Genomic DNA, 56,678 nt, shown 5'->3' on the forward strand with positions numbered 1-56,678 from the left:
GACTTAATTTTATAAGGGGGAATTGGATGCTTTACTTAGAGATTAGATATGTAGAATATGATATTGAAAAATTTATAAAAGATAAAACGAATTCTGTTGTAAAAGTTAGAAATGAATTTGATGTTAATGTTGATGTGGACGAGCTTTATAATGATTTGAATGATTTGATTTGTAAAAAAAGATTTGATGGTTTTTACATTCGTGTTAGTAAAGTGCAGAATGATATTCAAGTAATTATTGAAATGAATATCTATGAAGATCTCTATGAAGATTATAATAGTGACAATGAGAGTGATAGCTATGAACATATCTTAGCTTACTTTGAAAATTTAAAACCAACAAATGTACAGGAAAATATTAATGTATCAATAGTTCCTGATATGTTTATTAACGTAGGGGAGTTATCTGAAGAAAAATTCGAGCAAATGCAAAAAGAGTTACGTGAGCATGGTATTGAAATAGTAAAATTAAATAAATCAATACACAGAAAAGAACAGGGAGCTGGTGGTTGGTGGGAGCAGTTCATTATAGGTGTAATTTTCAGTGGAATATCATACGACTTATCTAAGGGTGTAGTAAAGTCAATTATCACTAGAGTGTTAGATTTCCCATCTTTAAGTGAGGGTTTAGATTCGTATCAATTATTAGATAATGTATCAGATGTTATGGGAACTAGTCGTGCTATGTTGAAAATAAATGAGTTTGAATTACTAGAGGATGGTAATTATTCGGTAGTTCTTCTTGATAGATATGATACTTATTTGATTGTTTGTAAACCGTCCGGAGAGATAGAAAAAATAAAGAAACAGCACAATTCTTATACGCATATTTGATACATTATTAGAGCCTATTTTAATTATTGTGTACTTAAATAAAAAACGCACTTATTTATGATACGGTTCATCGAAACTAATGCTAAATTGACGTCTTTCCTTTTTATATGATCAAAAACATGACTTTGTTTCAAAATTTGGAGGAACCTAAGTGGATTTGCTTGCACAAAAAAATGAAAGGATTTTGGTAGCAAAAGTGATTGATCTCATCAATTAATATGAAAACAAGAGTATATTTTGAAATAATTGTTCAAAACATACTCTTATTTTATTGTTTATTAACCTGTCTTCTTAGATGAAATTTAATCTGTTTTAGTCTTCATTATCCTTTGATGATAAAAACTCCTCTAATGCCTGTTTGTTCTTATCTAAGTTAATATCTAAAACATCTCCTACATTCGTACGTTTATCTTCATAAGAATTTGCAATAGGAATTCGTAAAGTGTCCATACTAGATTTTCCATTTACAATCCCTTTTCCAATGGTAAGGATTGTTTTATTATCAACATTTGTATCAAAATATGAATCTGCAACACCAAGTAATTTTGGCAAATTCATTAAGCTTGAAACACCGATTTGTTCTTTCACCTTCGTTAAAACCTCTTGTTGGCGTTCCACTCGTCCAAAATCACTTAAACGATCGTGGCGGAATCGTACATAGCCTAATAAGCCGTCACCATGTAAAGTTTGTTTTCCAGGATGTAAGGTCATATCAATTCCATAGGACATTTCATAAGGAATATCAACCTCAATTCCATCAGGTGCTAAAAGGTCAATAATTTTAGGGAATCCTTTAAAATCCGCGATAGCGTAGTAATTAACATCAATATCAAAATTTTGCTTAATTGTTTTCCTTACAAGTTCAGGACCTCCAAAAGCAAAAGCAGCATTTATTTTATTCATTCCGTGCCCTGGGATGTCGACATACGTATCCCTCATAATAGAAATAAGTTTTACATCATTCGTCGTTTGATCATAGTGTGCAATCATTAACGAATCTGATCTACCATCCTCATCCCTAGCGTCACTTCCCAGTAATAGCACATTAATCTGACCAAATTGCACATCTGCACCTTCAAATGGGTCATATGCCTTTTGGTCATCTTTATAAAGACCATCGTCTGCCATAGCCAATCCACTTTTGTATTGATAAACCGAATAAATAAGCCCTGCTACGATTACTAATGCAAATGCTAAGAACAAATTCCTTAGCCATTTACGGCTTTTTTTGCTTTTTTTCATATCTAAATCCACCTATCACTTAAGTCTAAGTTATTTTTTTAATAATGCCTTTGTAGTGAGTTGTACAGCTATTGCATCGTCTAAATAACCAATCGGAAATAAATAATCCGGTATAACATCTACAGGGATTATAAAATATAATAAAGTACTTCCAATTATGGTTAGTTCAAAAATTGTGCCCTTCCCCGATGAGAATTTCTCGTATAACTCTTTTAATTTGCTTATAAACGGACCTATGCTTCCTACACTCTTAATTTTTTCATCAAAATCCTTAAGTATCGAATTTTTACCTTCTTCTGTTTGCGCATAGAGTCCATAGCTTTCTAATTTCTGTTCAACATTTGCCACCGAAAATTCATCATCGTAAACATTTGAAGACTTAAGAAAAGCTTGTATTGAGTCAACAGACGTATGGATATCTGAATCTGGTTCTGTTTCTGGCTCTTCTTGTCTCGGTTCAATTGGGTATCCTGCTGCTTCAAAAAGAGTGATTAACGGAACACCAAGGCAGTCAGCAAAATTTTCTAAATGTTGTGGTGTCGCCTTTCTTTTTCCATTTATTATCCGTGAGATCGTAGCTGTGTCGATTCCAGTGAGTTCACTAAACTTCCGCATAGATAATGAACGTTCTTTCAACAACTCCCTCAGCAATAAACCAAGAGTACTACTGTTTCTCTGTTCAGCCATTTTCGATTCTCCCTTCTTACAATGACTAACATAACTTCACGCAGCCGTCTAATATGAAAATATCATTCTCAAGAAGTGTATAATTACGTTGACATTTTGTCAACACTTAGATCTATTATGCCTTAGCATAATTGCGTACGGATCCTTCCTGATTCCGCTGAAAGAAGTTAAAAGAAAGCTCCAACAGCGACTATTAATAAAATGACTCCACTAATAATTGTTCCAAATTGCCCTAAAGTAAATGAACCAATTCGAACATCTGCTACTTTACTTCCTAACTTAACCCCTAACCAAACCGTAATAAAACTCCCAATTGCAGCAGTGATTGAGATGACAAGCGGTGATAGACCAAGTAAACCTGCACCTACCCCATTCGTAAGTGCATTCGCCGATAAGGCTATGCCGAGAAGTACAGCTTCTCCCCATCCAATTTCTCCAGACTTATTGAAATGAGCTTCCTCAGGATTTTTTAAAATATCTTGAACATTATTGGACTGTATTTCATTGTTACTACCCACTATTGAAGACTCTTCTTTCCGTGGTTTAGCCAAAAGAATAATCCGAATTCCAATGATAAATAATAATAACGCTCCAATAATTACAGGAAGCATACCTGGAAGAATTTTAGAAAGCCAAACGCCAAATGTAATGCCCCCCATACTCATTAGAAAACAAATGATCGAGATTAAAATATTTTTATCAAATCTAACGTTTATCTTCCGAATCCCGTAAGAAAGTCCGACACCCAAATTATCAATACTGGATGAAAAAGTAAAAGCCACAATCATTAACCAATTCACTCAAACACATCCCTTATTTTTTTTATAGCATATTATTCGTGTTGACAAATGGTGCGTATTTATCCGAAAAATGTTGACAAAAAAACAACAATACCTTAGTAACACAATACAAAGTACTACATAAAACTTTGAAAAATATTGGCTTATCACCATTACATGAGCGTGATATTTTTTGTTTAGCTGGGACGGGTACCCCTTCAAAGCAAACAAATTTACGCACGCCAAAAAGACCTAACGAAATAATTCATTTGTTCGCAAGGTCGGATAGGATATACTGAAAATACTATTTATGAACAGTTAGAAGCTGCTCTTTCGTAATCATAAAGTCAAGGCGCTTTGTTTACTAGAGATTTTCTATTGTTGTCAAAAGAAAATCTTTAATTTATAAAAATGAAATAAACGGTTCACCGAAACTACTACTAAACTGGTCCCCCTTATATTCCAATGTGGGATCAAAACTGATCATTTTACGCATTTCTGTTCAATTAAACTCTCTGGTAAGCTCAAACAAAGGAGATGAGGGACAATGACAACATGGAATGCCAATTTATATGATCAAAAGCATGACTTTGTTTCAAAATTTGGAGGAAGCTTAGTGGATTTGCTTGCCCCACAAAAAAATGAAAGAATTTTAGATGTCGGCTGTGGCACAGGTGATTTAGCCCATGAAATTGCTACTCATGGCGCCCATATTCAAGGGATTGATGCCTCCCACGATATGATTATCGCTGCACAGCAAAAATACCCAGACATTACGTTTCACACAATGGATGCTACAGCACTTCACAAAACAAATCAATTTGAGGCTGTCTTTTCAAATGCTGCATTACATTGGATGAAACAGCCGGATGCAGTCATCAAAAACATTTACAGTGCACTTAAACAAGGTGGCCGTTTCGTCGCTGAAATGGGCGGGCATGGTAATATCGCTTCTATTGTTTGGGCACTTCAAAAAAGTATGGAGGACTTTAAACTACCTTATATTGAGGAATATTTTCCGTGGTATTTTCCGACTTTAGAAGAATACCAGTCGAAGTTAGAAGCTGCTGGATTTACAGTTGAAATGATTTCACTAGTTGAACGCCCTACACCGCTTCATGGCGAGGATGGGCTACGAAATTGGCTAGTAATGTTCAGTAATAATCTGCTCCAGCATTTATCAGAAACTGAAAAAGAACAGATTTACGCAAAATGCGAACAATTATTAAAGCCAATGTTTTATCAGGATCATCAATGGGTTGCTGATTATTGCAGATTGCGTTTTGTTGCTATAAAAAAATAACATTCATCTATACAACTGTAATAAGCAGACCTTTTCACAAATGAAATCGCAGTAAACATTGGCGTATCATTTAGCGCATAAAAAAACGCTTGGAAAATATCCAAGCGTTTTTCTATCTATTTATTTGTTTGAACTACCCGACTGCATTTCGTAATTCCTAACGAGCATACCGTTTGATTTGAACATGCCAAGCTTCTCATAATAAGGAACTAAGTCATCGTCACAACACAAATCAACCATATAGATATCATTAAGTTCCTTTAACATTTGTTTAACTAATTCCTTGCCAATACCTTTGTTTTTATACTCCGGCAAAACTTCAAGTAACGGAATGTAGGCAGATAAAACACCATCGCTAATGGCTGTTATAAATCCAACTACATGATTCGTATGTTCGTCTAAAGCAATGACTACTTTACTACTATTTTTTAGCAGCTTTAAGTGAGTTTGTGGGTTTGGTGGATTCGGCCAATCCACAAAAAAGCCATTCAACCTATCCTCAGAAATTCCATCAAGACCATTTTTGTATATCATCATATATCAGCTCCTAAATTATTTTGAAATTTTTAGGTGGATGATAGATATCAAAAATAAAGTAGCAAAATTGCGACCCCCAAACTTTTTCTGCATTACTTTAAGATATTCGGTTCAAATTCTATAAATCCTCTAATAATTTTAAACTACATTAATGAAAAACTGACCTTTTTTAGCTTTAATCTCAAGATAATAGTTTACGTTCTTCTTTAATCCCTCCAATTTCTTGCTTTTCCCGGGCGATATATGAAACTCATCTACTATTACATGACCATTTGCATCTTTAATTCTTAAAAGTACTTCACCGTCATTATTCGCATCATTGACGATTTCCTTGTTCCAAAAAACACTATCAAACTTAAAATACTCTTGATTGTCGAAATAGACTGCATGCCACTCTTCCTTATCATCTGTTACAGTTACAGTAGTCATATTCATTGGAAAAAAGAAATTATGCACAACTCCCACATTTTGAACAACTTGATAGCCTATAATTGTGAGCATAAAGGTAAGCAAAATGGACATAAAAACTTGAATACGACGCTTTTTATTAATTCTTTTAAAAGGCGCCTTTGCTACCATGACTTCTTCTGGCAACATATTATTTGTTGGCTGCTCCATCATTTCTAAATACAATCGACACTCTTCACAATGATGTAAATGTTCCTCGACAACGCTAGACGTATCTTCACTACAAATACCATCAATATAAGAGGGGAATAAATCCTTTATTATATTACAGTTCATCCTGATCACCTTGGATCCTTTCTACCAATTTTAATTTAGCTCGATAAAAGGTTACCCTTGCCCAGTTCTCACTTTTATCGAATATCTCTCCAATCTCCTTGAAACTAAGATGGACGGAAGTTCTAAGCAAAAATATTTCACGATACGGTTCTTTTAATAGATGAATTTCTCTATGTAATGAAATAAATGTATTACGTCTTGCAAGCTCCACTTCTGGTAATTCTGCATTTGATGGAACATCCAACCCCATTTCCATCATTTGTTCTACACTACTATGGCTATAACGTTTTTCCTTTTTTAAATGGTTATAGTATGTATGCTTTGCAATTTGGCATAACCAAACAGACATCTTACATTCACCGTTGTATCGGTCTATTGACTTCACAGCTTGATAAAAGGTTTCTTGCGTTAGTTCTTCAGCTAAATCGACATTCGTTGTTAAACAAATAAGAAACCGTTTTACTTCATCTGCATAAGATTTGTAAATTTTACTTAAATCCTCCACTTTCCTCCCTCCTCTCTCTAGCCTTTTAACGGTGGATACTTATATATAGATTTTAAAGAAGATTCGTTACAAATAATTTTATTTTTTTTAAAAAAATCCTTCACAATGATGATTTTACTCAAATTGTGAAGGCTCGTAAAAATATTAGAAGGTCCCATTCTCTCTATCATGAACGAGGTAATAAAATCACCATCACACCAACCAAACAAATACCTGCTCCAACCCAATCCAAGATGTCTGGTTTTTCTCCGTCTATTCCCCAGCCCCACAAAATGGAAAGGACAATAAAGACACCTCCATAGGCAGCATAGACTCTTCCAAAGGTTGGGAAAGTCTGAAAAGTTGCGACAACTCCATATAAAGCTAACGCAATCCCGCCTATAATTCCCCAATAAAATGGTTTACCTTCTCTTAACCAAAGCCAAATTAAATAGCCGCCCCCAATTTCGCCAATACCTGCGAGGATAAATAATAATGTTGCACCTATCATTTTTTTCACTCTTTCTATATATGTTTTAAAAATTGCATTATCTGCTCTATTATACATAAAAGGACGTTACCATTAATGAAATCAAAAAATTTCGCTTTTCTCCTGTGCAACCATTTATAAGCGGTTGTTTATTTTAACAGGAGAAAGGCGAAATATTGAAAGTAGATATTGCTATTATGTTTTTACTACACTACCCTTTCTTGTAACACTTTCTAGATATGTTAAAGTCTTTATTAATTTTAGAAGGCAATTTATGCTATTTGTTTTTTATTTATACCAACATGGTTTTACATTGTTAAAATCCTGATGATCATCTAGGAAGATATTAATTCTATTTAACATATTATCCATATCTTCTGGTATTGTTTTTAATGTCCATACAACTGTTGAAAATACACACATGGCTAAATATAGGCTATACAAAGTCCAAAATTCATCACTTGGTTCTTCACCATTAAAATAACCTTTTATTTGACCAATGGAAAAAGGAATGCTAATATTTCGTGTGAAAATACCGATTTTCAAAAATTCATGAATCGGATCACCCCAATCATATCTCCCAAAATCAATAATTCCTTTTAATTTCCCTTCCTGTGCAATTAAATTACTTGGGTGATAGTCATCATGCTGAAATATATTAGGGCGATTTTCCATCAACAACATATGATTATCTATAAATTGTAGGATTTTTTCATCTTGACCAATTTTTATTGGGCATGCTAGATAAGCCTCTACATATTTTTTATGCTTTAGACTTTTTCGTTTATACCATGATTCTATATGTTTAGGTGCTTGTATTTTATGTAGATTCAAAAGCTCTTGCCCTGCTTCAAATCCTAATTGATATTGCTCTTTTTCTGTTAATACTAACAATTCAGCTTCAACATCATTCCCATCAATATAAGTGGTTACTATATAACCACGACCTTGAATTTTCCCAATCTCAATCGCTTTTATCGTTTTATTTGTATGAGTCTCAATTGTTTTTAATATTGCAAACTCCTTTTCTCTATCTTCAAATTGACTAATTGGAAAAAATCTTATCATATATTTTTCATTGCTATTTTTAAGAGAAATGAAATACTTTTCATCTGAAGAAAACCCCTTATTAATTCTCTTCAACTCTCGATAGTCTTTTAGAAAAGGTATTTCATCCAATAATTGTTCAACCATATATTCCCTCCTTTAGATAAAATAAGGAACGCAACTCCAATTTCGGTATTTAAAGACTCTTAATACAATCCCCAGTATGTAATCGTATCCGTAACGCCTATAAAAATCAGAATAACACCCGCTACAATTTGAATCACTCGTCCCATTTTCATGCTTGTACGCATAATGAATCTTTTTGCGTCAAAAAAATGAATAAGCCCCAGCATCACTAGTAGTGGCACAGAGGTTGCTATACCAAAAATGGCAGGCAAAACTACACCATACGAAGAGGTTGCGACTGGTGGCATTAACCACACGAAAAATAGCACAAACATCGTAGGGCAAAAGGCTATGGAAAAACTAGCACCCATCAGAAAAGAGCCCAATTTCCCTTCTTTTAAAACAGACGGAATATACTTAGGAATTCGATTTAGAAATTTCAATTTTAAAATTCCAATTAGCACGAGTCCTGTTATGAGCATGATCGGACCAATCGCTTTGCGAAAAATAGGAAAATACTTCGTCATCTCAGTTTCAAAGGACTGACCGAATAACCAGGCGAAGAAACCTATTAGACTAAATACGACGACTTTCCCAAGTATAAAAAAAACAATTTCTTGCCAATTGTTTTTCATTTGCAATGTTCGATTCCCATAAAAAGTGATAGCACTCATATTCCCCGTTAATTGACAAGGAGCTAAAGCGCCTACTAATCCAAGAAGAATCGCAATAATGAATGGGGAATGTTCATAGGAATTTAAAAATACTGTAATAGGTCCACTAATGATTTGGCTTATTTTCGACAATAAACTATACATCTAGAAACACCTTCTATTTTTTATAGTAAGTCACAGATTTAGTACCAACTACTACGTCTTTGTATATCAGATGGCAAACTGCTAAGAACGCCTCGATATCAGCTGTGCAATATTTCGTTAAAAAAATAGCTATTCATTAAAATCATTCACAAGAACATAAAAGAAAAATCCTGTATCAAAAAATTAACACAGGATTTTAATCAAACTTCATTTTAACCACAATTAAGCATTAATCCACCTGAATTTGACCCATCATTCCATTATCCTCATGCTCTAGAATATGACAATGGAACATGTAGATGCCCTTATGTTTAAATTGTACAGCTATTTTTACTGTCTCATCTGGTTTTACGGAGATTGTGTCCTTCCATCCTTGTTCATTTTCAGATGGCTTTTTCTCATCACGAGAGAGTACTTTAAATTGTGCTCCATGAATATGGAATGGATGAATCATGCCACCCATCATATCCGGTTTATTATAAATTTCCCATACCTCAGTAACCCCTTGCTTTTGGGTGAAATCAATTCTTTCCGGATCAAATTTCTTTCCGTTTATCGTGACCATGTCCATCATTCCAAAGAGTTCCACTTTTTTTGTGACAGGTAGATCCATTTCTTTATCTTCTAATGACAGATCATTCAATTGTTTAGGGACCATACTCGTTTCTCCACTTTGATCAGTAACTACAAATGGTAAAAGGACAGATCCATCCTCATTTATTAAAGCTAGGTCATTAACATCCTTAATTTTTGAAAAGTCAACTACAATTTCTGCCCTTTCAGAAGGCGTTAGTGTAATCTCTTTTAAAGAAACTGGTTCATTCAAGAAACCACCATCTGTTGCGATTTGAAGAAAGGAATCCCCAGTACTCAATTTAAAGGTATAATTTCTCGCATTTGACCCATTTAATAAACGAAGACGCACTTTCTCTTTGTTTAAAGTCAATTTAGGATTGAGCGTTCCATTAATTAATAATGTATCTCCAATCGTTCCGTCTGTGTTCATTGCAGCGCTATAATTCAATTGCTTCTTATCATCAAATGTTCTATCTTGGAAAATCAAGGGGAAATCGTTCTTCCCATAATCATTTGGCAATCCAAGACTTTTTGAATGTTCATCTTCAATATAAACCAAGCCTGCCAGCCCGTTATATACCTGTTCAGCTGTTTTCCCATGTGGATGTGGATGGAACCATAGCGTCGCCGCTTCCTGATTCACTTTAAATTCGATGGTATTTTCTTCGCCTGGTTTAAGAATGCTTTGTGGACCACCATCTTTTTCCCCTGACACCTCTAGTCCATGCCAATGAAAAGTTGTATCCTCATCAAGTTCATTGATCGTTCTAATCTTTACAGTTTCACCTTTTTCAAGACGAATCATCGGGCCGAGAAACGATCCGTTATACCCATACGTTTTTGTTTGAACACCATCAAATATTTCTGTTTTTCCTTTTTGTGCCCTAACTGTGTATACAACTTCATCCTTATTATTACGTTGAAGTTCAGCAGGGATTTTCACTTCATTTTTACCGGTTGAATTGTTTAAACTTACCACATTGCTATGACTCTCATGTCCCTTCATCTTGTCATGGTCCATATCTTTCATATCTTGTGAAGAATGATCCATCCCCTCCATCTTCATAGAGGAATGATCCATGTCCTTCATATCGTTATTATTTCCTTGGCTACAAGCCCCAAGTATGCCCAAACTTGCAATAATACCTACTAATGCTATTTTCCTCATTTCAACCATTCCTTTCACCTAAAGTATATAGAACAGTTGTGTAGGAATTATGTAGAAAACGGCATTTGTATACAAAATGTTGTTCCTATATTTTTTTCACTTTTGACGGAAATTGTACCGTTATGTGCTTCCACTAGCTTTTTGGTAATTGTCATACCAATACCGTTGCCAGTATATCGATTTTCCACTCGGTAATTTCGTTCAAAGATTTTTTGACTTGTTTCTTCTTCCATACCGACTCCATTATCATGTACAAGAATTATATAATCATCACTTTTTTTAAATAATTTGATGAATATAGTGCCATCTTTTTGAACATGGTACATAGCATTTTTTATAATATTGTGTAGAATTTGATTCAATCTCAAGGCATCTACCTTTGCATTGATTGTTTTGTCTAAATCCAACTCTACCTGTATTTCTTTTTCAAGTAATTCACTTGCCAACGCAATAACAGACTTTTCGATTACATTAGCAATCGGTTGCTCTTTCATCATGACCTTAAATGTAGGATTATTAATATCATTTAATGTATCTAATTCTCCAACAAGAAGAATTAGCCTATCAATTTCCTCGACACATGCTTTCAAACGATCTGGAGTAGCTGTCCAAATCCCATCTTCAAATGCACTCAAGTAGCTTTTAATCGAGGCTAATGGATTACGAATTTCATGCGCAAGATCCTGTGTCATTTCTTTACGACGGAGTTCATAAGCGTTTAATGTTTCATCTAGTTTCATCAGTGATTTACCTAATTGACCAATTTGATCATTAATCGTATAGCTGATATTTAAATGACGGTCTCCACGCACTAGTCTTAACGCAAAGTGATTCAGTTCTTGGATAGGTTTCGTTAATGTTTTTGCAATTAATAAACTAGAAATTAGTATAAAAATAAGCAAAATGCCTAATGACCACATTGCCGTTTCCCTTAATGCCATATCAAAATGGTGAATTAATTCCTTAGAATCTGGAATTTGGAGCATCATCAAATGTTCATGACCTTTATAAAGTAATATCCCTGTGATGAATAAGAGTATGCTTGTAGAAAAGATAGCTATAATTAAGGCAATTTTTATATGAAATTTCATTGATTTATAACCTTTTCATTTATTTTGTATCCCAAACCAAAGACAGTTTGGATGTACTCTTCCTTCATTTTTTTACGAATATTTTTAATATGTTGATCCACAATACGAGGATTTATATTCGAATCAAAACTATATATTTTTTGAATAATATCATCCCTGCTAAAAACTTTTTTAGGATTTTCAGCTAGTAATAGTAAGATGTTAAATTCATGTGGCGTGAGCTGAATACTTTGATGATTTACTAATACTTTTCTCTCATCTTTATGGAATTCCAACTGTCCTAAAATAATAATTTGCTTTTTATGTGAACTGGGTAACAACCTTGCTGCTCTTATTAATATTTCTTTAGGATGAAATGGTTTAACTACATAGTCATCTGCACCCATTTCAAATCCAATTACCTTATCATCAATAGAGATTTTTGCTGTAAGCATAATCACAGGAATATCGTAATTTGATTTTACATATTGGCAAATGTCTTCTCCAGCCATATCCGGCAACATTAAATCTAAAATAATCATATCAAGAGGTACTTGATCAATCACTTGGATTGCGGATTCTCCTGTATGTGCAATAAATGTATGATCTCCGTTATTTTCAAAATAAGATGCCAATACCTCTGTAATCTTTTCTTCATCATCGACGATTAACACTATCATTTTCCAATTACACCAACTTTGCATAAGAAATTCAAGAATATTATAAACAATATAGACAGTAAAAGTGTTTCATTCATACAATTACCCAATCTAATAGGCCTTTAACGACCTAACATTAATTTCATTTAACGTTTTTCAGTCCACTATTTACCTACCAACTGCATCTTTGTATATCAGATGACAAACTGCTAAGAACGCCTCAATATCCGCTGATACATATTTCGTTAAAAAATAGGTACTCGAAACGATATGGGAACATTCCTTTAACGAATAACTTTGAAGTAATTGCTGGTGAGATTCAGCCTCAATTACACTCTTTGGTAAAAAAGCAATTCCTAATCCTTGCTTAACAAAGTTTTTAATAACCTCTGTTTGATTAATATTCATGCTTTTATAGCTTGGAAATTGCTGTAGTACTTGTTGTATGTCTTGCCAGTAAGGTGCATATTCATGTGTTAATATAATTTCCTGCTGTAAAAGAGTCCGTGCATCTATCGCCTTTTTTGATATCGGAGCAATCAATTGCAGTGGTTCCTGTGCGAGAAGAGCTGTGTGAAGATCACGCGTTGTTGTCAATTTTGATAAACCGATATCTACTTTACCTGTATATACCGCTTCCCCGATTTCATTGGACTTTAACAGTTCAATCATTATTTGAATGGAAGGTTTTTGCTGCTGAAATGTATGAATGATTAATGGCAAAGTAGAATTGGCAATTTGTGGTGCGACACCAATCGTTAGCTGTGACGTAAAACCATTCAAAAGGGATACAGTAGTTTGCAATCCTTCATCAATCGTTGCCATCATTTTCTCGGCGTGTTGAAGGAAGTGAGCACCGATATGATTTAACTTCACATGCTTCCCCTGTCTATCAAAAAGCGTTGTTTGTAGATCTTTTTCTAGGTGTTGAATATGCTTAGAAACTGTTGATTGTGTCATAAAACGTTGTTCTGCCGTCTCACGAAAATTCTCTGTTTTCGCAGCAACAATAAAAGTTCGTAACCATTCTGTTTCCATAAATAAGCCTCTCTAGTTTTTCATTCATTATATCGAATTCTATTTACATCTTGAAACCTTTTCTAAAAACTGGCGATTGTTCATACCAAACATTTACTGAAATTGTACAATTAAAAAAGCAGTTGAAGATTCCCAATTTCTTGTATCTTCAACTACTTATTATGTTGTCTCTTTGTTTTTAAACAATTAGTTAACAGCTTGCTTCACTTTATCTAACACTTCATCGGATGTTGCTAATTGTAACGCTTCTGTTGCTAATGCTTGCATATCCGCTACGGCTAAATTTTTAATTAAGGAACGTGTTTTTAAAATGGATGTTGCACTCATTGAAAATTCATCTAGACCTAAACCAAGTAAGAGTGGTACAGCATATTCATCCCCTGCCATTTCACCACACATACCAGCCCATTTCTTTTCTTTGTGAGCCGCATCAATAACCATTTTAATCAAACGTAAAATAGCAGGATTATAAGGTTGATATAAATAAGATACTTTTTCATTCATACGATCCGCTGCCATCGTATATTGGATTAAATCATTTGTACCAATCGAGAAGAAGTCCACTTCTTTGGCAAAAATATCTGCCATCACTGCTGTTGATGGGATTTCAACCATAATGCCGATTTCAATCTGTTCGCTAACAGCTACGCCTTGTGCAAGTAGGTTTTCCTTTTCTTCCAAAAGAATCGCTTTCGCGTCACGGAATTCTTGCAATGTCGCAATCATAGGGAACATAATTTTTAAGTTACCGTAATTGGATGCACGTAGTAATGCACGCAATTGTGTACGGAAAATGTCTTGATACTCTAAACATAGGCGAATCGCTCGATGACCGAGGAACGGATTCATTTCTTCTTGGAGCGGTAAATAGGGTAAATTTTTATCTCCACCAATATCAAGTGTTCGGATGACAACGGCTTTACCTTCCATTCCTTCTAATACCGTTTTATAGGCGGTAAATTGCTCTTCCTCCGATGGTAAGTTGTCTCGTCCCATATATAAAAATTCTGTACGATATAAACCGATTCCTTCACCACCGTGACGTAGTACAGCATCTAAATCATTTGGTGACCCAATGTTCGCGGCTAGTTCAACTTGAACGCCATCTTTGGAAATCGTTTTTTCGTTTAGTAATATTGCCCATTCAGCTTGTTGAGCAGTAAAGTCTTCCGCTTTTTTTCTATAGGTTGCAACCACATCTTCTGTTGGGTTTACAAGTACATCGCCTGTTAAACCATCCACGATTAATAAATCACCATCTTGAATGGACTCAACTGCTGTACCTGTCCCTACAGCGGCTGGAATTTCTAGTGAACGTGCCATAATGGCAGAGTGTGATGTACGACCACCAATATCCGTTGTAAAGCCAAGTACAAAGTTACGGTCCAATTGTGCTGTCTCAGAAGGTGTTAAATCAGTTGCTACAACAATCACCTGTTCATTAATATTGCTTGGATTTGGAATATGTACACCGAGTAGATGCGCTAAAACGCGGTTTGACACGTCTTTAATATCTGCAGCACGCTCACTCATATAGTCGTCATCCATACCTTCAAATATTGAGACAAACATCGTTGAAACTTCATTCAATGCATATTCAGCATTCACAGCTTCTTCAGCAATTTTTTGTTTGATCGGTCCAATTAATTCTGGATCTTTTACGACAAGTAGATGTGCACCGAAAATGGCTGCTTCTTCCGCCCCTAACTTTTCATGTGTTAGCTGTTGAATAGCAGCTAACTCTTCTGCTGTTTTTTCAAGCGCAGCCACTAAGCGTTGTTGCTCTGCATCAATATCCTGAATAGTTGTTTTCGCAAACGATAAATCCGGTTGTACTAAACAATATGCTTTTGCAATGGCAATGCCGTCAGATGCGGCAATACCTTTGAGTTGGATCATTGTGCTAGCCCCGTTTCTGAAATTAATTTTGTTAATGCAGTAAACGCTTGTTCTTCATCCTCCCCCTCTACGTGTAATGTAAATTTTGAACCTTGTTTTAGGGCTAATCCCATAACGCCTAAAATAGATTTTAAATTGGCCGTTCTTTGTTCTGTCTGTAACTCAATAGAAGAAGCAAATGGTGTTGCTGCTGCTACTAATTGGCTAGCTGGACGTGCGTGAATACCTTGTGGGTCTACTACTGTAAATTGTTTTGTTTTCATTGTTCATTCTCCTCTTTTTGTAAATCTGTTAAAATGATAACATTTGGATGTTTTGTTAATACACTTGCTGGTACTTCTTCTGTATATTCAGATGCAAGCACACGTTCTACTACATCACGTTTTGCTTCTCCAACAGCGATTAACAAAATGCACTTAGCGCGCATAATCGATTGAATTCCCATCGTAAATGCTTCGGTTGGAACGTCATCAATCGAATCAAAGAAACGGGCATTCGCTTGACGTGTTGATTCTTCAAGCGTTACAAGATGTGTCAATGAATCAAATGATGTGCCTGGTTCATTGAAACCGATATGACCGTTTTGTCCGATACCAAGCAATTGAAAATCTAATGGATGCTGCTGTAATAATGATTCATAGTGCGCCGTTTCTTCTGTAGGATGATCAGCTAAACCATTCGGTAAATAGGATTCTTTAAATGGTTTGTTGTGAAATAAATGTTTGTACATATAATATGCGTAACTTTGTTCATGTTTAGCACTTAGTCCAACGTATTCATCTAGATTAAAGCTAATACAATTAGTGAAATCGATATTAGTCTCACAAATTTTACTATATAACGGTTCCATTGTACCACCTGTAGCTAGACCGAACGTTGTAGCGCCTTCATTTTTAGCATTCACGATAATGTCTACTGCACGAGCGTATAAATCTTCTTTTGAAGCAAAGCGTTCCAGTCTCAATTTCTATTCCCCCTTATTTATTTTTTAATCCTAATAACGAGCATACGACTTCTTAGGCTTCGTAGATTACCTTGCCAGCCTTAATTGTTTGTTGCAACATTAAATGTTCATCCAGAATTACAACATCCGCATCGAATCCTTGTGCGATTTGTCCTTTGTTTGCCAATTTTAGTTGTTTTGCTGCATTGTAGCTCGACATTTTAACAAGTTCTTCTAACGAACAATTCGTGATGAGTTGCATATTACGTACAGCTTGGTCCATTTTTAATACACTACCAGCAAGAGCACCATTTGATAAATGGGCACCACTTTCGGAGACGTGAACCATTTGACCACCTAAGTCATAATCCCCATACGGCATTCCTTTTGCTCGCATTGCATCGGTAATTAAAATAATACCATCTGCCCCTTTTAAACGATATGCCATACTTACGGCATCCTTGTGCATATGGATAAAATCAACAATAATTTCTGCCTTCATTTCTTCTAATAATAATACGCCACCAACAACACCTGGATCTCGATGATGGAATGGGCGCATTTGGTTGTATAAATGTGTGCCTTGTGTTGCACCATGCTGAACCGCTTCTTTCATTTGTTCAAATGTTGCATCAGAATGACCAATCGATACGACCACACCGTTTTCTGCAATTGCTTGAACTACCTCAAATCCATTTGGTTCTTCTGGCGCCATTGTAATTTCTTTAATTTTATTGCCGCTTAAGTTTTGCCATTTTGTAAATACAGCGAAATCAGGGGCTACAACATATTCAAGCGGCTGTGCACCTACACGCTTTTTTGATATAAAAGGACCTTCTACATGAATACCTAGAAGTTCTGCTTCATCTGGATTTGAAGTAAACTGCGCAATATTTTCAAGGGCACGTTCAATATTTTGAAAGCTTTGTGTCATCGTCGTTGCTAAAAAACCTGTTGTGCCTTCTTTTGCAAGTGATTTCGCCATCGTATGAAGACCTTCATTCGATGCATCCATCGTGTCCATTTGAGCAGAGCCATGAATATGCATATCGATATAACCAGGGAATAAAAATTTCCCTGTACCATCTATTTGTTGCACATGATCTGCGTTAATTCTTTGCGCAATCAGGGCAATTTTCCCATCCTTTATGAAAACATCGACACATTCCTTTCGTCCATTTGCATTGACGACTGTGATGTTACGGATTAATAATTTCATTAAAAACATCTCCTAGGATTGATAGAAGATACTGTCCTAAAATAGTATGTTTGAAGCGATACGATCCGCGTAGAATTCTGTGGGATCAACAGGTGACCCATGCTTCCCCACAGAAAATAAAGCGGATTAACGATTAGAGCATGTTCATTTTGTTAGATGGACCCTTTTAGACAGCATCCCTTGTTTGTTACTTCTTCATCGAAATAATGTTATGAGAACCTGCTCGTTGGAAACCAGTTTTTTCAAGTGTAATTTCTTGTCCCATTAAACTTGTGAAAACAACTGGTGTGACGATAGACGGTACTTTGTCTTTAATACGCTCAAAATCAACTTTTAATAAAGTATCACCACGTTGAATTAATTGACCTTCTGTCACCATCGCTTCAAAACCTTCACCATTTAGAGTGACCGTATCTAAACCGACATGAATTAATATTTCTACACCTGTATTAGATTTTAAGCCGATCGCATGCTTCGTTGGGAAAACCATTACTACTTGACCATCAAATGGCGCATGAACTGTACCATCCTTTGGATGAATACCAAAACCTGGCCCCATTATGCCTGACGAGAATGCTTCATCTGGCACGTCAGATAACGGTATTAAATCTCCTGTAATTGGCATTTCAAAATCATTGGAAGGATTTGTTCTTTCTGCTACTGTTTCTTCTTCAACAGGCGCTTCTTTTTGTACATCTACATTTGAAGGCGCTGGATTCCCCTTTTTCAGGCGATCTTTCATGGCTTCTGCCAAAAACTCTACAGATGTACCGATAATTACTTGTACATTTGTCTTACTTATACGCATAACACCACGCGCACCCGTTTGTTTTAATGTTTTTTCATCCACTTGATCCGTATCACCAACAGTCATACGAAGACGTGTTGTACAGTAATCAACTTGCTTAATATTTTCTTGTCCACCTAATGCTTCGATTGTATGGAAAGCACGTACATCTAAATCATCAGAAACAGCTGAAGTAACATCTGCCCCTTCTTCATCTTCGTCTTCACGACCAGGTGTTTTTAAATCTAACTTCTTGATTAAGAAATAGAAAACGACAAAGTAAATTGCCCCGAAACCTAATCCTAATGGAAGTAATAGCCATGGACTATCTGCTAAACCAAAGTTTAAAAGATAGTCAATTAAACCTGCGGAAAAAGCAAAACCGTCCCGGAATCCAATCATATAGGCAATGGCGAGCGAAATACCTGTTAAGACTGCATGGATCCCATAAAGTACTGGTGATAAAAACATAAATGTAAATTCAATAGGCTCTGTTACACCTGTTAAAAATGCTGTTAACGCGATGGATACGAACATTCCACCGACTACTGCACGATTTTTCTTTTTCGCTGCAAAGTACATCGCAAGACACGCTGCTGGTAATCCAAACATCATGATTGGGAAGAAACCTGCTTGGAAATGTCCTGCTGATGGGTCTCCTGCTAAAAATCGATGAATATCTCCTTTGACAAGTTCGCCTGCAGCATTTGTAAATTCACCAAAGTCAAACCATATGATTGTATTAATAACATGATGTAGACCGACTGGAATTAATAGACGATTAAAAAAGCCATACAACCCAACACCAAGTGATCCAGCACCGATTAACCAGTTCCCTACTGAATCAATACCACCTTGAATTGGTCCCCATATAACAGCTAAAATACCTGCTAAAATTGCCATTGTGATGGACGTTATAATTGGCACAAAACGCCGTCCTCCGAAGAATGACAGCCATTCTGGAAATTTTACATTATAGAATTTGTTATAAAGTAAGCCTGCTGTAATACCTGCAATAATACCACCGAATACACCCATATTCAGGTCTTCATTTACAGATCCTAATACTGCGACTAATACTAGATGTGCAATGGCGCCCGCTAACGCTGCTCCACCACTATTATCATGTGCTAAGCCCATTGCGATACCGATTGCAAAAATAATAGGTAAATTACCTAAAATCGCATCACCAGATGCTGCCATAATACTTGCAATATGCTTAATAACGTCATTTGACACTGCACCAAGCATGTCATCAGAGCCTAAGCGTAACAATATTGCGGCTGCTGGTAATGTAGCGATTGGAAACATTAACGACTTACCGATTTTTTGTAAAAAAGCTAACATTATTATCCCCCTTTGGTATAGTTGTCTAGACCACTTAATAGAAAAAAAAAGCGTTTTCATTAAGTTGTTGCTACAATTATATTACCACTCGTACAAAAAATAAACATTATTTTTGAAATGAAGGAAGGGATTCAACGATTTTATTCAATTACATCCAAACATAATTTATTTATAGGGATGTATATTGTATTGCCCTTGAAACAAAGTGTAGCCCAATTGGAAGCTTTTCTTCAACCAATGGGGCTACAGTTCATTCATTTTTTTCTTTACGCTGTGACGTCACGTTTCATAAAGGACATATAGCTGATCGCAAGGAAAAGAACAGCATAAATCGCAAGAATTGTTAGTGAGAATGGCATTGTCATATCTTGTACTATAAACTGACCACTTTCATACTGTGTTAAATCTGAATGTGTTAGCCAAATATATTTAACGATTTCAAATCTGCTTAAGAACATGACAATAATTCCACCAGTAAAAGATAAGAACATCGTTAAGCCAATTGCTAATGAGCTTGAACGGAAAACGGAGCCCACTAAGAAAGCAAACAATATTGACATGACAAAGTCTCCACCAGAAAGTAAATAGTGGTATGCTAAATCATTCCATACTGCTTTTTCAACAACCTGACCGTTGACCATTTCTAGCTCAGCACCAGTTGCACCACCAAATAGTATTAGCCCAACTAGAGCGCTTACTATGACATTAACAACAAATAAGAAGAGCCCAAATATGAATGTTGTAAGTAATTTTGAGGTTAATATTTTTGCTCGCGAAACTGGACGTGTTAATAGCATTTTAATCGTACCAGTAGAGAATTCACTGGATACAATACTTGCTGCAACAATAACTGTAAATAATGTCACTACAGTCAGCATGCTACCTGTAAATGACATAAAGCTTTCTACGCTTCCATCTTCTTGAGACGGCACATCGTTTGCTAATCGATACTCAGAAATAGCGATTTTCTCTTCAACGTGTTTTTTATCCTCTGCCGATATATTGTCATCTTTCAGCGTATCTTTATAACTATTGATGGCCTCCTGTTCACTTTCCTGCCACGTCATATCCTCTGTCGTTTTTGTTTCATAGTATTTCAACATAATACCAGGACCAATAATAAAGAGGATTAATAGCGCGACCATAGCCCAAGTTCCTTTTTTATGCCATAATTTCATCCATTCATTTTGAATTAGATTCAACAATTTGGCCACCTCCTGTCATTTCTAAGAATTGATCCTCTAACGTTTTTTGATGCGGTTGAACGGCAAATAATTGAATGCCATCATTGACAAATTGCGTGATGAGTTGCGGTATAGCCTCTTTCGTTATTTCCACCACGTAACCATTATTCTCTGCATCATAATTGTAATCGAGCTTTTGTAGGAGAGCTGCAGCCTGATTATTTGGTGTAGCTTCAATATAATAAAACGAAGAAGTTTCAATGTTCATATCACGAATATCAATCAGTTTTCCATTTTGTATGACCGCTACTCGATCACACATTAACTCAATTTCGGATAATAAATGACTGGAGACAAAAACAGATACTCCATCCTCCGCCGCAATTTTACGCAAATACATACGAAACTCGCGGATACCTGCTGGGTCTAGACCATTTGTTGGTTCATCTAAAATTAAAAATTTTGGTCGATGAAGGAGTGCCTGAGCAAGTCCTAAACGCTGACGCATCCCTAGCGAATATGTCGAAACCTTTTCATGAATACGATTTTCAAGACCGACCTGTCTAACCACCTCTTGAATACGCTCTTTTGTTACGTTTTTATGCATACGCGCAAAGTGCAATAGGTTTTTATAGCCCGACATAAATTTATACATTTCCGGATTTTCTACAATTACACCGACCTTACTAATCGCTTCCTCATAATTATCCTGTAAGGAAATCCCATCAATAATGACTTTTCCTTCGGTTGGATTCATAAGACCTGTCATCATACGAATTGTCGTCGTTTTCCCTGCGCCATTTGGTCCTAAAAATCCAGTGATTTGCCCTGGATATAAATCGATATTCAATTGCTGAATTAATTGCTTACCACGAATAGTTTTTGATAAATTTTGCAATTGAACAATTGGTTGTGTTGTCATAAATTTCACCCTTTCTTATAAAACGCCTTCATCCATTGCACAGCATCCTTATTCGAAACATCTCGAATCGTCTCTACTTCCTCATGTGCCATAATCGAACCATTTTGCAATAAAATGATTTGATCTAGAATAGGCTCTACCTCATATAACTCATGCGTTGATAACAATATTGTTTGGTGTTCAATATCTGTAAATTGAATTAACCCTTTAATGAGCTGTTCACGAACAATTGGATCCAGACCAGAGAATGGCTCATCCATTAAATAAAAAGGTACTTCTCGCCCAAGCGTTGCGGCCATTTTCATCCGACCACGGTTCCCCTTTGATAATTGCCGTAGCTTCACATTTTTATCAACTTGTAAAAACTCTGCAACGATACAAGCCTTATCATACGAAAAATCTTCGAATTGAGAGGCATAGTGCTGAAAAAGCTGCTCACCTGTGTAAAAATCAAAAAATAAATCAATATCTGGTAAATAAGCAATTTCATCAGCACTTCTACGTGTAACAGGCGTTCCATTTAGCAATACCTCACCACTTGATGGACGTAATAGGCCTGCCAACACTTTTAATAGTGTCGACTTGCCACTACCATTTTCTCCAACAAGCCCAATGATTTGTCCAACAGGAATGGAAAAAGACACATCTTGTAAAATAGGCTTTTTCATATAACGAAAAGAAACATATGATAGCTGTAGCATTTATTTCACCTCACGATTTATTTTGTAAAACAACGAGCATCTCTTCCTTTGAAAATCCAAGTGCTTCAATGGAAGTTAAAAAATGATCTGCCAGTTGATTTTTCATATCTTCCCGTAATAGAGCAATTCGCCCATCATCGGTTGTAATAAATGTACCTTGACCTCGTTTGGTTTCCGTTATATTCATCGCTTCTAACTCCTTATACACCCGTTGCACAGTATTTACATTGACACCTGTTTCCACTGCATACTCTCGAACCGAAGGAAGTCGATCCCCAAGCACTAGCTTCCCTTTCAAAATGTCCCCACATATCCGATCGACAAGCTGGCTATAGATGGGCTTATCACGTGAAAAGTCGATTGTCATCGTAAAACCACCTTTTCAAGCCACTTTGTCGCTATGATAAATAAAATCGCTACAAAAATGATCGTTGCTACTTCTTCTACGACATACATTGTCTCAAAGTTGAACTGAAATGATGGTAACTGTGGAAAAAATTGCTCCAGAGTAGTTAAACGAATCCCTATACGATGGAAAATTTTATCATACAATTCACTTTCTGTAAATTTCAACCATTCATTCATACTAATGAAAAAGGCCACCATCGTGATCACAATGGAAAAACTTCCAATAAAGTGTTTCATTTGGAGATTCAATGCTAAAAATAGTAGCAGTATCACAAACATCATCAATTGAAGAATAACTATAATGGCTACAAAAAATAAAAGTAGTAAAAGTAATTGTGCGAAGTTGCCTATAATTTCATCTTTGACTTTGCAAATAGCTATACTCACAAAGATAAAATTAAAGATCGCGTATCCAATTATGGAAAATACGATTTTCACACCTACAAGCTGTGCAATGGAGCTAGTTGAATGCAGCCATATCTCTTTGTTCTTTAAGTCATGACGCATACTAGCTAGGAATTGTAATATCGAAAAAAATCCACCTAAGACTAGTACTAGTATTGAGAAGGCAAATGACGCCTGATTTTCCAACGCAAATTCACCACTAAACCGCCTTATTAAATATGGAACTACCATTGACAGCATGATCCCTATAAAAACCCCTACAAATAGCCATGTCCTATAGAGGACCCATTCCTTTTTTAAAAGTCCTGCAAATTTTTTCAAAATAAACACCTCGTGTCATAGTGTACTAGTTAAATATTACACTATGACTTTTTGATTTGCAAGTATTAAAAGCAAAAAAAGGAAGAACCTTTAAATTTTAGGCTCCTTTCTTCATGTTGTAATGAATTTAATGTTAATAAAGTATGCATCTTTTGTAAGATTGGAGGTGATTTCCTGAGGGCGTCAAGTCTTCACTCTAATCAACTTATCCACATGACTGACGTTTTAACAAAACGTCATCCAACTTTACACTTTTACGTTTTATCGCCCAACTTTTTAGATTTATCTACTAACTTTTGCATTTTATCACCCAACTTTTTAAATTTATCGACTAACTTTTGCGTTTTATCACCCAACTTCTGAATTTTATCGACATCCGTGACTGGGCGCTTTCCTGGAGGCGTCGTGGCAACTTGTGCGAAAGCGGAGCGGCAGCAACAAGATGTTTTTTGTGCGAAAGCGGAGCGGCAGCAACAAGATGTTTTTTGTGTGAAAGCGGAGCGGCAGCAACAGCAGGATGTTGATCACGAAGGCGTTATCACTGGACGTGATGTTTTTAGCCCTTCGTTCCTCTATTGCTAATCCCCAAGGAGCAAGATGCCCTTTTCCACTTGATGCTCTAACGCTTAAACCCTCAGCTGTTAAAAAGGAATCATCAGATAATGTAATTTCCGGTCCTTCAACAGAATCGTCAATTGGTTCTGAAAAATCTTCAGAAGCCACAGGGGAAGTTAATAAACTAAAACTCAAAATAGAAGATGCGATAATGGACATTGTAAATTCCTCCCTTTCTTTAAATATACTTTAGTTAATCAGAATTTGAATTTCCAAGTTACATTGCAGGCGTAATATTTGTACTTGGAGTCCCTATTGCAATGTAATGTTCTTATTTGCAGTAATATTTGGACGCGTCTTTTTTTTAATCCATATTCTGTGTTCTTTTTTACATGGATATAATTCCCAATTTTAACATAGTATTACCTCCTTCTTACTTTTCCAAGGTATGCAAGTAGCTTATCATTAGCTATAAATGTTTCAAAATCAAGTTTTGTCGTAAATAGAGCGAAAATTGATAGAAATCAGAATTCATCTAGTTATGCTAGTAGCATATCGTTAGCTATAAGTGTTTCAAAATCAAGTTTTGTTGAAAACTGAACAAAACTTGAAAAAAATCAAAAAAATACGGTTTACTTCCGAAAAAGCAAAATTTCTAAGAAGTTACTACTCAAAAAGCAGTATATATTTTTAGCATATTTGTTTCCGTCTGAGTTTTTTGGCTTATTCAGAATTTTGTACAAGAGGCAGCCCGTAAAGCTGTCACAAAAATAACTAGTTATTTTATAAAAAAGGCAGTAACGACAAGAATTTGTTCCTTGTCGTTACTGCCTAATTCTTTATATTATTATCATCGATTTTGACAGAAAATTATCTAACAAAATGAAGAAAGACTAGCCCATTTTCCCTACCACTTTAACTTTTAATCTCGTTGCATTTTCGGGGTGATAAGCAAGGGGTGTTTCTTCTACTTCCACTAACTCAATCGTCTCAGTAAGTGCTCCTGCTAAAACAGCTTGTTTCACTGCTTTTTCTTGAGCATCCTTCAATGAAGTCTCACGTGGCTCTTTAGAATAAATATAAATCTGTTCATATTGACCACTAATTTGAGCAATAGAGGCACCAATCGCATTTGCCACAGTCCCATTTTCAAATTTAACAATATTGGAGACTCCTCGAAGAGTATCCGGAACAATAATACTGCCTCCACCAACTAAGACAAGCTGAACATCTTCTGATGAAGTTTTCATTTTATCAATAGCTTGTTCAATTAATGATGATATTTCTAATTGCGCTTCTTTTGCGAACTCTTCATCAATATGCGTCACTAAACGACTATCACCAACATTAGCTAATCCAAGACGAACAGCGATGTCTGTTGTCGTAAGAGTATTCCCTCCGAAAACAAGTGCTTCTTCAGAAATTTTGTACCCGACGCTATCAGGTCCAACCGTAATTTCCCCATTATTTACTCGGACAATACTGCCCCCACCTAGCCCAACAGAAATAATATCTGGCATTCTAAAATTTGTGCGAATATCCCCTACTTCTACTGCTACCGAAGACTCCCTTGGAAATCCGTCCTGTAAGACCCCAATATCAGAAGTCGTTCCACCAACATCTAAAACCATCGTATCTTTGATTTTTGCTAAATAAGAAGCGCCACGTATGCTGTTCGTCGGTCCACATGCTATCGTTAAAATCGGGAATTGTTTAGCATAATCAATTGACATTAATGTTCCATCGTTTTGACATAAAAACACTTTGGCATTGAAAATCCCTTCACCTTCTAACGCATGAACAAAGCCTGTCGTTGTCGTTTCAATTACTTTGCATAAGGCCGCATTTAAAATCGTTGCATTTTCACGTTCAATTAAACCTACTGAGCCAATCAACGACGAACAGGAAATTGGGAATTCTTCTTCATAAACTTCTTGTATTAGACTGCGAACCCGTATCTCTTGATCATTTTTGATGGAGGAAAAGACACCAACTATCGCTATGGAGTCCACTTTTTCACGCCAGTCTTCAAGAAGTGATTGAATCTCGTCTTCATCAAGCTCGCCTAAAAGTTGACCATCGTATTCATAACCACCATGGACTAAGGCATAATTCCCTGATAGTTTTTCAATCATATCTTTCGGCCATGCAGTATATGGAAGTACAGAGGCGGTTGCTGGATATCCTAGACGGATTACACCGACTTTCGCTAATTTTTTACGCTCTACAATGGCATTTGTACATTGTGTTGTGCCTAACATTGCATGCGTAATTTTCGTTTTATCAATGTTCGATTCTTGTAATAGGTTTCGTAAAGCTGTTTCAATACCAGTTTTAATATCTAAACTCGTTGGCGATTTAACACTATGAATGAGATTGCTATGTTCATCTAAAATAATGGCATCCGTATTCGTCCCACCAACATCGATTCCAATCTTATACATGTTCAGCTACCACCTTTTTAACCAATTCCTCAATTGGAGCATAATCGTAATCATAACCAAAATAGTTTGGACCTACTGTTGCTATTCCTTTATCAGTCCGCCATTTTTCATTGGCTGGCAATCCAATTACTCGGACACGCTTACCGTATTTTAAACTTTCCGTTGTCACTGGCAATAAAGTTTCATAATCTACTAAACAAATTAAATCAGGGGTCATTGCTACAACCTGATCATTTTTTTCTGCAATAAGGTTTTCATTTTGAAAATGGACCTTCATAGTTTCGTTTTTATTGACTTCCATACCTTCCAAATTCATTTTCCCAAGGTTAAATCCACCCTTCGTTTCTCGAATCACATCGACAATTTTACCTTGGAATAATTCATAGCCAGAAACTAGCTGTAGTAATTCATGAAGTTTATCTTTCACATTTCTATTTTTGGAAGCAATAATTTCACCGATTTTTTCTGAAAGTGTAATGATATGATGAACGCCACTCTTTTTAATCTGAGCTCCAGTCGTTGGGTACAAGCTAACTAAAGAGCTAGCGCCCATTTCAACAGTTGCTGAGCGTGCAATGCGTTCTGTCCATTTATTATCAATCGTTTCAAAAATCCCGATATTTCCTTTTTCGTCTGTAATAGCCATCGGTGTTGCAGAAATCCCATCTAAATTAAAGGTCACCATTTGCAATTCTGGAAATGCACGTCCCATTCCATCACAGTCAATGAGTGGGATATCCAGTTGTGCCGCTACGACAATCGGGATCATCGAATTCACTCCGCCTGCTTCCATTGGATATGTTCCTGTAATCTTTTCTTTCCCAATATACTTCGCTAGTTTTTGAAAAACTTTAACAAACTCATCTCCACGCGGAAATTTCTCCACTAAAACTGAAGGTGCACCCATCATAGCTGCTGGAATAAAAAAGTCTTCATCTTCAATTTCATCAACTGAATACAATTTAACTGGTCCATTTTTTTCAATGGCAGAAAGAGCCATCATTTTCCCGATATAAGGGTCCCCCCCTCCGCCCGTTCCTAAAAAGGCGGCTCCAATCGCAATATGTTCAATAGCTTCTTTATCTAAATATCTCATCTATTTTCCTCCAATACGACCGTTTTTTGTACGGATATACGATAACCGAAATAATAAATAACAAATGAAATAACAATACCAATTAATGGCTGATTAGGTAATTGAGGCATGCTAGGGAATAACGATAAAACAACCGGAATACTAGCAATCACTGCACCAACTAGCCATGAGAAAACACCTAAACGATTGACACCGTCAACTTCCTTCCAGCTTGTTTGATTCCCTTTATTCATCACCCAATAAGAGGCAATCATAACGCCTGCAACTGGAGGAATCATCGCTGATAAAATCGACATAATCGGTGTAAAGTAATTTAAAATACCGATCACGGCAAGTAAAGTCCCAATCGTTCCAGCTAGGCCAATCGCCATTTTTTCTTTGTCCTTCGAAACGTTAAAAACATTAATTAAGGCGATTCCTCCTGATATTGCATTCACTAAATTGGTTTTCCATGTGGCTAAAATCAAAGCGATACCACCGATTAATGGAGTAACAATATTAAGAAAGACAGCCGTAATATCACTTGTTTGATAAGCGATTGTTAAAACGGCTCCCACAGCAATCATCAATACTCCAGCTGGTATAATTCCAAATGTTGCTGCTTTAAAAACATCCGAGCGTTTTTTGGAATATTGGGAATAATCGCCCGCGATTACTGCCCCAAGTGCAAATGAACCAATCGTTATAGCTAGTCCATCCGAAAAACTCATGTTATTTTTAGGTTTGTAGTCCAACATAAGCTGTAGATTGTCTCCAGATAAAGCTTGCACTAAACCTAGTAGACAAATGACAATTAAGAAAGGAACTGCAATATAACTTAAGACACGTAGCACTTTGATGCCATAAACAGCTGAAATTACCATCACCAAACCACTAAGTAAAGAGGCTAACGGAATAGGTACATTCATATCATACGCTGCTAACAAATTAGCTAACGCAACTCCGCAAACGTTGGCTTGAATGCCAAACCAGCCTAAGCAAGCAATCGCCAAAATAATAGAAAGAATCGTCCGTGATCCTTTTTTACCAAACACTTGTCCAGCGACATGAACGGTTGGCTTTCCTAGATCACTACTTTGCATTCCTTGAAAAATCATGATGATTACTACAATTGCATATCCAACAAAAGACACGGCTAATGCCTTCGTTAAACCCATACCAGAAATCAATGTATTCCCAACTAATAAGCTTGGTATACAAATCATTGCGCCTGCCCATATAATCCCTAAACTATACCAAGACTGACCTTGCCCATCTTTCTCCATATCGTCCCCTCCTTTATCGGTAGTTCATTTAGTTAATGTTTTTTATTATAAAAGAAGGGATAGACGTGCGTCTTTTTCAAAAATGAAAAAAAAGTCTGAATTTTTATCTTTTTTGACAAAAATTCAGACTTTTCTAACCATTAATTAGGCGATAGATCATGCAGGCCATATATACATCGTAAAATTCCGAATAAACCGTTACATCGTTGCCAATTAGTTCACTAATTTTTTTTATACGATACTTCACTGTATTTTTGTGAATGTATAAGTTTTTCGCACACTCATCAAAACTACCATTTGCATCTAAAAGAAAAGCCATTAATGTATTTAGGGACTCTTTATCATTTAAAATGGGCTCAATAACGGAAAGGGATTCTTCAATCATTTCTTCTCCCTGTTTACTTAAATCAATGGCTCGCTTCATCGATCGAAGTTCTGCGGCAGTAAACAATTTGCGCATAGGATAGATGGTATGAACTTTCTCTCCTACTTGATTCACCAATTGATACATTTGACGTACAGCTTTAGTATTTTTCATTTTCGGTGAGTAAACGATTTCTGATATTTGGGAGTAATAATTAGTTGTTTCAATAAACTCAGTAGAAATCTCATATTCATGAAGTTTATACAAGCCATTTCCTAAAAGAACAATAATACAACGATCAATGCATTGAATCACGGTCGTTTGATAATACTTTGAAAGTTGCTCTTCCAGTTCATCCCTAATTTTCTTCTCTTCTGATACATCGTTAATATAAATTAACCACATCATTTGAATAGCAGAAACATCGATATTTAGCATGTTAGCTAGTCTTCGCATTTTGTCGCTTTCATCATTAATAATCGCTTTTACTAATGCATACTCACTAACTTCATCATGCTTGTCTCCCCATAAATTAATGGCCACTTGGACAACTTCACTAATTTTTTCAATGGTCTTCGCTGGTAAGGGTGTGTTCTCTTTAATAACAAACAAAAGTAGCTGTTCCCCATTTTTTTGCTGAACACTTTTATATTCAACGACACACGATAAATCGCTTCTTTGTAGTTCTAGCTTTCCCTTTTCTTTATTTAGATGACTTTGTGAAAACTCCTGTAGTACTTGCCAAACATCTAAAGATGAATTTCTTGGCCACATCACTTGATTCACAATATCAAAATTACTGTTTGTCAGTACAATGTTAGCTTTCAGGCGATCAGATAGCATTTTCAATGTGATTTCTACACTTTGTAAATGCTCTGGTAGCAAGCTGACCTTTTCTAAAGTTTCCTTCACAAACTGATCATTGACAGCCTGATTACTAACAATTGCTTCCATCACTTCATAAATGACCTCATTATAACGTAGAGAGTAATCATTTTTAGGCATACAAATAATGATAAAACCTTGAGAGTCTGCTAATTGCAGTACCTCTTCTGGAATTTCAGGTAAAACAATTCCCACATAATATAAAATAAGACCTAATTCGCCAAGATCATGTAAGTGTTGAATGGTTTTACATTGTTGTTCTACACTATCTCTAATTGAATAAAAAGAGCTAATGACTAGCTCTTCCGCATACCACTCTTCCTGGACGGATTGGATAATCGTAGATAAAAAATCTACATTCGAAACTTCTAACACAGATAAAGATGAGACCGTACGATTAAGATTAATTTTACCCGTTAAAACTTCTGCCCCTCTAAATGATGGCAATTGTAGTAAATCTTTTACCGTTACCCCATTTTCCTTCACCACTACTTCTTGTTGTATTTTTTATGTACTATCAGGTGTGTTTCTCATAGAGTTAACAAGCCTTGCTAAAAATACGGCATCGTATCCTTAGGAGAAGAATACCACATCCCCTGTTTTTGAAGAAGAGCTAGATAATATATCCGGTGTCATCGGCTATAACTGCAAACAAGATTTCAAATTTTAGCTAACAACTTATTTTGAATTACATCTTACCGTTTTTTCTTTATCATTCCTTCAATCCTATCAATCAAAATACCCATTCCCAACAGTATGAAACCTATAGAAAATAAATATTTAAAGTAAATAGAACTGTTATATCCTAATGCGTAGACTAATCCAATTAAAATAAAGATTATACTTAAAATAATAATGCTATTTCCAGCTTTCATAAAAGACACATCTCCTATGAATTAATTTTGTAAAAATGAAAATAGTTGTTTCAACCAATCATTCTACTATATTGTCTCTTCAACGGAATCAACATCTGAATCATTTTTTTATATACTGAAATAAAAGCAGAGGTTGGTTTGTAAACCAATTCCCCTGCTTTTCTCTAAGACCAATCATTTATGGCCAACTCGGTACGTAACAATTCTAGAAATCTTTCATTTCCCATTGTGAGATTCAGTGTTAGTTGATACAGCAACTCATATTCCGATTTCCCACATTTTCTCCATTACTTTCTCTACTCTGCCATCAATATCTGTACTGTCAAACTTCGGAAGCATTAGCTCACTAACGATTTTTCCATCGAGCATAAACATTATGCGCTCCGTACGCGCCGCAACCTTTGCATCGTGAGTGACGAGCATAATCGCAGTACCGCCAGCGTTGATTTCGGTAAAAATATCCATAATCTCCTGCGCTGATTTTGAGTTAAGTGCACCAGTAGGCTCATCGCCGAAAATTATTTTTGGGCTGTTCAAAAGCGCACGACATATCCCCGCTCGCTGAAGCTGACCTCCCGAAACTTGTGTAATGTCACGCATTTCAAGCTCCGCAATGCCTACCCTCTTCATAATCGCTCTTGCCTTCTCTGAAATTTTCGCAACGTTTTTTCTGTTTTCCCGCATTGATGGAAGAATAATGTTATCGAGAATATTTAGATTTTTAAGCATCGTCGGCTGCTGAAATACAAAGCCCATTTTAGTTCTACGTATATCTGAAAGTTCAACCTCTCCAACTGCCGATAAATCACTACCATCAAAAGTAATCCTTCCACCATCAACGCTGTCCATGCCACTCAATGCAAACATGAGCGTTGATTTTCCCGAGCCCGAGGGTCCCATAATTGCAACAAACTCACCTTCGTTTATTTCAACGGACGCTCCGTCTAGAACATTGCGCTTTTCATCACCCTCGCCGAAAGACTTTACAATATGTTCACCGATTATAATCTTCTTCATAAGCTACTCCTTTATATTTTCGGATATTTTTATTTTCCCCACGTCCCATGTGCCAATTATTGTTGTGATCAGTACCGAACAAATCATCAATAACGGACAAAGTACATACGCCGAAAGTGGATTGATTGAAAAACTAAACGATGACGCCCCGAACGAGGTGATAACCGCACCTGTAAGTACCTCTCCAAGAGTGTTTGCCATAAGGGTGCCCAGGACAATTCCGATAATGGCTACGAAAACCGCTCGTGAACCATACTGTACCGTCATATCGGAGTTTGTAAAACCTAGTGCTTTCATGACAGCAATCGAATATCTATCCTTTGCGACAAGCATTTTCATAAACAATAGTGTCACTAGTACCGTTATTATGAGCGCTATAGCAATGGCAGCAATGGAGGTCTTTTCAACTGATTTTATTGTCGAACCGAATGTTTGTTTAACAAATTCATCAATATTGGAGATTTTAGCAAAAGTAAATCGGTCCGCATATTTAGAGATTTTCTCATCGACAAGAGTTTTATCTGAAAGCTTTGCACAAATAACGCTCCACATTATATTTCCCGAATTGTCAGTAAAAATAGCCTTTGCCGTTTTACCACCGTTAGTAATGTCGGAATAAATGCCACTTACCGTGAGCTTACTCTCCTTCCCCTTTATTATGACCGTAATGGTATCGCCGACTTTTTTGCTCATTTCTTCGGCGTTCAAAGCCGAAAGTGCAATTTCCTTTTCTACAGCGGGTGCTCTTCCCTCTGTATATTCGATAGGGAATATCGAGTGGTCGCCAAGTTCGATTTTTATATTTTCCTCCGAACCGTCTTCCGTTTTTGCTTTGAATGTCTTTGTTGTAAGGATGGTATACTTTGAAATGGAATTGTCGCTGTTCATATATTCTGAAATTTCCGCAGTTTTTTCAGGAATTTGATCCGTCTGCTGAATATCAATACGAATATCGTAGTTTCCAATACCCATATATTTAATGAAGCTTGTTGAGGAAATCGTGTTGTAAAGGTTTTGTGGAACAATAATAATAAATGCTGAAATGACAAGTACTGCAAGCATTGTGGCATAAAGTCTTTTCCTTGCGAGAACATCTTTAATACCAAGAAAAATGTTTGTGTTTAACAGCTTATTTTTGTATAGGCAAAAACGTTTTACGCCTGTGTTTTTTTCCTGTGAAGTGCCAAAGCGTATCGCTTCTGCAGCAGATATTTTCCGGAAGCGTCTTAGCATTCCGCTTACATAAGCGATTATTGCGAGGAATACAAGCAGTATGCCGATTATGCCTAATGCCGAAGCAAAAGAAGAGTTTTCGCTTTCCCCCATATTAAGCCGGATATTTTCAAGAAGCATGTTTTTGAACATCAACGAAAGTGCATAACCGAGAATACTCCCCCCTGCCGCAATTGCTGCGTACTTCGCAAGATAAATTTTCTTAATGTCGGAAAGGCGTAGCCCTATTGCCTTCATAACACCAATATCACGGTAATCGTCTTCGATTTTCGCAAGGAGTGTAAAGCGGATGCATAGAAATGCGATCGCAACGACAAGAACGCTTATAAGAAGTATAACTGCTATCATGATCCCGTCGGAAAGTGCATTAAGTGTTTTGAAAAGTGGATATGTAATCGTTGGTCCGTTCGCTTCAAGACCTGCGGAAGCATAAGCAGTTTCAAATTCACCGAGCGACGATAAATCCTTTAGTCTAAACTCTATCAAATACTCCATACTCCCATGACTTTTTATTTCCGCATAATCATTTTGACTAACAAGAAATCTTTTTGAGGAAGACAGCATAGAATTCATCTGTGAATCGCGAAGGAAGCCCGCAACAGTAAATTCCTTTCCGCCTATTATCGCTTTATCACCGACTCTTGTGGTGTTGTCCTTCATATAGTTAATTGGAACATAGAGCTCGCCATCGGATACGTTTATAATGTTTCCGTCAAGATCAAGAAGATAATCAAATTTTTCACTCTGTATGCTGAAACCATTGTCTTGCACATTATTCGCAAGCGAACGATCACCTAAAATAATTTGCCCGTTATCCATGTTCAGAAACTCAAGCACTTGAAATTCATCGACATTGCTGTTTTGCTCCGCGAAATTTGCAAGCCGGACAGTATCGATATCTCCCGAGTGCATTTGCATAAAATGCGGCGTTTTCGCCTGATTCATAAGTGAATCGATAGCACCAGAAAGATTAACCATAAGTATCGCCGATAAAGAAACGAGCATAGCCGCAGCCGCGACAAATAACGTTGTTGTCAGCGTTATCAGTTTGCTTTTAGAAATGTCATTACGGATTAATCTGAAATACATACGTCACCTCTGTTTTCAAGCTTTTTCACTGATTTCAAGTTGAACAAAATAAATGAAGTAATACTTAATAAAATTCCAGCGATTATGATGAGGAAGCCCGTTCCTCTGCCTTGACCTGTACCGGTAATTTTCCCTACGCTGTCTGCAAGCAATCCGCCGTCCACTAGCAAAGGCGTAAACACATAATCCGCAAGTACCCCTGAAAGCGCATAGGCTGCTACAAATCCAAGCTGTGAAATAACCCCAATAAGTGACCATGCTCTGCCCTGAACGGCATTATCAATGTTGGTACGAACAAGAAAATCTAATGTTGAGTTTGCAAATGGCATCATGGCAAAAAAGAAAAAACCTGAAATACAGATTAGAGCTATATTTTCTCGAAGTCCGAATACCGCCATAAATATTCCTTCAAAAAACAGCGAAAACGAAAGAATTTTCACATACCCTTTTTTGATTGGAAGAAATCCGATGATCACACTAGATACGAGCATCCCTGTAGCGACAAACGTTTCCACCGTTCCTATTACGGAGCTGCTCGTAAAAGTAAGCAACATCGGAATGGAAAGTGTTTCAATAATTCCAAGATAAAATGTCAGCACCGATGTCATCATTACAAGAACGAGCACACCTCGATTTTCAGAAACTGCACGCCAACCATCTTTGAACTCATGGAAAAATGATTGTGTCTGTTCGTATGTCTTTGAAGCAAGCCCTTTACGTAGTGCAAGAGCTGATGTAACGGTTACAAAGAATGTACAAATGTCGATGACAAGCAAAAGCTTTATATCCGAAACGGTGAGCAAAAATCCCGCAATGATGGGTGAAATCAAATATTTTGCAGAACCCGCCACCTGGACTAAACCACTTGCCTTTGTGTATTGTTCCTCGGTCAGTAAATCCGTAACCGTAGCCTTGTATGCGGGATCAAGCAGCGATGAAAACACCGAGCTTATTGTAACTCCCACACAAATCTGCCATAACAGTGCTTCCCCGCTAAGCATACAGATAAGAATATAAACAAGTCCTATCGCTGAAAGACTGTCGCCTAACACCATTAAAAGTCTTCGATCATAACGATCCGCAAGCACTCCTGCTACAGGGCTTAATAGAAGCGAAGGCATAAACGCAAGTAAGGTTACAAGCGCCATTGCCGATGCCTTTCCCGTCTGTTGGAAAACATAAATACCAAGCCCAAACGCTGTAAGCCCGCTTCCTATTGCTGAAATTAGTTGTCCTGACCAAAGCAGAAGAAATTTTCTAAAAAACCTCTCAGAATCAACCATCGTTGTTTCCACTTTCTTCACCCCCATTGCCAAACATCTTCATCATGTACATAAGGCTTCCACTTTCGACACCGAGCAGTCTTTCTACGTTGAAGACAAAAGCTGGTATTCGTGCAGCACGTTCTTCCTCGGTTATATCAACCATATCACCATCAAAAACGGTATTCGTATAGGCCACAATCATTTCCATACATTCATACGGATACGGCGTACTGAATAGTCCTTGCTCAATCCCCTCACGGATTATGTCCGTCAGTATCGGGGGAAGGCCGTTCATAATAACCTTTTGTATTTTCTGATGCATAAGCGCGTTCTGAGGCTTATGTATATGGTCAATAATTTCCTTACCATTTCCGCCACTTATGTTTAATGCCATTACAACACGAATAATACGCTCGTTAACGTGGATGCTCTTATTGGCTGCAATTTCTTTTGCAGCACCTAGAATTTGGGCATTATACCGCTCAATTAACGCGTCCATAATATCCTCCTTCGACTTGAAGTGATAATATAACGTTCCCCGTGCAATACCAACCTTTTCGAGAATATCGTTAGTACTTGTGCCATCAAAGCCCTTCTGACCGAAAAGCTCATCCGCTACATCAAGTATTTCGTTTCTGCGTTCTATCGCTTCTTTTCTCATTTTTATGCCTCCTTACTAGACCGACTGTCTGTCGATAAAAATTATAGCATTTTACAATAAATTGTCAATAGGGTATTCCGGATTTGTAAAAAACTATCAATTTATTTCCTGATCATCTAGAGGTAAACGATAAATTCATCCATACAAAAATTTCCTTTTGTTCATAATAAGTGATAGAATTAAATGTAAAAAGTTTATGTGTTAAGAGAGGTAAACAATAATGTCAGAAGTAAAAAAAATAGATTATACGATGGGAAAAAAGATACGTGAAAGCTTACAGGCAGATTGCCAAAGCTGTTTTGGTCTATGCTGCACGGCTTTAAATATTGCCGCTTCTAGCGACTTTGCCATTCATAAAGCAGCTGGGACACCTTGCCCTAATCTACAATCAGATTTTAGCTGTCAAATTCATAGTAAACTTAGAGATCAAGGGTTTAAAGGATGTACAGTTTTTGATTGTTTAGGGGCTGGACAAAAGGTTTCACAAACAACCTTCCATGGACAAGACTGGCGACAATTCCCTGAAGTTTCCGAGAAAATGTTTCGTGTCTTTCCTATGATGGAACAACTTTATGAAATGATTGCCTACGTAGCAGAGGCTTTATCGTATAACGTAGATTCATCACTATATAACAAACTACATATACAATTAGAACAACTACAGCGTGCAACAGAGCTAGAAGCTGATGCATTACTAGCAATAGATATTCCTAATTTCCGACTGCCAGTGAATGTTTTACTGTTAGAAACAAGTGAGCAAATTCGCCAAAGCCTTATCGTAAAGATTGGAAAAAACACTCGAAAGTATGATAATCGTGGGGTTGATTGGATTGGGAAGAATTTAAAAGGCAAGGATTTGAGAGCAACTGATCTTCGAGGATCTTATTTAATTGCTGCCAATCTACAAAATGCTGATTTAAGAGGTGTTGATTTTATTGGCGCGGATTTACGTGATGCCAATTTACGCGGTGCAGACCTTTCAACTAGTATGTTTTTAACCCAAATGCAAATTAATTCAGCACAAGGCAATCTTCAAACAAAATTACCCTCCCATCTGAAACGTCCGTCACATTGGGAACAATAACTTGAAAAAGGGCAGATGAAAGTAATTCATCTTCCCTTCAGACGGTAGACCATGCATGTTGGAGTATCAGATAATTCGTTTCAGCTCAACATGACGGCTTTCATTCCGAATTTCGGTTAATCAGTTGTGACTGTTTTGACAGCCCTCCCATTTCATGCATACGCATTTATAGAGAAACGTTTCGCACCCACAAAGTGTTAAGTAATTAAATTAACCACCGTTCTAAAAAATTTCCTAATTATGTTATGCTTTGAAATATAACAATCCACATTTCAGGAGGAATCTATATATGAAAAAACATACTACAATTGGAAAATTCATTTATTGGATAGGCTTCTTTATGTGTTTGAGTGGACTTGGAACGTCACTCGGTTCACTTAATTACAATTCATTTATTCCGAATAAATCTGCAGCACTACTATTCATTTTTATAGGAATTGCTTTTTTGTTAACTTCAAACTTTTTTAAAAACAGAACTAATCGATAACCAAATATTTTTCCTCTACTGCACAATTACTTTCAGATATTCACTCAATATAGTGATCTTTGAAATCCTTTGGAGGACATAGTTCACCATTTCCGTAATCTGAAGGTTTACCTTTGTTTCTTCCTATTCTAGATATATCTCCAACTTCGATTTAATGCTCTAATTTAATCCCAATTAGTTGTTCAACTACTTTTGGAGAAAATCACTTACCATAAAATGACATTTAATATCCATATCCTTTATCATCATCAAACCCACTTTTCATATATTCTAGTACAACTCATTTCTTCATTCAGGAACAGAAAATCCTTCTTCAACTAAGCCGCTTTCTTCTAATGATGCAAATCGTTTCATTTAGTTTTTCAATGTTTAAACTCCAAACTGTTTAAAATGGTGGTCAAGGTGCTTGTATATTCCTTTACCCCATTGCTCCGGAGTAAGTTTCCCAAAAAAAGGATGAGGATGAGTTGTGCACTTCTCTGGTCCATTATTTTGAAATGTGATAATTTTTTGTTTAAGCTTTTCTTTTTCTGTCTCAAATTCTCTATCATCTGCAATCAAAATGGTTGGAATAGTAGACATATTATGGGGCAATGTCTTGTCATTGTATATGATTTGTTTTGCAAACCTCCCTACTATTATTCCTAACCAATTCCTTGGTGGAAAAGAATTTCCCATTGCAATGTCTTGGAAAGATGAACAATGCGCTAGCATTTGGGCAACATCCATTTTTCCCCATTGAGGTTGTGAATTCGGACTTAATTTGTCAATACGCTTTAAAACTTCTGCTGTATGCATAGGATCAAAAATATTTTTCATTAGTGCTTATCTCCTTTAATTATTATGAGTCAACCTTCCTAACTTATTTGGCCGATTCTGGAATAAGAAATAGTCTGATTTGATACAGTGGTGTCCAGACAACCGCTGAAATAAGTTAAATTATCTGTGGTGGTCGAGGAGAGTCTAATGGTGCAATTTTTTTCTTACTAAAACGGAATTCTCCTAGGAAGTTAAAATGTCCCCAGCCTTATAGGAAACTTTAGGGGATACTTTAAAATCTTAACTTAATACCGATGTGGTGCTATCCCTAATAAGACTACAACCAAATTTTTGCTAGTTGAGATACTCCATTTATTATCTCTTCTTCAGATAGATTACCCAATCCAAGTAAAATATGTGGATATTGTGGTTTATATTTCGAGAAAGTTTGTGAGCAAGGATTAACTGCTATTCCGTGTTCATATGCCCTTTCAATTAGCATTTTTTCACTCATTTTTGTTTTAACTTCAATAATAACGTAAATCCCTGAGTTACCACCTTTTATCTCAACATAATTTTTAAAGTGTTTTAGTAATTCCCTTTTCAATAGATTCATTTTACGTTTATACAAAGCTTTCATCTTCCTTAAATGTGAGTACCAATATCCCTCATTCATAAAGGTCGCCAATGTTCTCTGGTGAATAGATGAGGATGTTTGCTCAAGCAAAGGAAGGATTTTTTTATATTCACTTACTAGCCTCGTTGGCAAAACCATATAACTAACACGGATAGAAGGTAGCAGTGCTTTTGAAAAAGTTCCTAAATAAACCACCCTATCATTAGAATCTAAACTTTGAAGAGACGGTATAGGTTGATGGATGTAACGAAATTCACTATCGTAATCATCCTCAATAATATATCCTTCCACCCTTTTTGCCCATTGAATTAACTTTAATCTTTCATTGACGGGGATAGTTACTCCATATGGAAAGTGGTGAGTAGGAGTGACATATAAAAGTCTAGAAGGCGACTTTAAAAGGCGCTCGACTTGAATGCCTTGTTCTGTTACCGGAATCGGATCAATAATAAATGACTGAAGAGCAAATAGTTCCCTTGCCACATTATATCCAGGGTCTTCTACTGCCAAATAATGATAGTCTTGCTTGAGCAACAACGTCAAAAGTAATAACAAGTGTTGTGTACTACTCCCAATAACAATCTGTTCAGTAGACGTATTAACCCCTCTTGATTGAAACAAGTAATCTGCTAGTGCCTTTCTTAATTGGATATCGCCTTGTTTTTCTCCGTATGAAAACATGCTAGAGTCTTTAAGGACTTTGTTTGTGAGCATTCTCCATGTTTTCAAAGGGAAGTTCGCTTGATCCACTGTCCCCATCTTAAAGTCAATCGTTTTTATGTCAGTTTGATTTTTTTCATAATGCTGTTTTCTAATGGGTGCATAATTAAGCGTCTCATCCGATATAGTTGCATCTACAAAAAACCCCTTTTTGTTCTCACTTCGAATATATCCTTCCGATTGCAATTGTTCATAGGCTAACTGAGTTGTGTTTCTGCTAACCTCTAATTGGAGAGCAAGTTGTCTAATTGATGGTAACTTTGTATTCCACTCTAATTTACCAGATAAAATCTGAGTACGTATGTATTGATAAACTTGTTGGTACATAGGGGTGTTACTTTCTCGATTGATAATAAATATTAGTTCATTCATCATTGAAATACCTCATCTGTCATTTGTGTTTATTGTAAACTGTACCTTTTAGAAATGACAGTATCAATGAATAATAAATTTAGAAAAAATTTTGATTTGGCAGGTAGCTTATGACAATAGTTATGTACATATTTTGTTTGATTGCATGGGGACTCAACTTTATAGCAGTAAAAATTCAAGGAACTCCTTTCAGTTTGGACACCCGTTGAAAGGGCTTAAATCTGCATTCATCTCACCGCCTATTGAGGTGGGAGACTTCTGTACCTGTCGCTCGCTTTCGGTACATAAAACATCTGTAGCTGACGCTTCGCTTTCGTTACAAGGAATAATATTATATGGGAGGTGGAAATATTGGATAAACCCCGATTATGGACAAGGGATTTTATCAGTATTGCCATTACTAATTTTCTCGTGTTTACAACATTTTTTTATTTATTGGTCACACTACCGATATATGCTTTACAAGAATGGCATGGCGCCGAATCTGATGTAGGACTTATTACTACAGTTTTTTTGATTGCATCCATCCTAACACGCCCATTTGCAGGTAAATGGATCGAAAAGGCAGGAAAGTATAGCGTTTTTATAAGTTCCCTCATTGTTCTTTTCGTAGCTTCAATTTTGTATTTTATTCCACAATCTCTGATGGGCTTACTCATTCTTCGCTTTTTTCATGGAATTGGCTTTGGAATGGCGACTACGGCCACTGGTGCAATTGTGGCTGATCTCATCCCTGAATCCCGCAAAGGAGAAGGAATGGGGTACTATGGACTAACGCTAAATCTTGCTATGGCTATTGGTCCCTTTTTGGGTTTGACTGCTATGCAACAAGCAGAGATAAATGTAATGTTTATCATAAATGCATGTTGTGCTTGCTTTGCACTCGTTGCAGGATTATTTGTTAAATTACCTAAGAAAGCTTCTATGCCAGAACGGGCAATTGAACAAAAAAAAAGTATGAAAATTGGAGATTACTTGGAAAGTTCCGCCATTCCTGTATCATTGATTTCAGCTTTCTTTGGACTGATTTATTCAGGAATTATTTCCTTCGTATCCATATATGCTAAAGAGCAAGGTTTAGTGGAAGCTGCTGGTTATTTCTTTGTTGTGTACGCAGTGGTCCTTTTAATTTCAAGACCGTTTACTGGAAAATGGTTTGATTTGTTTGGGGCAAATATGATCATTTATCCCGCTATTTTATGCTTTGCAGGCGGTACGTTCTTATTGAGTGTATCGAATACGCCCTTGTTATTTCTTACATCAGCAGCCCTTATTGGAGTTGGGTGGGGAACTGTATTTCCCAGCTTTCAAACCATTGCCATTCAAGTAGCACCTCCTAAAAAGAGGGCATTGGCTACGGCTACATTCCTCTCTATCTATGATTTTGGGTTCGGCATTGGATCATTTATCTTTGGTATTGCCGCAACTAAAATTGATCATGGATCATTATATTTTTATTGTTCATTCCTGATAATAATCGGAATTGGTGTTTATTATTTACTGCATGGTAGACTATCCTCACGTTCTATTGTGAAAAAGGTAAAAAAAGAGATTGCTTAGGGTATTTTTGGCCAAACGCAATGATTCGTGAATATGTTGCGTTTGTTGTTATGCAGAAAAAACAGCATAAAAAATAGGTTACTGATCAAATTCTTCACTACATAGCCCTCAAAGTATTCCATGCTGAATTCGATGAATCTACTGAAAATGCACTTTTAATAAGAATAAAATCAAAACGCCACTTCAACTTAAACCTTGAAGTGGCGTTTTGAGTACTCTTCTTTAATTTACCATATCTTCTCCACCCATTCAGGATGGTCTATAAATGGATTTCGATTGCCTTGGATTTCGTAAATTTTTTCATTTCTTTGTTTTTCATATTCATCTACAGGATCTTGCTTGTGCCATTGTAAAAGAACAGACAGTTTGCCGTGATAAGGAGCTGTTCCATTATTAACTTTGTCATTTAATTCAAGATCCACCTTATCTCCAGCCTCATAACGAGTGGCCATATATAATAATATACGTGCTACATCACCTTTTACGCGATTAGGGGGTTCGAATGAATCTGAATCTTTTAAGCAGCCATTACAGCCAGCCACTGGACTGCCACCATTGTCAAAGTCTAAATTTCCTCTTGAACTATTAACTTGTACATCGGTTGGGCGTAAGTGATGGATATCTGTTCCTGGTCCTTTGCTTGTCCCAAAGTTACCATGTGATTTTGCCCAAGTATGCTCTCGGTTCCAGTTTCCTACATTGCCACCATTGTTTGTTTTTGGACTAGATTTCCCAGAGTAAAATAAAATGACATTACTCGGATTACTAGGATCTTCATCCGTATACTTTAATGCATTCCAAACATCATCATAAGAAAGTACCTTTTGTTCAGAAATGATATCATGTAGAGCCTTTTTTAGTGCTTGGCCTTCCTTGTTGTAGGCACCTGCATAATAATCATTAGCAATGACTGTCACGCTGAAACTTGTAGTGACACTTTTCTTTCCATCAGATGCTGTAACGCCAACAATATGACTACCCTCATCTAAATTGAGTGTTAATAACTTTCCATTTATAGTGCCTTTTGTGGCAGTAAATGAAAGTTCATCACCATCAGGATCGGAAAAATGATCGGTTAAATCAATTTTAATTTCCTCTCCAATAGCTACAGTTTTGTTGGTAATAGGTTCTTTAATGATTGGTTGCTTGTTTTCAGCAGGCAAAGAAGGATTCACAATGGGTTTCCCCTTCGAATTTGTAAATTTAATTTGCTCAGGAGCTGCACCCTTTTTATAGATGATCGATTGTAAATCTAAATTTTCAGCGCCTCTTATTTCACTGACTTTTGCACCTTCAATTGTGAGTGTTTTCACGCTAGTGCCTTTAAGGTCAATAATCATCCCTGCTTTCGCTGGGCTAAGAATAACATCTGTCGTCTTAAAGCCTTCTCCATGTAGCTCCACATAGGCACCTTTAAGGAAAACACCTTTTGGAATAACAGATTGAGCATCTAAATGAAGTGCTATACTAGGTTTATTGATTGTTAATTTGTTCTTTTTGAAGTTCTTATAGTCATATACTATTTCTGGTTTAATCGGTTCAACATTTGAATCTTTATTAACATCAATTTGGACCATTACTGGATCATGGTCACTTGCACGACCAGCCATGTCCGTAAAATCTGCATTAATATGAAGAATATCGACATCTGTTTTTTCTGCCAGATTGTTTGACACTAAAATATGGTCTAATACTTGTGAGTTCCCCTGAAATACATATGTGTAACGATCAGAAGCATCTACTTTATTAATCATATTCGTCATCAATTGACCTTCATGGATTTTAAGCGCATCCGCAAATTGATAATCATTAAAATCACCTAAAGAAACTATGTTTGCATCTGGATTTTTTGATTTAATGTCCCCAACAAAATTATAAATAATGTTGGCGATTTTTTTACGTTGCACTTCACTGCCATACTGTGGAGGCTGAATCGCTCCAAATAAAGGCGTATCTCCTGATTTAGAATTCCAATGATTTGCGATCACAATTACATCTTCACCTTGGAATTCAAATTGTGCAGCTAAAGGTTTGCGACTACTATTAAATGCTTCATTTGCTGGATCAATACGCCCAGGGTTCAATGTTAATTTCCCATCTTGATAACCAACAGCTGTTGTAGCATCCCCTGCCGGAATACCTTCCTTTAACTTCACTCGCTCTGGGTTATAAAGGAAGCCAACTCGAATATTCGCATCTGGTGCTCCACCGTCTTGATTGTTCATTGGATCGATATTAACATACTGATACTCGACACCACCTACACCTTTAATAGCGTCAATTAATCTTTTATAACTTTGATCCGCTTTTGAATCTCCTGCAGATGGCCCGTTATTATCCTGCACCTCTGTTACGCCAACAATATCAGGGCTACCCATATCAATACCGATTGCTCTTGCTAGTTTTCTCGCTTTATCATCAGTAGTAGAAGTTTTGTTATTAGAGAAGTTCTCCAAATTATACGAGGCAATTGTTAACTGATCTTCTGCCTTTACTATTTTCGTTGTCTCAGGTGATGTATCTCCTTTTTCATAAGCGGCCTTCATCTCATCTAAAGAAGCATAGATTTTAAAGTTTTGATAGGAATAGCCCACGATTCCCGTAATTGGCCCTTTAAATTTATCACCTGTAGCCACTTCAAAATCACGAGCAGCTCCATTCGGTTCTAGTCGGAATTGAATTCTGTTTGGATTTGCATCTTCTTTCTCATACAATACGCCACCATGAATTGTATTCGTTTGTTCATCCTCAAGTACCGTTACTAAATCTCCATGCTCCTGTGGTGCTACTGCCTTCACGTTGCCAACTTCTACTCTCATGCCTTCGAGACTTTCCCAAAAATCAATAGCGTCGATGGTTGGATTAAAAATTTCAAGCTGATCACTGTCGATTTTACTAAAAGACATTTTTAACTTATCGATGCCAATTGCTTTTGGTAAGGCAACACTACTTTTAATGACTTCTACTTTTCCGTCTTGATCGTCACGCACATTAATTTGTGTAGTTTTTAAATCTGTTTGCTGCCTATCATCATAGCCATCGTAAGCATATTCGCTTACTTTACCTTTAACAGATACTAAATCTCCTACCTTTATTGGCCATGGTTTCTTTCCACTGTAGAGAAAAATTCCTTCAGACGTATTCGGGTCATTATCAGCCAATTCATCCGGTGTTTGAATCGTATAATACCAATTATTATTTAACGTAAATGAATACGTTACGATTCCTTCAATCCCTTCAACTGTTTTACCATCAAATGTTGAAGCATGCCCCGCGCCTTGAATATCATGAATTTGTAATTTATCTGCAATGCTATAATCAAATGTAGTTATATCGCTAAATGTGCCATCTTTAGCTTTAACTATTGTCTTTAAAGTAGTATTTTTGCTAATCTCAATTGGTGCCTCATATTTAAGACTTTTATCAGTTGGTTCCGTACCATCTACTGTGTAATAAATTTCTGCATCTGCTGTCGATGTTGTTAAAGTCACTGTTGTTTTTCCAACAAACGTCCCACTCCCAGGAGATGCGTTAGCAGGCTTTAGTGCTGTACTATCCACTACGATATCTGCTTCTGATCGAGGAATCAACTGATAGTCTTTATCGAACTGTTGAACAATACCAGTGATAGATTCATAGTTTGTACCGACAGTTAAGCCAAGCGAATTTGTTTCATCCCTTACGAGGAAATTCGTTCCGTCACTTGCAGTAAAGTTTGCCCATCCAGCCCCTTGTTGAACATCTGTAAGCGTAACGTTTTTCACTGTTACGAGCTGTGATTCGCTATCTTCATTTACTTGAGCACCTGTTACTACCTTTGGGGAAGGTACACCGGCATTTTCAACTTTTTCTACGATTGTAGCACCATCTAATTGTAGTAACCCACGATAGTCAACTAACTTACCTTTTAAAGTAACTTCATCCCCGATAGACATAGCTAAACTAGTAGGTCTTACAGCAATTCCACCTGTCTCATCTTGAACAGAGAACGTATTTTTCAAGCCTGCTGCAACCCTACCTTTGATCGTTACCGTTTCACCCACATCTTTATTCCGAGCATCTCCAATTGAGAGAATTGCCGGTGCTTCGGGGTCAACAGGTTCACCTGAATTCGTATCCATTACGTGTTGGCCTAAATTGGAGAAATCATCTACCGGAAATGAATTCCATTCCGATGCTGAATTAAAAGGATCATTAATAGTTGTATCACCCGTTAAGACTGAACTCTTTCTTACTAAAGTTACATCTTTAGCAAAATCTGCTGAAGAACCAACTTGTCCAATGGAATCAACTATTTCACCAGATTTCCTTAATACAATTGGATCATTTCCATTGAAATTAATAACAGTTGAATTTTCTAGATTTCCTTTTGCTTTAATGGTAGGCGCTGCATCTTTATGATATACAACATAAGTAGCTCCGCTTTCTAGAATACCTGTCAGACTCACTTTATTCTTCGCGGTAGCTTCTCCGTTCGTATGAAGCTCTAAAGTATAATTACTTAAATCAACCGCGGCGCCTGTACCATTATATATTTCAATTGCTTTATTGAAGGAAGTTCCTTCAATATACTCTGAAATGATTAAATCCTTTGCCAGTGTTTCAGCCTTTACAGTGATGGGTGCTACTGGTGCGGCAATACTTGCGATTAGAGTTGTTGCTAAAAAGGCATTCATCGGCTTCTTCCAATTCTTCTTTGACATCAAGTCAATTCTCCTTTCAATTTTAAGAATGTTCGTTTTTTTGAAAAAGATACTTTCGGTTTGGTCCTATACCGCACAGACGACAAATATCGCGTACGACATGTCGTAAATGGTCGAACTATTCAAAACATATTTCCCCATTCATATATATGTAAACATATTATTATTAATTCACTATTTTTATAGTATGTATATTATGTAAATGAATTGTAATAATAGAAAAACACATCTGCTATAGGGATTTTAACAATTTATAACATAATTTTAACATATAAACAAAATTTACACTTACCTAGTTTGCTTAATTATAAAAAACGGGCAAATTGATTTACGCCAAAAGAAAATAGTCTCTTAACCAGTTACTGGTCAAGAGACTATTTTCTATTTTACTACTACTTTTGTAGCAACACCATTTCGTGGAGGCTGATCTACTCCTTTGGATTAGTGTTATAGATGAGACCATGGAGTGAAACGACTCATGGGACGCCCCTAGTCAAGCGCACAGCTGGAACGGAAAGTAACCTCTCGTATTTGCTTGGAGCGTCAAAAACCATCTTATTTTCTACAAGCAAATGCTTATTTCAGCGGTTAATTTAAAGGTTATTAAATAAATTTTCTACTATGATATATTCATCATCTTTTAGTCTCGTAATTTCACATCTTTCAAGTGTTTCAAATTCTTTAAGTCTTTCTTCGATTGTCTTACTTGTACTATTTTTGAACAAATCTTCTCTGTCATAGTGTGGGAAAATAAGCTTGTCTGTTAATCCTAATGCTGAAAAATCCTTTGTATTTAGTGTATCCATTTGCGGTGTAAAAAAATGAACAACTTTAATGTTTGGACCAAGTAGAATAGCACCTGCACTGACGCCAACAATAACTACATTTTTTAAAACTAACTGTCGTAGGATACTATCTGCCCCACTCTGTTTAGTATGAAATAATAAATTAAACGGATTTCCACCGTTGATGTATATAACATCTTTATGTGTAAGATTTTCTAGATTATCAATCTCTAAATCAATGAAATCAATGTTTTGAAACCCCATTTCATTAAAGTCCTCTTTCGCTTTCTGTGCAAACCTATTATTCTCCTTTTGAGGGGATGCAGTCGTGATAATAGCAACATCTAGTTTGTCTGTAGCACCGTTGATGAGCTTTAAAAATTGCTCTTTAATAACATCGGTGTAAAAACCATTAGAGCTTAGTAACAATTTCAAGTTAATCATCCCCGTTCTATTTACTATTTTTCGCATTGGACATATCCTTATTTTAACAAAACATACAAGAAATCATGAATTTTCATAAAAAAAATAATCTTTGTTTGTCGTTAGACACTAATTCATTTTTTTAGACAAATAAAGGATAGATGAGTATATACTTTCATCCGCTCTTCTATTTGTTTCATTAGAGTGAAATACCAAAAGATTCATGCTAGGGGAAGTGGTTGATTGGAGTAGTGGCTGGGTAACTCCTTTGGGGATTAGAAACTCTAAAGCATACAGCATTTTGTGAGGAGCGTAGTACTGACCTGTTCTCCATTATATCGAGGATTTCCTTGTTTAAAATAATTATCAAACCTAGAACAGATATTTCTATAATGATAATAATTTTGTTTTAGCTTGTGTTTTTATACAGTGATGAGGAATTGTTGATTTTCACGGAGAGAGGCGACTCCTGCGGGATTAGCTTGCGCTGAAAGCCCCGCAGGAACGCAGTGACGAGGAGATTGAAGCCAAGCCCGCGGAAAGCGCCACCTCGAAGTGAAAATCAACCTTTGTTTATTGATACACTTTAATTAATTTTTTTATCGACGTGCTGAAGGGCAGATGAAAGTCTATTCATCTGCCCTCCTATTTATTTCTGTTTCTTCTTATAAATAATCGTAGCGATAACAAGTAAAAGTAAAATCACTTGCCCAATCATTGTTTCGACCGTTGGATAGAAACCAATGATGTTGACTACTGGCAAGCCATCTACAATCGTTGTTGAAACTGAATCCCTCAGCTGCAATGTATGCAGACTGACACCTATAATTTTAAATGCCAATACATAGATTAACACCGTTGCCACTGCGAAAAATTTATGAACTGGAATTTTTCCACTTGCATTAAATAATACAACTGCAAAAATAGCTAATATTAATAGTGCTACTACGATACCTAGCACAAATTGAGTTGTCTCCATTTTAGGTGCAATTCCTGCGTAGAAGACAAGTGTTTCTGCCCCTTCACGGAAAACGGATAAGAAGCTAATTGATGCCATCGCAAACACCGAGCCAGTTGAGATAGCATTGCCCATCTGTTTGGATATATAGCGATTCCAGCTTACTACACTCGATTTACTATGGAGCCAAATACCAACGCCAATCATCATGGCAGCAGCTAATAAACCAATATAACCTTCCATCAGCTCACGATTTGTATCAACTGTCGCAGATTGGAAAATTGTCGACATTAAAACAGCTGCTACCGCTGATAAAAAGATCCCTACAATTGCACCAACATAGATCCATTTGCGCATTGTTTTTTGTCCAGACTTCTCTAAGAACGATACTAATGCCATAATAATTAGCAGTGCCTCTAAGCCTTCTCGCAGTAAGATTAATGCTGCATCCCACAGCGTATAATCTGAGTCACCTTGAATCAGCTCAATTTCAGTGCGGAAATTATCCAGCTTACTTTTTATTGCTTTAACATCGACGTTAGACTTCAATAAGTCACTAACGAGAATCGGCATATCACTTTCAATTTTTGTATAAAGGCTGCCGTTACGTGTTGAAATATCTATTTCTACACTTGGCCATATTTTAATGAACTCTCGAATTTTATCAGAGGCAGCCTTGTAGTCACCTGCATCGATAAAATCATTCGCCTCATCAATATAAGCAATCAATGTTGCTAGAGAATACTCGCCATCTACAACTTTCGCCGTATCATTACCTGCTACAAAATCCTCAATTGTTTGTTTTAATTCTGCATATTGAGATTGCATTAAGGCTACATCTGGCTCTTCGGAAGCAATTGTGATCCGTATAAAGGCCATCTGTGTTTCAATTTGGCCGTACATCGCAATGCTTTGCTCACGTACAGGACGCTCAACTTTCTTCCATTTTGCATTAAAATCCTTATATGCAGCATCGATTGTAGTTAAATCACCACTTGCTAAGGCATCTTCAAATGCTTTCATGATAGGTTTAAATTTCGTACCAAATTCTGCTCGCTGCGCCGCTTCATCTACAGGATTTTCAAGCTTTTCTAATGCACGTAAAGCATTTGACAAGTCAGACAGTGCCTTTAAACGTTCATCCTTAGCTGTAGCTTCAACTGCTTGTGCAAGAATATTATCAACTTTTTCTTTTGCTTCCTTCTGATCAGATGTGACCGATGCCCAGTCTTTAGCAAATTGATCAAGAGCACGTTCTGCCTCAGCTTCCTTGTCCTGCTTCGTATTCATCAGCGCATCACTTATAGAAATGTAAAAGTGACTATATGATTGCGCTGCTTGCACGGGTAAAGCAAGTGCCACTAACAGGCAAAGTACTAAACTACAGCGCGTTAAAAAGTTCTTCACCTATATAACTCCCCTTTTGTACACCAGGGAAGCAAGCAAAGACTGCACTGCCTCGATGTGTAATATATTCATTCATTTTATCCATACGGCCTAAGCTATTTTGAACTGTTGTAAATTGGGCTGGATCCTTTTGATAAGAAATAAACAAGAGTCCCGCATCATGCGCACCTGTATTCGTCATAACGCCTGATGCATAAGAGTAAGAGCGACGTAAAATACGTGCACCAGATTTACGTGCCAAATGCACATGTGACGTATCTGGCATAATATACTCACCGTTGCTATCCTTCGCCTCTACATCGAAATCATCGAACTCTTTCTTTTTACCAAAAGGTGCACCACTATCGCGATAACGACCAAATGTTGCCTCTTGATCTTTCAGGGATGTGCGATCCCATGTTTCAAGATGCATTTGAACTTTACGTGCGACTAAATAAGAGCCGCCTTTTAGCCAACCTTTATCGACCCATACAACTTTATTTAAATCTTTGTTATCGGTAATCGATGGATTTCCAGTGCCATCCTTGAATGCAAATAGATTTCTCGGTGTTCCTCCACCAACTGGGAATGAGTTGAAGCCTGCCTGTGCCCATTTAATTTCTACCTGACCAGATGCTGCACGAACTAAATTGCGCACTGCGTGAAACGCCACCTGTGGGTCATCCGCACATGCCTGAATACAAAGATCTCCACCTGTAAGTTCTTTTTGTAGCTGATCTTTAGGGAAATGTGGTAAATCATTTAATTCTGCAGGCTTTAAATGTTGAATACCAAGCTTATCAAATAAAGATGGGCCAACACCTATTGTAATCGATAAATTTGAAGCGTCTAAACCATCTGCTTCGCCCGTATCTCCTGTAGGGACTCTAGTATTTGTTGTTAAATCTACCATTAATTCACCATTCATTAAACGTACAACAAGAGGTGTCCATTTTTTGAACAACTCTTGTAGGTCTTTCTTTGATGTAAATAAAACATCCAAAGAAGCAAAATAAATATTTGTCTGAACTGGTGTAATAATGCCAGGTTGATGTTTTCCATAGAAATCAATTTTATTACGTGCAGTCGTGCTATCTGCAACAGGCTCGAACACATCGTAGCCCATTACTTTCATAACGCCCCCTAAGCCAGAGGCACCGATAGCTATACCCGCTGCTCCGATACCTGTTAGCTTTAACATGTCACGTCTTGATATTTTTTTATTCATCCATTTTTCATCATTTGACGCTGTCATTTATTATCACTCCAAAAAATTACTCCAAAATAATACCCATTTGACTTAATGGTTCTCCAAGTTGATTAACTGCTGCTGAAAGTGCTTTTGTGTCTTCATCAGTTAATTTTTCGTAAGAAACATATCCGCCATCAGCAGTCGCATGTTTCGCTAATAAATCATCTACTGCTTTGAATTTTTCATCTAATGTTGCGACTAAGTCTTTGTCTTTCGCTTCTAATTTTGAACGAAGGATTTCAAAGATTTTTTCTGCACCTTCAATGTTTGCTTTAAAGTCATAAAGGTCTGTGTGAGAATAGATTTCTTCTTCACCAGTGATTTTAGATGTTGATACTTCATTTAATAAATCAACAGCACCTGTAATCATTAAATCAGGTGTTACTTCTACAGTTTGAACTAATGCATGTAATTCTTTTGCGTTTGCTAGTAATTGATCTGCAATTGCCTCGTAGCCTGCAGTTTTATTTTCTACCCAAAGCGCATGCTCCAGCTTATGATAGCCCGACCATTCTTCTTCGCCCTTGCCTTCTTCTTGGATATCAGCTAAACGACCGTCAATACGTGGATCCAGGTCACCAAAGCTCTCTGCGATTGGCTCCGAACGCTCGAAATACATCCGTGCCGGTGCATAGGCTGCTTTTGCTGCTTCAATTTCACCAGCCTTAAATACGTCCACAAATTTTTCCGTTTCCACTAAGAATTGATCCATTTGCTCTAATGCAAATGTTTGATAGGCTGCTAGTTCAGTAGATAAATCAACTTTTGTAGCTTTTTCTGCTTGCTCTGTTGCAGGCTTATCTTCTTTTTTAGCTTCATCTGTATTGCCACAGCCAGTCATAAGAATGCTCCCTGCAACTAATACAGATAATAATGATGTTTTTTTCATGCAAAGTACCTACTTCCGAAATAGTTTATATTGAGAATGATAATGATTATCAAATAGGATTGCAAGAAGTATTTTTATTTAAAGAAAAAAACGACATTTTACTAGTTGATCTAATTAGATAACTAGTAAAATGTCGTTCTTCCCACAATATAATTATTCTAAACTATGAAATTTTCGCTTGTTTTATATTTTCATATTTTCCATATAAGAAATAATAAAGGATAATTGACACTAAAATAACAAATACCATCGCGAAGAAAATGGCACTGTACCCCGATATCGGAACGAAGAATCCTAAGAAATAAGGACCAACCCCTAAACCTAAATCATATAAAATAAAATATGTCGATGTCGCAAGTCCTAAACGCTCATTTGGTGTAACTTTAATAGCTATTGCTTGCGCTACTGAATTGAAATTGCCATAACCAATCCCTATGCAAGCTGCGGCTAGTAAAAATGCAACACTACTTGTCGCCGAACTAAATGCATACATACCGATTGCAAAAATGACTAGACATGGATAGATAACAATGTTCGCGCCTCTAGTGTCTAGTAATTTCCCTGTAAAAGGACGTGTCGCTAAAATAACAATTGCATAAATGATAAAGAAATAACTTCCCGCTGATACCAAATCAAGCTCTTTCGCGTAAAACGTCATAAATGACATAACTCCGGAGTAGGCAAAGCCAATAACGAGCGCAACAAAAGCAATTGGCACAGCACGCATTTCGATAAAATTAGTGAGCTTAAAGCCTGTTTTCTCCACCATTTCTTTAGCCTTCTTCGGTGCATCTGGAACAGTTACGATAAAATACATTAAAAAGCAAACAACAGCTAATACAGAATCGACTGCAAAAATCATCCGAAAATCTTCAAACAGCTGTGTTAAAAGAATGCCAACAAACGGTCCAATAGCAGTGGCTAAAATAGCACTTAAGCTATAATAACCAATCCCTTCTCCTCGTCGATCAGGCGGCAAAATTTGTGCAATAATTGTTCCTGTCGCCGTACTAGCCATCCCAAGTGCAATCCCTTGTACTAAGCGATTGATCATTAGAAGCGGCAAATTCGTCGCAATAAAATAAGACATCGTTGATAGCATAAACAACAATAATCCACAAAATAATGTTTTTTTGCTACCCCAATCCCCTATGATACGCCCTGTCCCGAGACGACTAAATAAAGTACCAATAATAAAAATACTCGATACAAGCCCTGCCGTACTAGTTGAAGCCCCAAAATGCTCAACCGCATAGCCTGCGATGGTTACCATCAATAAAAAAAATATTAATGTAATAGTAAAATTAATAAGTGAGACGATTAAAAAGTCCTTCGTCCAAAGTTTATGTCTAGTTGCTTCCACTTTTTCTCTCTCCTACCTATTGATATTTGCACAAATGTTCGCTAAAACTTTTGTCGCAATTTCAATATCCTTCTCTGATACGCCTGCGAGTGCCTGTTCAAAAAATGGTTTTAATTGTGCCTTAATTTCCTGCACAACCTCTTCACCATTAGCCGTTAATTGTATAAGCTTTTCGCGCTTATCCCTACCCGCTACCGTTTCCACATAGCCAAGCTCCACAAGCTTTTGCACAAGCCTTGTCACACTCGGCTTTTCAATAAACATAAAATTCGCAATGTCAACAAATGTATGCGGCCCTTTATCCATCAATAACCGAAGGAGAGCCCATTGAGAACTATACAACTGATATTTCTCTAACTGCACATTTACTAGATTGATAAACGGTCTGTACATTAAGCGGTACTGATTAAAAAATTCTTGTTCAACTGTCAAAAATACCACTCCTCTTTAATTAGTTAGCCTAGCTAACTATATACCCTAAGTTTTTATTTGTCTAGTAGGCAATTAGCGAGAAGTTCGGCATTTTGAACGGGCTATTCGTCGAGCTGGTAGTTCTATCCGTCGCCTTGGGGTTTCTATCCGTCGTTATCTTGGTTACTTCCGTCGCTTCGAGACTTCTTTCCGTCGATAAGGCCTTGCTTTCCGTCGACGCTAATTTGATCCGTCACCTTGGGGTTTCTATCCGGCGTTACCTTGGTTCTTTCCGTCGTTTCGAGACTTCTTTCCGTCGATGGGGCTTTGCTTTCCGTCGCTGCTAATTCTATCCGTCGCCTTGGGGTTTCTATCCGTCGTTACCTTGCTTCCTTCCGTCGTTTCGAGACTTCTTTCCGTCGATGGGGCTTTGCTTTCCATCGCCACTAATTCTATCCGTCGCCTTGGGCTTTCTATCCGTCGTTACCTTGCTTCCTTCCGTCGATTCGAGACTTCTTTCCGTCGATGGGGCTTTGCTTTCCGTCGCTGCTAATTCTATCCGTCATCTTGGGCTTTCTATCCGTCGTTACCTTGCTTGCTTCCTTCCGTCGATTCGAGACTTCTTTCCTTCTACATCTTTTCTAGCAAAAATTCAGACCGCTTGAATTTTTGCAAGTTAATTAACAATTAAATACTTCCTATTACTTTTTGTTCCCACAGCTTTCAACGGTAACTTTTGTAGTAATTTATATGCAGTATTCGGCGAATCTATTGCAAAAAACTCACAAAAGCTTTTATTTGTTAACGTTTCGCCTACTAGCAATCGATAATCTTCAAGCGTCCTAAAAATTTCCTCTTGATCAACTGCTCCGCAGCGTTGACAATACCATTTTGGGTAACGATAGTTCATTGTCTGTCCATTTAAACAACTTTCGCATAGCACGCCTTTTACTAAATCCTGGACAGGCAATGCTATTTCTCTTTTGATTGGCCTATGCATGGACAATAATTTAGAAGAAAATTGAAAAAGCTTTTCCTCATCCACCACCGCCTCTTTATGCTGTCGAAGCCATTCTCGCACCTGATAACGTAAACCTGAAACATGGAAAATTGGTTGTCCCCTTAAACTCTTCGATAAAATAGCATTTTTCATTGCCAAAACGACAGCATATTGAACAGGAATCTCAAGTCTTGACTGTTGTAACATCCCCATCATCCACTCCATATGTCGCCTACTTTGATGAAGTGGATTCGTCATTCCTTCAACATCGCCTTCTGCTGTAGTTCTCGTAAATTGATAAAAAGATTCATCGAAATCTAGAAAGCCTGTTACATTTTTAATTTCAAGTATCAATATAAATTGAGGACATAGTAAAACGGTGTCTATTTGATGTGTAGTACCAAAGTGATTGAGTATTTGTAAATTATGAAGAAAATAATGCGGATGAGGTAAAATAATTTCAAGCCATTCGGCATCTACTCTTTGCTCCCCAGCAAAGCCTGCGTGTATACGCCTCAACCTCTCAAAATAATTCTGGTATTCAGTATGTGTGCTAGGTAATCTCCGTATCAAAGCTTCTAAAATTTTGTGCTGCTCTGATTCCTGACGGTCTAATAAAATCATTGTTTTTTTCACCTCCTATAACTATTTTATAAAAAAAGAACCCCCTTAAAAAGAGGTTCAAAAAAACTTGAAATACACATAGTACAAATTAAATCTTTCACCAACTTTTTTAGATAGAAAGAACGGAAAAATTCCTACGATTCAGCTCTTGCTAGTATTTTTTTGCTCGCTTTCCGTCGATGTCGGAGTTCTTTCCGTCGCTCGGAGACTTCTATCCGTCGATGCGGCCTCGCTTTCCATCGCAGCTAATTTTATCCGTCGCCTCGGGCTTTTTATCCGTCGATGTCGGATTTCTTTCCGTCGCTCTAAGACTTCTATCCGTCGGTGAGGCCTCGCTTTCCGTCGCAGCTAATTTTATCCGTCGCCTCGGGATTGCTTTCCGTCGGTGCCGGAGTTCTTTCCGTCGCTCTGAGACTTTCATCCGTCGAGGGGGCCTCGCTTTCCGTCGCCGCTAATTCTATCGGTCTCCCTGGGATTGCTTTCCGTCGGTGCCGGAGTTCTTTCCGTCGCTCTGAGACTTTCATCCGTCGAGGGGGCCTCGCTTTCCGTCGCCGCTAATTTTATCGGTCTCCCTGGGATTGTTTTCCGTCGATGCCGGAGTTCTTTCCGTCGCTCTGAGACTTTCATCCGTCGGTGAGGCCTCGCTTTCCGTCGCCTCGGGATTGCTTTCCGTCGATGCCGGATTTCTTTCCGTCGCTCTGAGACTTTCATCCGTCGAGGGGGCCTCGCTTTCCGTCGCCGCTAATTTTATCGGTCTCCCTGGGATTGTTTTCCGTCGA

General features: G+C 37.0%; 51 protein-coding genes and 1 pseudogene. 8 read left to right on the top strand and 44 right to left on the bottom strand.

Annotated elements, in window-relative coordinates:
- On the top strand, window positions 1-833 hold an 833-nt coding region (locus ACFCYJ_RS20005; RefSeq protein ID WP_376076175.1), incomplete at its 5' end, for an MBL fold metallo-hydrolase.
- Window positions 834-1,145: 312 nt separating this feature from the next.
- Here ACFCYJ_RS20005 and ACFCYJ_RS20010 read toward each other — a convergent pair.
- From ACFCYJ_RS20010 to ytaF, 3 genes are all read right to left on the bottom strand, one after another.
- The gene (locus ACFCYJ_RS20010; RefSeq protein WP_376076178.1) at window positions 1,146-2,075 is read right to left on the bottom strand and encodes an LCP family protein; all 930 of its coding nucleotides are present in this window, start codon (window positions 2,073-2,075) and stop codon (window positions 1,146-1,148) included.
- A gap of 30 nt (window positions 2,076-2,105) precedes the next feature.
- Complete coding sequence (locus ACFCYJ_RS20015; RefSeq protein ID WP_376076181.1) at window positions 2,106-2,762, bottom strand: helix-turn-helix domain-containing protein; 657 nt, start codon at window positions 2,760-2,762, stop codon at window positions 2,106-2,108.
- Between the two features lie 167 nt (window positions 2,763-2,929).
- A complete protein-coding gene (gene ytaF / locus ACFCYJ_RS20020) occupies window positions 2,930-3,562 on the bottom strand; it encodes a sporulation membrane protein YtaF (protein WP_376076184.1) in 633 nt (210 codons plus the stop codon).
- A gap of 526 nt (window positions 3,563-4,088) precedes the next feature.
- Here ytaF and ACFCYJ_RS20025 point away from each other — a divergent pair.
- On the top strand, window positions 4,089-4,844 hold the full coding sequence (locus tag ACFCYJ_RS20025; protein WP_376076186.1) for a class I SAM-dependent methyltransferase: 756 nt from the start codon (window positions 4,089-4,091) through the stop codon (window positions 4,842-4,844).
- Between the two features lie 120 nt (window positions 4,845-4,964).
- Here the strand turns inward: ACFCYJ_RS20025 and ACFCYJ_RS20030 are convergent, their stop codons facing one another.
- The 20 genes from ACFCYJ_RS20030 to ACFCYJ_RS20125 all read right to left on the bottom strand — a co-directional run bounded on the left by ACFCYJ_RS20030 (window position 4,965) and on the right by ACFCYJ_RS20125 (window position 23,737).
- Entirely contained in the window at window positions 4,965-5,378 is a 414-nt protein-coding gene (locus ACFCYJ_RS20030; protein ID WP_376076295.1) for a GNAT family N-acetyltransferase, read from the bottom strand.
- A gap of 141 nt (window positions 5,379-5,519) precedes the next feature.
- Window positions 5,520-6,125 carry a zf-HC2 domain-containing protein gene (locus tag ACFCYJ_RS20035; protein ID WP_376076188.1) on the bottom strand — a complete coding sequence of 202 codons (606 nt, stop codon included), beginning with the start codon at window positions 6,123-6,125 and terminating at the stop codon, window positions 5,520-5,522.
- Window positions 6,115-6,630, bottom strand: coding sequence for an RNA polymerase sigma factor (locus ACFCYJ_RS20040; RefSeq protein ID WP_376076190.1), 516 nt, complete (start codon window positions 6,628-6,630; stop codon window positions 6,115-6,117). Before ACFCYJ_RS20040 ends, ACFCYJ_RS20035 begins: the two co-directional genes overlap by 11 nt.
- Before the next feature lie 166 nt (window positions 6,631-6,796).
- The gene (locus ACFCYJ_RS20045) at window positions 6,797-7,120 is read right to left on the bottom strand and encodes a YnfA family protein (protein ID WP_376076297.1); all 324 of its coding nucleotides are present in this window, start codon (window positions 7,118-7,120) and stop codon (window positions 6,797-6,799) included.
- Window positions 7,121-7,387: 267 nt separating this feature from the next.
- Window positions 7,388-8,293: an aminoglycoside phosphotransferase family protein gene (locus tag ACFCYJ_RS20050; protein ID WP_376076193.1), complete on the bottom strand. Its 906-nt coding sequence runs from the start codon at window positions 8,291-8,293 to the stop codon at window positions 7,388-7,390.
- A gap of 59 nt (window positions 8,294-8,352) precedes the next feature.
- A complete protein-coding gene (locus ACFCYJ_RS20055) occupies window positions 8,353-9,090 on the bottom strand; it encodes an urease accessory protein UreH domain-containing protein (RefSeq protein ID WP_376076196.1) in 738 nt (245 codons plus the stop codon).
- Between the two features lie 229 nt (window positions 9,091-9,319).
- Window positions 9,320-10,834: a multicopper oxidase family protein gene (locus ACFCYJ_RS20060; RefSeq protein WP_376076199.1), complete on the bottom strand. Its 1,515-nt coding sequence runs from the start codon at window positions 10,832-10,834 to the stop codon at window positions 9,320-9,322.
- 47 nt (window positions 10,835-10,881) lie between these two features.
- Window positions 10,882-11,925 (bottom strand): sensor histidine kinase, encoded by a 1,044-nt coding sequence (locus ACFCYJ_RS20065; RefSeq protein WP_376076201.1) that lies wholly within the window; start codon window positions 11,923-11,925, stop codon window positions 10,882-10,884.
- Complete coding sequence (locus ACFCYJ_RS20070) at window positions 11,922-12,578, bottom strand: response regulator transcription factor (RefSeq protein WP_376076204.1); 657 nt, start codon at window positions 12,576-12,578, stop codon at window positions 11,922-11,924. The genes ACFCYJ_RS20065 and ACFCYJ_RS20070 overlap by 4 nt, the downstream gene beginning before the upstream one ends.
- A gap of 153 nt (window positions 12,579-12,731) precedes the next feature.
- Entirely contained in the window at window positions 12,732-13,601 is an 870-nt protein-coding gene (locus ACFCYJ_RS20075; RefSeq protein WP_376076207.1) for a LysR family transcriptional regulator, read from the bottom strand.
- Between the two features lie 186 nt (window positions 13,602-13,787).
- Complete coding sequence (gene ptsP / locus ACFCYJ_RS20080) at window positions 13,788-15,500, bottom strand: phosphoenolpyruvate--protein phosphotransferase (RefSeq protein WP_376076209.1); 1,713 nt, start codon at window positions 15,498-15,500, stop codon at window positions 13,788-13,790.
- Window positions 15,497-15,763 carry an HPr family phosphocarrier protein gene (locus ACFCYJ_RS20085; protein WP_376076212.1) on the bottom strand — a complete coding sequence of 89 codons (267 nt, stop codon included), beginning with the start codon at window positions 15,761-15,763 and terminating at the stop codon, window positions 15,497-15,499. Before ACFCYJ_RS20085 ends, ptsP begins: the two co-directional genes overlap by 4 nt.
- A complete protein-coding gene (locus tag ACFCYJ_RS20090) occupies window positions 15,760-16,464 on the bottom strand; it encodes a glucosamine-6-phosphate deaminase (protein WP_376076215.1) in 705 nt (234 codons plus the stop codon). The genes ACFCYJ_RS20085 and ACFCYJ_RS20090 overlap by 4 nt, the downstream gene beginning before the upstream one ends.
- 52 nt (window positions 16,465-16,516) lie before the next feature.
- Entirely contained in the window at window positions 16,517-17,662 is a 1,146-nt protein-coding gene (gene nagA / locus ACFCYJ_RS20095; protein WP_376076217.1) for an N-acetylglucosamine-6-phosphate deacetylase, read from the bottom strand.
- A gap of 187 nt (window positions 17,663-17,849) precedes the next feature.
- Entirely contained in the window at window positions 17,850-19,796 is a 1,947-nt protein-coding gene (gene nagE, locus ACFCYJ_RS20100) for an N-acetylglucosamine-specific PTS transporter subunit IIBC (RefSeq protein WP_376076220.1), read from the bottom strand.
- A 266-nt stretch (window positions 19,797-20,062) separates the two neighbouring features.
- Window positions 20,063-21,001: an ABC transporter permease gene (locus tag ACFCYJ_RS20105; RefSeq protein WP_376076222.1), complete on the bottom strand. Its 939-nt coding sequence runs from the start codon at window positions 20,999-21,001 to the stop codon at window positions 20,063-20,065.
- On the bottom strand, window positions 20,979-21,902 hold the full coding sequence (locus ACFCYJ_RS20110; RefSeq protein WP_376076225.1) for an ABC transporter ATP-binding protein: 924 nt from the start codon (window positions 21,900-21,902) through the stop codon (window positions 20,979-20,981). The genes ACFCYJ_RS20105 and ACFCYJ_RS20110 overlap by 23 nt, the downstream gene beginning before the upstream one ends.
- A 5-nt stretch (window positions 21,903-21,907) precedes the next feature.
- The gene (locus ACFCYJ_RS20115) at window positions 21,908-22,603 is read right to left on the bottom strand and encodes an ATP-binding cassette domain-containing protein (protein ID WP_376076227.1); all 696 of its coding nucleotides are present in this window, start codon (window positions 22,601-22,603) and stop codon (window positions 21,908-21,910) included.
- A gap of 10 nt (window positions 22,604-22,613) precedes the next feature.
- A complete protein-coding gene (locus ACFCYJ_RS20120; RefSeq protein ID WP_376076230.1) occupies window positions 22,614-22,970 on the bottom strand; it encodes a GntR family transcriptional regulator in 357 nt (118 codons plus the stop codon).
- A complete protein-coding gene (locus ACFCYJ_RS20125) occupies window positions 22,967-23,737 on the bottom strand; it encodes a hypothetical protein (RefSeq protein WP_376076232.1) in 771 nt (256 codons plus the stop codon). The genes ACFCYJ_RS20120 and ACFCYJ_RS20125 overlap by 4 nt, the downstream gene beginning before the upstream one ends.
- 405 nt (window positions 23,738-24,142) lie before the next feature.
- Here ACFCYJ_RS20125 and ACFCYJ_RS20130 point away from each other — a divergent pair, with 405 nt between their 5' ends.
- Together ACFCYJ_RS20130 and ACFCYJ_RS20135 are read left to right on the top strand one after the other, a co-directional pair.
- On the top strand, window positions 24,143-24,319 hold the full coding sequence (locus ACFCYJ_RS20130) for a hypothetical protein (RefSeq protein ID WP_376076234.1): 177 nt from the start codon (window positions 24,143-24,145) through the stop codon (window positions 24,317-24,319).
- Window positions 24,255-24,545 (top strand): hypothetical protein, encoded by a 291-nt coding sequence (locus ACFCYJ_RS20135; RefSeq protein WP_376076236.1) that lies wholly within the window; start codon window positions 24,255-24,257, stop codon window positions 24,543-24,545. Before ACFCYJ_RS20130 ends, ACFCYJ_RS20135 begins: the two co-directional genes overlap by 65 nt.
- A 640-nt stretch (window positions 24,546-25,185) precedes the next feature.
- On the opposite strand, the gene ACFCYJ_RS20140 is transcribed toward ACFCYJ_RS20135, so the two are convergent.
- The 8 genes from ACFCYJ_RS20140 to ACFCYJ_RS20175 all read right to left on the bottom strand — a co-directional run bounded on the left by ACFCYJ_RS20140 (window position 25,186) and on the right by ACFCYJ_RS20175 (window position 36,486).
- The gene (locus tag ACFCYJ_RS20140) at window positions 25,186-26,736 is read right to left on the bottom strand and encodes a hydantoinase/oxoprolinase N-terminal domain-containing protein (RefSeq protein ID WP_376076239.1); all 1,551 of its coding nucleotides are present in this window, start codon (window positions 26,734-26,736) and stop codon (window positions 25,186-25,188) included.
- The gene (locus tag ACFCYJ_RS20145; protein ID WP_376076242.1) at window positions 26,729-27,832 is read right to left on the bottom strand and encodes an S-methyl thiohydantoin desulfurase family protein; all 1,104 of its coding nucleotides are present in this window, start codon (window positions 27,830-27,832) and stop codon (window positions 26,729-26,731) included. The genes ACFCYJ_RS20140 and ACFCYJ_RS20145 overlap by 8 nt, the downstream gene beginning before the upstream one ends.
- A complete protein-coding gene (locus tag ACFCYJ_RS20150; protein ID WP_376076244.1) occupies window positions 27,829-29,097 on the bottom strand; it encodes a cytosine permease in 1,269 nt (422 codons plus the stop codon). Before ACFCYJ_RS20150 ends, ACFCYJ_RS20145 begins: the two co-directional genes overlap by 4 nt.
- A 133-nt stretch (window positions 29,098-29,230) precedes the next feature.
- Window positions 29,231-30,835, bottom strand: coding sequence for a PucR family transcriptional regulator (locus ACFCYJ_RS20155; RefSeq protein WP_376076246.1), 1,605 nt, complete (start codon window positions 30,833-30,835; stop codon window positions 29,231-29,233).
- A gap of 644 nt (window positions 30,836-31,479) precedes the next feature.
- On the bottom strand, window positions 31,480-32,238 hold the full coding sequence (locus tag ACFCYJ_RS20160) for an ABC transporter ATP-binding protein (protein WP_376076249.1): 759 nt from the start codon (window positions 32,236-32,238) through the stop codon (window positions 31,480-31,482).
- Window positions 32,239-32,241: 3 nt separating this feature from the next.
- On the bottom strand, window positions 32,242-34,560 hold the full coding sequence (locus ACFCYJ_RS20165; RefSeq protein WP_376076252.1) for an ABC transporter permease: 2,319 nt from the start codon (window positions 34,558-34,560) through the stop codon (window positions 32,242-32,244).
- Complete coding sequence (locus ACFCYJ_RS20170) at window positions 34,545-35,843, bottom strand: MFS transporter (protein ID WP_376076298.1); 1,299 nt, start codon at window positions 35,841-35,843, stop codon at window positions 34,545-34,547. Before ACFCYJ_RS20170 ends, ACFCYJ_RS20165 begins: the two co-directional genes overlap by 16 nt.
- Complete coding sequence (locus ACFCYJ_RS20175; protein WP_376076254.1) at window positions 35,836-36,486, bottom strand: TetR/AcrR family transcriptional regulator; 651 nt, start codon at window positions 36,484-36,486, stop codon at window positions 35,836-35,838. Before ACFCYJ_RS20175 ends, ACFCYJ_RS20170 begins: the two co-directional genes overlap by 8 nt.
- Window positions 36,487-36,706: 220 nt before the next feature.
- Between ACFCYJ_RS20175 and ACFCYJ_RS20180 the strand changes: the two genes are divergently transcribed.
- Entirely contained in the window at window positions 36,707-37,570 is an 864-nt protein-coding gene (locus ACFCYJ_RS20180) for a pentapeptide repeat-containing protein (protein WP_376076257.1), read from the top strand.
- 289 nt (window positions 37,571-37,859) lie between these two features.
- Window positions 37,860-38,057 (top strand): hypothetical protein, encoded by a 198-nt coding sequence (locus ACFCYJ_RS20185; RefSeq protein ID WP_376076260.1) that lies wholly within the window; start codon window positions 37,860-37,862, stop codon window positions 38,055-38,057.
- Between the two features lie 369 nt (window positions 38,058-38,426).
- Here the strand turns inward: ACFCYJ_RS20185 and ACFCYJ_RS20190 are convergent, their stop codons facing one another.
- Together ACFCYJ_RS20190 and pdxR are read right to left on the bottom strand one after the other, a co-directional pair.
- On the bottom strand, window positions 38,427-38,876 hold the full coding sequence (locus ACFCYJ_RS20190; protein WP_376076263.1) for a DUF1569 domain-containing protein: 450 nt from the start codon (window positions 38,874-38,876) through the stop codon (window positions 38,427-38,429).
- 277 nt (window positions 38,877-39,153) lie between these two features.
- Complete coding sequence (pdxR, locus tag ACFCYJ_RS20195; RefSeq protein ID WP_376076301.1) at window positions 39,154-40,545, bottom strand: MocR-like pyridoxine biosynthesis transcription factor PdxR; 1,392 nt, start codon at window positions 40,543-40,545, stop codon at window positions 39,154-39,156.
- 110 nt (window positions 40,546-40,655) lie between these two features.
- Between pdxR and ACFCYJ_RS20200 the strand changes: the two are divergent.
- Both ACFCYJ_RS20200 and ACFCYJ_RS20205 read left to right on the top strand, forming a co-directional pair.
- Window positions 40,656-40,745 (top strand): annotated as a pseudogene (locus tag ACFCYJ_RS20200) (DMT family transporter); the annotation flags it as partial.
- Window positions 40,746-40,896: 151 nt separating this feature from the next.
- Window positions 40,897-42,105, top strand: coding sequence for an MFS transporter (locus ACFCYJ_RS20205; protein ID WP_376076266.1), 1,209 nt, complete (start codon window positions 40,897-40,899; stop codon window positions 42,103-42,105).
- A 227-nt stretch (window positions 42,106-42,332) separates the two neighbouring features.
- On the opposite strand, the gene ACFCYJ_RS20210 is transcribed toward ACFCYJ_RS20205, so the two are convergent.
- From ACFCYJ_RS20210 to ACFCYJ_RS20260, 11 genes are all read right to left on the bottom strand, one after another.
- Window positions 42,333-46,808 carry an endonuclease gene (locus ACFCYJ_RS20210; RefSeq protein WP_376076268.1) on the bottom strand — a complete coding sequence of 1,492 codons (4,476 nt, stop codon included), beginning with the start codon at window positions 46,806-46,808 and terminating at the stop codon, window positions 42,333-42,335.
- 593 nt (window positions 46,809-47,401) lie between these two features.
- A complete protein-coding gene (locus ACFCYJ_RS20215) occupies window positions 47,402-48,064 on the bottom strand; it encodes a Type 1 glutamine amidotransferase-like domain-containing protein (RefSeq protein ID WP_376076270.1) in 663 nt (220 codons plus the stop codon).
- Window positions 48,065-48,665: 601 nt separating this feature from the next.
- A complete protein-coding gene (locus ACFCYJ_RS20220; RefSeq protein WP_376076272.1) occupies window positions 48,666-50,381 on the bottom strand; it encodes an FTR1 family iron permease in 1,716 nt (571 codons plus the stop codon).
- A complete protein-coding gene (efeB, locus tag ACFCYJ_RS20225) occupies window positions 50,356-51,615 on the bottom strand; it encodes an iron uptake transporter deferrochelatase/peroxidase subunit (RefSeq protein WP_376076275.1) in 1,260 nt (419 codons plus the stop codon). Before efeB ends, ACFCYJ_RS20220 begins: the two co-directional genes overlap by 26 nt.
- A gap of 19 nt (window positions 51,616-51,634) precedes the next feature.
- Entirely contained in the window at window positions 51,635-52,501 is an 867-nt protein-coding gene (gene efeO, locus ACFCYJ_RS20230; protein WP_376076277.1) for an iron uptake system protein EfeO, read from the bottom strand.
- A 163-nt stretch (window positions 52,502-52,664) separates the two neighbouring features.
- The gene (locus ACFCYJ_RS20235; RefSeq protein ID WP_376076279.1) at window positions 52,665-53,864 is read right to left on the bottom strand and encodes an MFS transporter; all 1,200 of its coding nucleotides are present in this window, start codon (window positions 53,862-53,864) and stop codon (window positions 52,665-52,667) included.
- 12 nt (window positions 53,865-53,876) lie between these two features.
- Complete coding sequence (locus ACFCYJ_RS20240; RefSeq protein WP_376076282.1) at window positions 53,877-54,296, bottom strand: MarR family winged helix-turn-helix transcriptional regulator; 420 nt, start codon at window positions 54,294-54,296, stop codon at window positions 53,877-53,879.
- A gap of 246 nt (window positions 54,297-54,542) precedes the next feature.
- Window positions 54,543-54,716 carry a hypothetical protein gene (locus tag ACFCYJ_RS20245; RefSeq protein ID WP_376076285.1) on the bottom strand — a complete coding sequence of 58 codons (174 nt, stop codon included), beginning with the start codon at window positions 54,714-54,716 and terminating at the stop codon, window positions 54,543-54,545.
- A gap of 235 nt (window positions 54,717-54,951) precedes the next feature.
- Window positions 54,952-55,899 carry a nuclease-related domain-containing protein gene (locus tag ACFCYJ_RS20250; RefSeq protein WP_376076288.1) on the bottom strand — a complete coding sequence of 316 codons (948 nt, stop codon included), beginning with the start codon at window positions 55,897-55,899 and terminating at the stop codon, window positions 54,952-54,954.
- Window positions 55,900-56,110: 211 nt separating this feature from the next.
- The gene (locus tag ACFCYJ_RS20255; protein WP_376076291.1) at window positions 56,111-56,320 is read right to left on the bottom strand and encodes a hypothetical protein; all 210 of its coding nucleotides are present in this window, start codon (window positions 56,318-56,320) and stop codon (window positions 56,111-56,113) included.
- Window positions 56,317-56,610 carry a hypothetical protein gene (locus tag ACFCYJ_RS20260; RefSeq protein ID WP_376076293.1) on the bottom strand — a complete coding sequence of 98 codons (294 nt, stop codon included), beginning with the start codon at window positions 56,608-56,610 and terminating at the stop codon, window positions 56,317-56,319. The genes ACFCYJ_RS20255 and ACFCYJ_RS20260 overlap by 4 nt, the downstream gene beginning before the upstream one ends.
- Window positions 56,611-56,678: the final 68 nt, after the last annotated feature.

Source organism: Lysinibacillus sp. NPDC056232 (genome assembly GCF_042267565.1).
Lineage (GTDB): Bacteria > Bacillota > Bacilli > Bacillales_A > Planococcaceae > Lysinibacillus.

What these genes read in the sequence shown, in the direction of transcription:
- ACFCYJ_RS20025 (WP_376076186.1), top strand. Translation starts at nt 4,089, where the DNA reads ATGACAACATGGAATGCCAATTTATATGATCAAAAGCATGACTTTGTT.
- ACFCYJ_RS20035 (WP_376076188.1), bottom strand. Translation starts at nt 6,125, where the DNA reads ATGAACTGTAATATAATAAAGGATTTATTCCCCTCTTATATTGATGGT.
- ACFCYJ_RS20085 (WP_376076212.1), bottom strand. Translation starts at nt 15,763, where the DNA reads ATGAAAACAAAACAATTTACAGTAGTAGACCCACAAGGTATTCACGCA.
- ACFCYJ_RS20110 (WP_376076225.1), bottom strand. Translation starts at nt 21,902, where the DNA reads ATGACAACACAACCAATTGTTCAATTGCAAAATTTATCAAAAACTATT.
- ACFCYJ_RS20255 (WP_376076291.1), bottom strand. Translation starts at nt 56,320, where the DNA reads ATGAAAGTCTCAGAGCGACGGAAAGAACTCCGGCACCGACGGAAAGCA.
- ACFCYJ_RS20010 (WP_376076178.1), bottom strand. Translation starts at nt 2,075, where the DNA reads ATGAAAAAAAGCAAAAAAAGCCGTAAATGGCTAAGGAATTTGTTCTTA.
- ACFCYJ_RS20175 (WP_376076254.1), bottom strand. Translation starts at nt 36,486, where the DNA reads ATGAGAAAAGAAGCGATAGAACGCAGAAACGAAATACTTGATGTAGCG.
- ACFCYJ_RS20160 (WP_376076249.1), bottom strand. Translation starts at nt 32,238, where the DNA reads ATGAAGAAGATTATAATCGGTGAACATATTGTAAAGTCTTTCGGCGAG.
- ptsP (WP_376076209.1), bottom strand. Translation starts at nt 15,500, where the DNA reads ATGATCCAACTCAAAGGTATTGCCGCATCTGACGGCATTGCCATTGCA.
- efeO (WP_376076277.1), bottom strand. Translation starts at nt 52,501, where the DNA reads ATGAAAAAAACATCATTATTATCTGTATTAGTTGCAGGGAGCATTCTT.
- ACFCYJ_RS20145 (WP_376076242.1), bottom strand. Translation starts at nt 27,832, where the DNA reads ATGAGATATTTAGATAAAGAAGCTATTGAACATATTGCGATTGGAGCC.
- efeB (WP_376076275.1), bottom strand. Translation starts at nt 51,615, where the DNA reads ATGACAGCGTCAAATGATGAAAAATGGATGAATAAAAAAATATCAAGA.
- ACFCYJ_RS20140 (WP_376076239.1), bottom strand. Translation starts at nt 26,736, where the DNA reads ATGTATAAGATTGGAATCGATGTTGGTGGGACGAATACGGATGCCATT.
- pdxR (WP_376076301.1), bottom strand. Translation starts at nt 40,545, where the DNA reads ATGAATGAACTAATATTTATTATCAATCGAGAAAGTAACACCCCTATG.
- ACFCYJ_RS20250 (WP_376076288.1), bottom strand. Translation starts at nt 55,899, where the DNA reads ATGATTTTATTAGACCGTCAGGAATCAGAGCAGCACAAAATTTTAGAA.
- ACFCYJ_RS20215 (WP_376076270.1), bottom strand. Translation starts at nt 48,064, where the DNA reads ATGCGAAAAATAGTAAATAGAACGGGGATGATTAACTTGAAATTGTTA.
- ACFCYJ_RS20170 (WP_376076298.1), bottom strand. Translation starts at nt 35,843, where the DNA reads ATGGTTGATTCTGAGAGGTTTTTTAGAAAATTTCTTCTGCTTTGGTCA.
- ACFCYJ_RS20190 (WP_376076263.1), bottom strand. Translation starts at nt 38,876, where the DNA reads ATGAAAAATATTTTTGATCCTATGCATACAGCAGAAGTTTTAAAGCGT.
- ACFCYJ_RS20075 (WP_376076207.1), bottom strand. Translation starts at nt 13,601, where the DNA reads ATGGAAACAGAATGGTTACGAACTTTTATTGTTGCTGCGAAAACAGAG.
- ACFCYJ_RS20165 (WP_376076252.1), bottom strand. Translation starts at nt 34,560, where the DNA reads ATGTATTTCAGATTAATCCGTAATGACATTTCTAAAAGCAAACTGATA.
- ACFCYJ_RS20065 (WP_376076201.1), bottom strand. Translation starts at nt 11,925, where the DNA reads ATGAAATTTCATATAAAAATTGCCTTAATTATAGCTATCTTTTCTACA.
- ACFCYJ_RS20150 (WP_376076244.1), bottom strand. Translation starts at nt 29,097, where the DNA reads ATGGAGAAAGATGGGCAAGGTCAGTCTTGGTATAGTTTAGGGATTATA.
- ACFCYJ_RS20210 (WP_376076268.1), bottom strand. Translation starts at nt 46,808, where the DNA reads ATGTCAAAGAAGAATTGGAAGAAGCCGATGAATGCCTTTTTAGCAACA.
- ACFCYJ_RS20260 (WP_376076293.1), bottom strand. Translation starts at nt 56,610, where the DNA reads ATGAAAGTCTCAGAGCGACGGAAAGAAATCCGGCATCGACGGAAAGCA.
- nagA (WP_376076217.1), bottom strand. Translation starts at nt 17,662, where the DNA reads ATGAAATTATTAATCCGTAACATCACAGTCGTCAATGCAAATGGACGA.
- ACFCYJ_RS20045 (WP_376076297.1), bottom strand. Translation starts at nt 7,120, where the DNA reads ATGATAGGTGCAACATTATTATTTATCCTCGCAGGTATTGGCGAAATT.
- ACFCYJ_RS20120 (WP_376076230.1), bottom strand. Translation starts at nt 22,970, where the DNA reads ATGACAATCGACTTTTCACGTGATAAGCCCATCTATAGCCAGCTTGTC.
- ACFCYJ_RS20245 (WP_376076285.1), bottom strand. Translation starts at nt 54,716, where the DNA reads ATGGAAAGCAAAGCCCCATCGACGGAAAGAAGTCTCGAAACGACGGAA.
- ACFCYJ_RS20180 (WP_376076257.1), top strand. Translation starts at nt 36,707, where the DNA reads ATGTCAGAAGTAAAAAAAATAGATTATACGATGGGAAAAAAGATACGT.
- ACFCYJ_RS20015 (WP_376076181.1), bottom strand. Translation starts at nt 2,762, where the DNA reads ATGGCTGAACAGAGAAACAGTAGTACTCTTGGTTTATTGCTGAGGGAG.
- ACFCYJ_RS20060 (WP_376076199.1), bottom strand. Translation starts at nt 10,834, where the DNA reads ATGAGGAAAATAGCATTAGTAGGTATTATTGCAAGTTTGGGCATACTT.
- ACFCYJ_RS20050 (WP_376076193.1), bottom strand. Translation starts at nt 8,293, where the DNA reads ATGGTTGAACAATTATTGGATGAAATACCTTTTCTAAAAGACTATCGA.
- ACFCYJ_RS20115 (WP_376076227.1), bottom strand. Translation starts at nt 22,603, where the DNA reads ATGCTACAGCTATCATATGTTTCTTTTCGTTATATGAAAAAGCCTATT.
- ACFCYJ_RS20185 (WP_376076260.1), top strand. Translation starts at nt 37,860, where the DNA reads ATGAAAAAACATACTACAATTGGAAAATTCATTTATTGGATAGGCTTC.
- ACFCYJ_RS20055 (WP_376076196.1), bottom strand. Translation starts at nt 9,090, where the DNA reads ATGTATAGTTTATTGTCGAAAATAAGCCAAATCATTAGTGGACCTATT.
- ACFCYJ_RS20135 (WP_376076236.1), top strand. Translation starts at nt 24,255, where the DNA reads ATGTTGATCACGAAGGCGTTATCACTGGACGTGATGTTTTTAGCCCTT.
- nagE (WP_376076220.1), bottom strand. Translation starts at nt 19,796, where the DNA reads ATGTTAGCTTTTTTACAAAAAATCGGTAAGTCGTTAATGTTTCCAATC.
- ACFCYJ_RS20030 (WP_376076295.1), bottom strand. Translation starts at nt 5,378, where the DNA reads ATGATATACAAAAATGGTCTTGATGGAATTTCTGAGGATAGGTTGAAT.